The sequence below is a fragment of the Fictibacillus halophilus genome (assembly GCF_016401385.1).
Taxonomy (GTDB): Bacteria; Bacillota; Bacilli; order Bacillales; family Fictibacillaceae; genus Fictibacillus; species Fictibacillus halophilus.
The window spans coordinates 2,012,328-2,069,998 of record NZ_JAEACF010000001.1 but is presented as its reverse complement, the minus strand read 5'-3'; the positions used below and the strand labels follow the sequence as shown (position 1 = coordinate 2,069,998).

General features: G+C 38.9%; 62 protein-coding genes and 1 riboswitch (2 of these 63 cut by a window edge). Of the genes, 50 read left to right on the top strand and 12 right to left on the bottom strand.

The features are described 5' to 3' along the window. Positions 1-248: the 5' portion of an aminotransferase yhxA gene (locus tag I5J82_RS10860; RefSeq protein ID WP_198767865.1), read on the bottom strand. Its footprint begins 76 nt before the window's first position; only the first 248 of its 324 coding nucleotides appear in the window; it begins with the start codon at positions 246-248; the stop codon falls past the left edge of the window. Positions 249-424: 176 nt separating this feature from the next. Here I5J82_RS10860 and sigK point away from each other — a divergent pair, with 176 nt between their 5' ends. The 3 genes from sigK to I5J82_RS10845 all read left to right on the top strand — a co-directional run bounded on the left by sigK (position 425) and on the right by I5J82_RS10845 (position 3,593). After that, the gene (sigK, locus tag I5J82_RS10855; protein WP_066237772.1) at positions 425-1,132 is read left to right on the top strand and encodes an RNA polymerase sporulation sigma factor SigK; all 708 of its coding nucleotides are present in this window, start codon (positions 425-427) and stop codon (positions 1,130-1,132) included. A gap of 85 nt (positions 1,133-1,217) precedes the next feature. Beyond that, positions 1,218-1,499: an alpha/beta-type small acid-soluble spore protein gene (locus I5J82_RS10850; protein ID WP_191753749.1), complete on the top strand. Its 282-nt coding sequence runs from the start codon at positions 1,218-1,220 to the stop codon at positions 1,497-1,499. Positions 1,500-1,811: 312 nt separating this feature from the next. Continuing rightward, positions 1,812-3,593, top strand: coding sequence for a M3 family oligoendopeptidase (locus tag I5J82_RS10845; RefSeq protein WP_198767864.1), 1,782 nt, complete (start codon positions 1,812-1,814; stop codon positions 3,591-3,593). Between the two features lie 361 nt (positions 3,594-3,954). On the opposite strand, the gene pssA is transcribed toward I5J82_RS10845, so the two are convergent. The 7 genes from pssA to I5J82_RS10810 all read right to left on the bottom strand — a co-directional run bounded on the left by pssA (position 3,955) and on the right by I5J82_RS10810 (position 9,915). Further along, positions 3,955-4,500, bottom strand: coding sequence for a CDP-diacylglycerol--serine O-phosphatidyltransferase (gene pssA, locus I5J82_RS10840; RefSeq protein ID WP_198767863.1), 546 nt, complete (start codon positions 4,498-4,500; stop codon positions 3,955-3,957). A gap of 170 nt (positions 4,501-4,670) precedes the next feature. Beyond that, on the bottom strand, positions 4,671-5,024 hold the full coding sequence (gene mnhG, locus I5J82_RS10835) for a monovalent cation/H(+) antiporter subunit G (protein ID WP_332873653.1): 354 nt from the start codon (positions 5,022-5,024) through the stop codon (positions 4,671-4,673). Then, positions 4,996-5,286 (bottom strand): Na(+)/H(+) antiporter subunit F1, encoded by a 291-nt coding sequence (locus I5J82_RS10830; protein ID WP_198767861.1) that lies wholly within the window; start codon positions 5,284-5,286, stop codon positions 4,996-4,998. Before I5J82_RS10830 ends, mnhG begins: the two co-directional genes overlap by 29 nt. Beyond that, positions 5,283-5,759, bottom strand: a complete 477-nt coding sequence (locus tag I5J82_RS10825) for a Na+/H+ antiporter subunit E (protein WP_198767860.1) — start codon at positions 5,757-5,759, stop codon at positions 5,283-5,285. The genes I5J82_RS10830 and I5J82_RS10825 overlap by 4 nt, the downstream gene beginning before the upstream one ends. A gap of 4 nt (positions 5,760-5,763) precedes the next feature. After that, positions 5,764-7,239, bottom strand: coding sequence for a Na+/H+ antiporter subunit D (locus I5J82_RS10820; RefSeq protein WP_198767859.1), 1,476 nt, complete (start codon positions 7,237-7,239; stop codon positions 5,764-5,766). After that, the gene (locus I5J82_RS10815) at positions 7,232-7,570 is read right to left on the bottom strand and encodes a Na(+)/H(+) antiporter subunit C (RefSeq protein ID WP_198767858.1); all 339 of its coding nucleotides are present in this window, start codon (positions 7,568-7,570) and stop codon (positions 7,232-7,234) included. The genes I5J82_RS10820 and I5J82_RS10815 overlap by 8 nt, the downstream gene beginning before the upstream one ends. Then, the gene (locus I5J82_RS10810) at positions 7,570-9,915 is read right to left on the bottom strand and encodes a Na+/H+ antiporter subunit A (RefSeq protein WP_198767857.1); all 2,346 of its coding nucleotides are present in this window, start codon (positions 9,913-9,915) and stop codon (positions 7,570-7,572) included. The genes I5J82_RS10815 and I5J82_RS10810 overlap by 1 nt, the downstream gene beginning before the upstream one ends. 177 nt (positions 9,916-10,092) lie before the next feature. On the opposite strand from I5J82_RS10810, the gene I5J82_RS10805 reads away from it, so the two are divergent. Beyond that, positions 10,093-10,503 carry a hypothetical protein gene (locus I5J82_RS10805; protein WP_198767856.1) on the top strand — a complete coding sequence of 137 codons (411 nt, stop codon included), beginning with the start codon at positions 10,093-10,095 and terminating at the stop codon, positions 10,501-10,503. A gap of 16 nt (positions 10,504-10,519) precedes the next feature. On the opposite strand, the gene sda is transcribed toward I5J82_RS10805, so the two are convergent. After that, positions 10,520-10,663, bottom strand: coding sequence for a sporulation histidine kinase inhibitor Sda (gene sda, locus I5J82_RS10800; protein WP_198768990.1), 144 nt, complete (start codon positions 10,661-10,663; stop codon positions 10,520-10,522). A 497-nt stretch (positions 10,664-11,160) separates the two neighbouring features. On the opposite strand from sda, the gene I5J82_RS10795 reads away from it, so the two are divergent. The 13 genes from I5J82_RS10795 (at position 11,161) to I5J82_RS10735 (ending at position 23,843) form a co-directional block, all read left to right on the top strand. Further along, on the top strand, positions 11,161-11,676 hold the full coding sequence (locus I5J82_RS10795; protein ID WP_144698934.1) for a YqeG family HAD IIIA-type phosphatase: 516 nt from the start codon (positions 11,161-11,163) through the stop codon (positions 11,674-11,676). Continuing rightward, on the top strand, positions 11,673-12,776 hold the full coding sequence (gene yqeH, locus I5J82_RS10790; RefSeq protein ID WP_198768989.1) for a ribosome biogenesis GTPase YqeH: 1,104 nt from the start codon (positions 11,673-11,675) through the stop codon (positions 12,774-12,776). The genes I5J82_RS10795 and yqeH overlap by 4 nt, the downstream gene beginning before the upstream one ends. Positions 12,777-12,791: 15 nt before the next feature. After that, positions 12,792-13,619, top strand: coding sequence for a shikimate dehydrogenase (gene aroE / locus I5J82_RS10785; RefSeq protein WP_198767855.1), 828 nt, complete (start codon positions 12,792-12,794; stop codon positions 13,617-13,619). Positions 13,620-13,621: 2 nt separating this feature from the next. Then, on the top strand, positions 13,622-13,912 hold the full coding sequence (yhbY, locus tag I5J82_RS10780) for a ribosome assembly RNA-binding protein YhbY (protein ID WP_198767854.1): 291 nt from the start codon (positions 13,622-13,624) through the stop codon (positions 13,910-13,912). Between the two features lie 14 nt (positions 13,913-13,926). After that, entirely contained in the window at positions 13,927-14,511 is a 585-nt protein-coding gene (locus tag I5J82_RS10775) for a nicotinate-nucleotide adenylyltransferase (RefSeq protein ID WP_198767853.1), read from the top strand. After that, positions 14,498-15,088, top strand: coding sequence for a bis(5'-nucleosyl)-tetraphosphatase (symmetrical) YqeK (gene yqeK, locus I5J82_RS10770; RefSeq protein ID WP_198767852.1), 591 nt, complete (start codon positions 14,498-14,500; stop codon positions 15,086-15,088). The genes I5J82_RS10775 and yqeK overlap by 14 nt, the downstream gene beginning before the upstream one ends. Then, positions 15,085-15,453: a ribosome silencing factor gene (gene rsfS / locus I5J82_RS10765; protein ID WP_198767851.1), complete on the top strand. Its 369-nt coding sequence runs from the start codon at positions 15,085-15,087 to the stop codon at positions 15,451-15,453. Before yqeK ends, rsfS begins: the two co-directional genes overlap by 4 nt. Further along, positions 15,454-16,194, top strand: a complete 741-nt coding sequence (locus I5J82_RS10760; RefSeq protein ID WP_198767850.1) for a class I SAM-dependent DNA methyltransferase — start codon at positions 15,454-15,456, stop codon at positions 16,192-16,194. Between the two features lie 99 nt (positions 16,195-16,293). After that, positions 16,294-17,661, top strand: a complete 1,368-nt coding sequence (locus I5J82_RS10755) for a sigma-54 interaction domain-containing protein (protein ID WP_198767849.1) — start codon at positions 16,294-16,296, stop codon at positions 17,659-17,661. Between the two features lie 316 nt (positions 17,662-17,977). Beyond that, a complete protein-coding gene (locus tag I5J82_RS10750) occupies positions 17,978-19,372 on the top strand; it encodes a GntP family permease (RefSeq protein WP_198767848.1) in 1,395 nt (464 codons plus the stop codon). Between the two features lie 31 nt (positions 19,373-19,403). Then, positions 19,404-20,189 (top strand): 3-hydroxybutyrate dehydrogenase, encoded by a 786-nt coding sequence (locus I5J82_RS10745; RefSeq protein ID WP_198767847.1) that lies wholly within the window; start codon positions 19,404-19,406, stop codon positions 20,187-20,189. Positions 20,190-20,246: 57 nt separating this feature from the next. Further along, positions 20,247-20,447, top strand: a riboswitch (cobalamin riboswitch). Between the two features lie 131 nt (positions 20,448-20,578). Beyond that, a complete protein-coding gene (locus I5J82_RS10740; RefSeq protein WP_233096460.1) occupies positions 20,579-22,804 on the top strand; it encodes a ribonucleoside-diphosphate reductase subunit alpha in 2,226 nt (741 codons plus the stop codon). Between the two features lies 1 nt (position 22,805). After that, positions 22,806-23,843, top strand: a complete 1,038-nt coding sequence (locus tag I5J82_RS10735) for a ribonucleotide-diphosphate reductase subunit beta (protein WP_198768988.1) — start codon at positions 22,806-22,808, stop codon at positions 23,841-23,843. 59 nt (positions 23,844-23,902) lie between these two features. Here the strand turns inward: I5J82_RS10735 and comER are convergent, their stop codons facing one another. Beyond that, positions 23,903-24,739 (bottom strand): late competence protein ComER, encoded by an 837-nt coding sequence (gene comER, locus I5J82_RS10730; protein WP_198767845.1) that lies wholly within the window; start codon positions 24,737-24,739, stop codon positions 23,903-23,905. Between the two features lie 92 nt (positions 24,740-24,831). On the opposite strand from comER, the gene I5J82_RS10725 reads away from it, so the two are divergent. The 3 genes from I5J82_RS10725 to I5J82_RS10715 all read left to right on the top strand — a co-directional run bounded on the left by I5J82_RS10725 (position 24,832) and on the right by I5J82_RS10715 (position 28,286). After that, on the top strand, positions 24,832-25,470 hold the full coding sequence (locus I5J82_RS10725; RefSeq protein WP_198767844.1) for a helix-hairpin-helix domain-containing protein: 639 nt from the start codon (positions 24,832-24,834) through the stop codon (positions 25,468-25,470). A gap of 69 nt (positions 25,471-25,539) precedes the next feature. Then, positions 25,540-26,001: a ComE operon protein 2 gene (locus I5J82_RS10720; RefSeq protein WP_066396327.1), complete on the top strand. Its 462-nt coding sequence runs from the start codon at positions 25,540-25,542 to the stop codon at positions 25,999-26,001. Continuing rightward, the gene (locus I5J82_RS10715) at positions 25,998-28,286 is read left to right on the top strand and encodes a DNA internalization-related competence protein ComEC/Rec2 (protein ID WP_269819570.1); all 2,289 of its coding nucleotides are present in this window, start codon (positions 25,998-26,000) and stop codon (positions 28,284-28,286) included. The genes I5J82_RS10720 and I5J82_RS10715 overlap by 4 nt, the downstream gene beginning before the upstream one ends. Positions 28,287-28,322: 36 nt before the next feature. Here I5J82_RS10715 and I5J82_RS10710 read toward each other — a convergent pair whose 3' ends face one another. Further along, a complete protein-coding gene (locus I5J82_RS10710; protein WP_082820577.1) occupies positions 28,323-28,454 on the bottom strand; it encodes a YqzM family protein in 132 nt (43 codons plus the stop codon). A 286-nt stretch (positions 28,455-28,740) separates the two neighbouring features. Between I5J82_RS10710 and holA the strand changes: the two genes are divergently transcribed. Then, complete coding sequence (gene holA / locus I5J82_RS10705; protein ID WP_198767842.1) at positions 28,741-29,766, top strand: DNA polymerase III subunit delta; 1,026 nt, start codon at positions 28,741-28,743, stop codon at positions 29,764-29,766. A gap of 387 nt (positions 29,767-30,153) precedes the next feature. Here holA and rpsT read toward each other — a convergent pair whose 3' ends face one another. Continuing rightward, complete coding sequence (gene rpsT / locus I5J82_RS10700; RefSeq protein ID WP_066291124.1) at positions 30,154-30,420, bottom strand: 30S ribosomal protein S20; 267 nt, start codon at positions 30,418-30,420, stop codon at positions 30,154-30,156. Between the two features lie 156 nt (positions 30,421-30,576). Between rpsT and gpr the strand changes: the two genes are divergently transcribed. The 29 genes from gpr to I5J82_RS10555 all read left to right on the top strand — a co-directional run. After that, positions 30,577-31,686 carry a GPR endopeptidase gene (gene gpr / locus I5J82_RS10695; protein ID WP_191753771.1) on the top strand — a complete coding sequence of 370 codons (1,110 nt, stop codon included), beginning with the start codon at positions 30,577-30,579 and terminating at the stop codon, positions 31,684-31,686. A 69-nt stretch (positions 31,687-31,755) separates the two neighbouring features. Beyond that, positions 31,756-32,109: a DUF3679 domain-containing protein gene (locus I5J82_RS10690; RefSeq protein ID WP_198767841.1), complete on the top strand. Its 354-nt coding sequence runs from the start codon at positions 31,756-31,758 to the stop codon at positions 32,107-32,109. Positions 32,110-32,340: 231 nt separating this feature from the next. Continuing rightward, complete coding sequence (gene lepA / locus I5J82_RS10685) at positions 32,341-34,176, top strand: translation elongation factor 4 (protein WP_233096458.1); 1,836 nt, start codon at positions 32,341-32,343, stop codon at positions 34,174-34,176. 74 nt (positions 34,177-34,250) lie between these two features. Continuing rightward, entirely contained in the window at positions 34,251-35,396 is a 1,146-nt protein-coding gene (gene hemW, locus I5J82_RS10680) for a radical SAM family heme chaperone HemW (RefSeq protein ID WP_198767840.1), read from the top strand. Positions 35,397-35,476: 80 nt separating this feature from the next. Further along, the gene (hrcA, locus tag I5J82_RS10675) at positions 35,477-36,502 is read left to right on the top strand and encodes a heat-inducible transcriptional repressor HrcA (protein ID WP_137788831.1); all 1,026 of its coding nucleotides are present in this window, start codon (positions 35,477-35,479) and stop codon (positions 36,500-36,502) included. A 25-nt stretch (positions 36,503-36,527) separates the two neighbouring features. Further along, on the top strand, positions 36,528-37,100 hold the full coding sequence (gene grpE, locus I5J82_RS10670; protein ID WP_198767839.1) for a nucleotide exchange factor GrpE: 573 nt from the start codon (positions 36,528-36,530) through the stop codon (positions 37,098-37,100). A 34-nt stretch (positions 37,101-37,134) separates the two neighbouring features. Beyond that, complete coding sequence (dnaK, locus tag I5J82_RS10665; protein ID WP_198767838.1) at positions 37,135-38,967, top strand: molecular chaperone DnaK; 1,833 nt, start codon at positions 37,135-37,137, stop codon at positions 38,965-38,967. Positions 38,968-39,139: 172 nt separating this feature from the next. Then, positions 39,140-40,252, top strand: a complete 1,113-nt coding sequence (gene dnaJ, locus I5J82_RS10660; RefSeq protein ID WP_198767837.1) for a molecular chaperone DnaJ — start codon at positions 39,140-39,142, stop codon at positions 40,250-40,252. Between the two features lie 286 nt (positions 40,253-40,538). Further along, positions 40,539-41,480, top strand: coding sequence for a 50S ribosomal protein L11 methyltransferase (prmA, locus tag I5J82_RS10655; RefSeq protein ID WP_198767836.1), 942 nt, complete (start codon positions 40,539-40,541; stop codon positions 41,478-41,480). Between the two features lie 17 nt (positions 41,481-41,497). Further along, positions 41,498-42,250: a 16S rRNA (uracil(1498)-N(3))-methyltransferase gene (locus I5J82_RS10650; RefSeq protein ID WP_198767835.1), complete on the top strand. Its 753-nt coding sequence runs from the start codon at positions 41,498-41,500 to the stop codon at positions 42,248-42,250. 5 nt (positions 42,251-42,255) lie between these two features. After that, positions 42,256-43,608 (top strand): tRNA (N(6)-L-threonylcarbamoyladenosine(37)-C(2))-methylthiotransferase MtaB, encoded by a 1,353-nt coding sequence (gene mtaB, locus I5J82_RS10645; protein WP_198767834.1) that lies wholly within the window; start codon positions 42,256-42,258, stop codon positions 43,606-43,608. A 150-nt stretch (positions 43,609-43,758) separates the two neighbouring features. Then, a complete protein-coding gene (gene deoC, locus I5J82_RS10640) occupies positions 43,759-44,433 on the top strand; it encodes a deoxyribose-phosphate aldolase (protein WP_198767833.1) in 675 nt (224 codons plus the stop codon). Between the two features lie 145 nt (positions 44,434-44,578). Next, a complete protein-coding gene (rpsU, locus tag I5J82_RS10635; protein ID WP_066237650.1) occupies positions 44,579-44,752 on the top strand; it encodes a 30S ribosomal protein S21 in 174 nt (57 codons plus the stop codon). A 20-nt stretch (positions 44,753-44,772) separates the two neighbouring features. After that, entirely contained in the window at positions 44,773-45,216 is a 444-nt protein-coding gene (locus I5J82_RS10630) for a GatB/YqeY domain-containing protein (protein WP_197133216.1), read from the top strand. Between the two features lie 101 nt (positions 45,217-45,317). Beyond that, positions 45,318-46,646, top strand: a complete 1,329-nt coding sequence (locus I5J82_RS10625; RefSeq protein WP_198767832.1) for an NfeD family protein — start codon at positions 45,318-45,320, stop codon at positions 46,644-46,646. 22 nt (positions 46,647-46,668) lie between these two features. Next, complete coding sequence (gene floA / locus I5J82_RS10620) at positions 46,669-47,676, top strand: flotillin-like protein FloA (protein ID WP_198767831.1); 1,008 nt, start codon at positions 46,669-46,671, stop codon at positions 47,674-47,676. 2 nt (positions 47,677-47,678) lie between these two features. Continuing rightward, positions 47,679-48,113, top strand: coding sequence for a hypothetical protein (locus tag I5J82_RS10615; protein ID WP_198767830.1), 435 nt, complete (start codon positions 47,679-47,681; stop codon positions 48,111-48,113). Positions 48,114-48,185: 72 nt separating this feature from the next. Beyond that, positions 48,186-48,467, top strand: coding sequence for a sporulation protein YqfC (gene yqfC / locus I5J82_RS10610; RefSeq protein ID WP_137788840.1), 282 nt, complete (start codon positions 48,186-48,188; stop codon positions 48,465-48,467). A gap of 25 nt (positions 48,468-48,492) precedes the next feature. Further along, positions 48,493-49,683, top strand: coding sequence for a sporulation protein YqfD (gene yqfD / locus I5J82_RS10605; protein ID WP_198767829.1), 1,191 nt, complete (start codon positions 48,493-48,495; stop codon positions 49,681-49,683). Positions 49,684-49,688: 5 nt separating this feature from the next. Further along, positions 49,689-50,651, top strand: coding sequence for a PhoH family protein (locus I5J82_RS10600; protein ID WP_144698989.1), 963 nt, complete (start codon positions 49,689-49,691; stop codon positions 50,649-50,651). Between the two features lie 197 nt (positions 50,652-50,848). Further along, positions 50,849-52,969 (top strand): HD family phosphohydrolase, encoded by a 2,121-nt coding sequence (locus I5J82_RS10595; RefSeq protein WP_198767828.1) that lies wholly within the window; start codon positions 50,849-50,851, stop codon positions 52,967-52,969. Next, entirely contained in the window at positions 52,966-53,433 is a 468-nt protein-coding gene (gene ybeY, locus I5J82_RS10590) for an rRNA maturation RNase YbeY (protein WP_198767827.1), read from the top strand. Before I5J82_RS10595 ends, ybeY begins: the two co-directional genes overlap by 4 nt. Further along, positions 53,430-53,816, top strand: a complete 387-nt coding sequence (locus I5J82_RS10585; protein WP_198767826.1) for a diacylglycerol kinase family protein — start codon at positions 53,430-53,432, stop codon at positions 53,814-53,816. The genes ybeY and I5J82_RS10585 overlap by 4 nt, the downstream gene beginning before the upstream one ends. Positions 53,817-53,823: 7 nt before the next feature. Then, a complete protein-coding gene (locus I5J82_RS10580; protein ID WP_198767825.1) occupies positions 53,824-54,222 on the top strand; it encodes a cytidine deaminase in 399 nt (132 codons plus the stop codon). Further along, on the top strand, positions 54,215-55,123 hold the full coding sequence (gene era, locus I5J82_RS10575) for a GTPase Era (RefSeq protein WP_198767824.1): 909 nt from the start codon (positions 54,215-54,217) through the stop codon (positions 55,121-55,123). Before I5J82_RS10580 ends, era begins: the two co-directional genes overlap by 8 nt. A 304-nt stretch (positions 55,124-55,427) precedes the next feature. Continuing rightward, positions 55,428-55,571 (top strand): YqzL family protein, encoded by a 144-nt coding sequence (locus I5J82_RS10570; protein ID WP_082861442.1) that lies wholly within the window; start codon positions 55,428-55,430, stop codon positions 55,569-55,571. A 45-nt stretch (positions 55,572-55,616) separates the two neighbouring features. Then, a complete protein-coding gene (recO, locus tag I5J82_RS10565) occupies positions 55,617-56,360 on the top strand; it encodes a DNA repair protein RecO (RefSeq protein ID WP_198767823.1) in 744 nt (247 codons plus the stop codon). Positions 56,361-56,427: 67 nt separating this feature from the next. Beyond that, complete coding sequence (gene ccpN / locus I5J82_RS10560) at positions 56,428-57,111, top strand: transcriptional regulator CcpN (RefSeq protein ID WP_233096457.1); 684 nt, start codon at positions 56,428-56,430, stop codon at positions 57,109-57,111. Between the two features lie 18 nt (positions 57,112-57,129). Continuing rightward, positions 57,130-57,671, top strand: partial view of a pyruvate, water dikinase regulatory protein gene (locus I5J82_RS10555; RefSeq protein WP_198767822.1) — the 5' portion only. Its footprint extends 274 nt past the window's final position; 542 of the gene's 816 nt are visible here — the first part of the coding sequence; it begins with the start codon at positions 57,130-57,132; the stop codon falls past the right edge of the window.

The window sequence follows — 57,671 nt, the reverse complement described above, 5'->3', positions numbered from 1 at the left end:
TAAGCAGAACTTTTTAGCAAGCTGCTCTTTCCTTTGTAGTAAGTTCCACCATGGTAATAATGACCAAAATAGCGAGAACCCGTATCATCACATTCATAAACCCCATCATCTTCATCCCATTCCCAATCCTGGCATTCCGAATCAGTTGGCTCTGGTGGAATATCTTGCGCTTGATCGTTACAACCAGAGAGCATGACTGCAACAGATGCAGAGGAAACACCTGCAATAAGTTTTTTTGTTTTATTCACAATTTCACCTCATTCCAAGCTCCATTATAGTATGGATAACTTTATATTTGAACCATTTATTTCTAGTACGTTATAAAAAATAAAAAGGTTCCGTGTGATTTTATATGTACAGACACACCCAAGCCCAGCACCGCATAAAGATAAGGGAATAGAGAAACGTCTTTGGAGGTGCTGTCATGTCATTAGTAGGTGTGTTGGCTTACTTTTTTAAGGAAGTTATGCTTTTTGTATCATATGTGAAAAATAATGCATTTCCTCAGCCCCTGTCTGAAAATGAAGAAAAGCAGTACTTAAAAGAGATGGCCGAAGGAAACGAACATGCAAGAGCCATGTTGATCGAGCACAACTTAAGGCTCGTTGCTCATATCGTTAAAAAATTTGAAAACACCGGTGAAGATACAGAAGACTTAATATCAATTGGTACGATCGGACTGATTAAAGCCATTGAGAGTTACTCAAGAGGAAAGGGGACGAAGCTTGCAACTTATGCAGCTCGATGTATCGAGAACGAAATATTGATGCATCTAAGGGCTCTAAAGAAAACAAAAAAAGATGTTTCCCTCCACGACCCGATTGGAACGGACAAAGAAGGAAATGAGATTACATTGATCGATGTGTTGAAAGCAGAAACAGAAGATGTCGTTGATGCTATCCAATTAAAGATGCAAAAGAAAAAGATATACGATTATATTCATGTGTTGGATGACCGTGAAAAAGAAGTGATCGTGGGCCGATTTGGACTCGATCTTCAAAAAGAAAAAACACAGCGTGAGATCGCAAAACAGCTAGGAATCTCTAGAAGTTATGTTTCAAGGATCGAAAAGCGAGCGCTTATGAAGCTGTTTCACGAATTTTACCGAAGCCGCCAGCAATCAGAACGATAAATACTTCCTTAAGAAGACTGGTAACATTTACAGTCTTTTTATTTTTTTCTCCGGACAAACTAAAGAAAAAAAGGAGTTTTTATATATGGCAAGAAGAAAGCGTCAGCCTATCGTCCCAGAAGCTAGAGAAGGGCTTGATCGGTTAAAAGCAAAAGTGATGAGAGAAGCGGGTTATAACGTATCAGATCAGTCACCAGATGATGTGAAGTATGAAGTAGCTAAAGACATGGGTGTGAACTTACAAAAAGGATATAACGGTACGATCACGTCAAAAGACGCTGGAAAAGTAGGCGGGCAGATCGGCGGAAGAATGGTAAAAGAACTCATTCAGCAGGCAAAAGCCAATTTAGGAAAGCAAGTTCGATAACTTGGTGTTTAGATATAAAAAACAGGGAATAGAATAGGTAAAAAACCAGGAGGGGTTCTTATGCAAGATGCTGTATTATATGGATCATTCGTAGTGATGCTGGCCTATTTTGTTTATGTTTCAATCGCTGAATAACAGGTGTAAAGGAGTTCTTCTTGTTGAGAAGAGCTTCTTTTTTGTTTACCTTGGTAAACCGAATTCTATATATAATTCAAAAAATAAATCAAAAAAATAAACTTCTTAGTCGATTTTTGTTTGAATATTTTTTATAATAAGAAAAGAGTGGAAATATGTACATATGGGGGAGAAATAATGTTATTACAAGATTTAAGACAAACATGGGAACTTGATTCCGTTTTTCCTGGTGGTAGTGAATCTAAAGATTTATTAGCTGAAATAAATTGGACGGAGCACGAAGCGAAAGAATTAGCAAAAAAAGCGGATTCCTTCACGTTTTCAAACGAAAACTTCTTATCACTCATTAAAGAACTTCAAAGTTTTTCTGAAAGATTATCAACTGCAGGAGCTTTCATTGGATGTTTGATCGCTCAAGATGTAAAAGACAAAAAGGCGATGGCACTTCGTGGTAGATTAGAATCGGTTTACGCTGCATTCTCTAACGTCGGTTCAGTAATCGATCAGAAGTTAATGGATATCTCGGAAGATGCATGGAAAGATCTGATGAGTCAACCAGAATACGAGCATATTGCGTTCTCGTTAAACGAGAGAAGAACGAATGCAAAAGAAAAGCTTGGTATCTCAGAAGAGTCATTAATTAACGATTTAGCAGTTGACGGCTATCATGCTTGGTCAACGTTGTACGATCTAGTGGTAGGTAGAATCTCCATAAAAGTTGAGATCGATGGAAAAGAAGAAGAACTCTCAGTTGGGCAAGCGGAGAATAAATTTTCAAGTCCTGACCGTAACGTGAGAAAAGATACGTTCGAAAAATTTGTTCAAGCATGGGATCATGAAGGTGAGTTCTGTGCAGCTTCACTAAATCACATCGCAGGATTTAGAAACGAGATCTACAAGCACAGAGGCTGGGAAGAAACATTAAAAGAGCCCCTCGCGATCAATCGTATGAAGGAAGAGACTCTTTCAGCGATGTGGAACGCGATCAATTCTCAAAAAGAGATCTTCGTTAAATACTTAGATCGAAAAGCAAAACTTTTAGGTCTAGATAAATTAAGCTGGTATGATGTTGATGCACCATTATCTTCTGCAAACAGCAAGATGAGCTATGACGAAGCGGCTCAGTTTATTGTAGAGCATTTCCGTACGCTCGCACCTAAGATGGCTGATTTCTCTGAAAAGGCATTCCTAGACGGTTGGATTGAAGCAGAAGATCGTTCTGGTAAAAGACCTGGAGGATTCTGTACCGGGTTCCCAACTAAGAAAGAGACCAGAATCTTTATGACGTTCTCTGGAACACCAAGCAACGTTTCAACGTTAGCACATGAGCTTGGTCATGCGTTCCATACGGATGTGTTAAAAGAGATGCCTTACTACGCGACGAATTATGCCATGAACGTAGCTGAAACAGCTTCAACTTTTGCGGAGATGATCGTTGCTGATGCAGCCGTTTCTAGCGCAAAAACGAAAGAAGAGAAAATTGCATTACTCGAAGATAAGGCTCAACGTTCTGTAGCATTCTTCATGAACATACACGCTCGTTTTCTGTTTGAAACGAGAATGTATGAAGAAAGAAAAGCGGGTCAATTATCAGTAGAACGCCTATGTGAACTGATGGAAGAAGCTCAAAAAGAAGCCTTTAACGGTGCACTCGATGAGTATCACCCATACTTCTGGGCATCTAAGCTGCATTTCTATATTACAGACGTTCCGTTCTATAACTTCCCGTATACATTCGGTTATCTGTTCTCTGCAGGAATCTATGCAAAAGCAAAAGAAGAAGGTCCTTCCTTCGAAGAAAAATATATCGCACTTCTACAAGATACAGGAAAGATGGAAGTGGAAGAGCTCGCACAAAAACATCTTGGCATAGATGTAACGAAGCAAGACTTCTGGTTAAAAGGAATTGAGCTTGCTGCAGCCGATGTGGAAGAGTTTTTAGCATTAACAGAAGAATAAGATTAGAAACGGCAGTTCCTTATTAGGAATTGCCGTTTTTCGCTTTTTTGGAGTTTATGGAACATGGAGACTTTGTTTGTTATTGAGCAAGAATTGTAAAGCTAAGCCAAGATGTATATGGAGTGAGCAAGGGGCTATTGGGTGGATTATTTATATCGAACTTTGTCGACTCGCTGATATGTACAAAAATCTCGCCGTATTATTGCAGAAACTCGCTGAATTAACACTGAAATTTCTAGGATTATTTTAAAAAGTTCTGAGATTACCAAGCTTTATACCCGGGTGGATACTGATCTAAAAAATGGAACGCACAATAAAAAGCTTGGCAACAAAATGCCAAGCTTTCTAAATGACCTCATATTCATCTTTTTTCAATCGTAATCGTACTAATCATCAGTACAGATAATCCAAACGTCAGGAACATATAGAGAAATCCCGGTACTAGATCAACCGTCAGATAACCTGCAGCCATCAAACAACCAGCTAAAGTGATCGGCACACCAACAAATGAACCAGTAAACTCTGTAATGTTAAACCGAGCTAACCGGATCGCACCGCAAACAATAAAGATAATGGTGAAGATCATGCCGGGCACACCAAACTGATGAAGGACGACTTGATAGATTAAAAATGCAGGAGCAATTCCAAATGAGATTAGGTCACAAAGAGAATCTAATTGTTTCCCAAACTCGGACTCGATATTTAACTTTCGGGCTACCATTCCATCAAAACGATCAAACAAACCAGCTAAAAAGATTAAGACAAATCCTAACTTCAAATCTCCTGAGATCATAAATAATAAAGCTAAAGTTCCTAGTGATAAATTGATCAATGTTAAGAAGTTAGCGGTTTGTCCCTTCACTTTCTTAAACGTTGAATCAATACGCTCTCTTTCGAGCATGAACATACAATCACTCCTCAAGCGGGTAACCAGCTAGAACGCAGTAAGTGTGCATCGTACAAAGAGATAAACAAGTATCCTTTGAAAAATAAACATATCCTTGTTCGTTGCTTAAAATTATATACCCATTCTAATCATTATATGACAAAGAGAAAGTGATTAATAGTAGCTATTATTTATGGAGTATTGGAGCTTTCTTTCTTTTCAAGTTCATTGAATACCGTTTTATCAGAAAGTGGTACTCCTGTTCTGTAAGCTGCTCTTGAGATCATATGACCAGCTACTGGCGCAGTTAGTAGAACAAAAAGGATTCCAAGTATCAATTTACCGCTGAACACATGCATTTCAGACAACACATAGATAAAGGCGCCGATAAGAATTCCGGATACTCCTAATGTTGATGCTTTACTAGCAGCATGAAGTCTTGAGTAAACGTCAGGAAAACGGAGTACACCAAGTGTTCCCGAGAAAATAAAAAAGGTGCCAGCGATGAGGAAGAAGCTAATCACGATCTTGATCAATGATAACACCCTTTTCTAAGAATTTTGCAACAGAGACAGTTGCAATAAACGTCAATATGCCGATTAATAAGATGATATCGTTTAACTGAACGGTATCTAAAATTATCGCCATTATTCCAGTGATTGCGATCAAATTAATTCCAATCGTATCGAGTGCTACTACACGATCTGGATTTGATGGACCCTTAACCGCTCGATAGAGAAGAAGCAGAATCGAGATGGTCGTTACGAATAAACAAACATGAACAACAACGGAGAACCAATCTGTCATCGTGTTACCTCCCTTATTGCTTTTTCAAATGATTCCTTAATACTAACGATAGTTTCATTAACATCTGGAAGATCGATCGCATGAATATAAATATATCTTTGATCTCTAGAGACATCGACAGATAAAGTTCCAGGAGTTAAGGTGATCAAGTTAGCTAGTAAAGTAATCTCCCAATTTTTCTTAACGTCAATTGGAAGTGCGAGTATTCCTGGCTGAAAATCAAGCCGGGGTTTATAGACCCATTTTAAAACTTCAATATTAGCTAGAAGAAGTTCTTTTATAAATAGAAAAATCAGATAAAGAATCGCTCTCACATGTTTAAAATAATACGAATCAGGAATGAATCGATTCAGCAAGTAGAGAAGAGCTGCCCCAATCACAAATCCAACTATAAAACTTGCGAAAGAGTAGCTCTCAGATAAAAACATCCAAATGACGCCGATCAGCAAATTTAGAATAAGTTGAAATGTCATGGAATTACTCCTTTAATACATAATCTATATAGATTTGTGGATCGATCAAACTGTCTGCTGCTGCCTGAACATACGGATAAAACCATTCTGCTCCAACACCAAGCAAGATAGAGATTGCGATTAATACAGCAGATGCTGCTAATCCTGAAGTTTTCACAGCTTGTTTCGGCTCTTCTTTTAGCTCACCCCAGAATGCCCCGATAAAGATACGGATCACAGAAAATAAGATTAACAAACTCGATAATAATCCAATTCCCGCAGCAATATAATGTTCTTCATCCATTGCACCTCTTAACAGAAGGTACTTACCAATAAAGCCACTAAAAGGCGGAATCCCGGCTAATATGAGAGAGGCGATAAAAAACATCCAGCCCATAAATGGAGCTGTTTTTATATAGCCACCCATCTTTTTTAGATTTGACGTTCCAGCATGCCAAACAAGAAGACCTGCAAGGAAAAATAATGCGGATTTGATCGCCATATCATGAACGAGATAGTAGATCGTACCTGCAAGTGATTCCGCTGAAAACGTTCCAATACCGAGAAGCATAAAACCAATGGCTGGCATGATATTATAAGCGATGATCAATTTTACGTTGGATGTTGAAAGCGCACCAATGACTCCGATGATCATTGTAATCGCAGCGATCCAAATGAAAAACGTGTGTGTTAGCTCAAGTTTGTGAGAAAAAATGAGTGTAAAGACCCTAAGCATAGAGTACACACCAACTTTGGTTAACAGCGCACCAAACAAACCAGAAACGATTGGTGACGGTACGATATACGATTTAGGAAGCCAAAAATACAATGGAAATAGAGCACCTTTTGTTGCGAAAACAATAAATAGTAAGATTCCAATTCCCGTTAAAATACCTTGTTGCTCTACTTGGCCAACACGTTCACCGAGTTGCGCCATATTTACTGTACCCGTCACTGAGTAGAGGAAGGCTACGGTTGTAACGAATAGAATGGACGAAAACAAATTAAGTAAGATGTACTTTACAGATTCACGAAATTGATGCTTAGAACCGCCGATAATAATCAATCCATAGGATGCCATCAATAATACTTCAAAAAACACGAATAGATTGAACAAATCTCCTGTTAAGAAAGCGCCACTCACCCCTGCGATCAGTAAGAAGAACAAAGGGTAAAAGTAGTGCTGCACCATTTTTTCTGTAACGGAAGATAGTGCAAAAATCGCTGCAGTTAATGTGATCACATTTACAGCGAGTATCATGATGACGGACAGCTTGTCCGCAACAAGAATGATTCCGTATGGTGCTTTCCAGTCACCTGTTTCCAAGATTAAAGGTCCATATGAAAATACATGATAACTTAAGAAGATCGATACACCTAAACTTAACAAGACCACTAGAAATGAGATGTTTACCGTTACCTTTTGTTTCTTATTAAAGAAAACAAGTAAAGCTCCGAAAAACAAAGGTATAAATATAGGCAAGAATACTAAATTACTCATCATCTGTTCCCCTTAGCTGATCCATCATATCTGTCTTGTTGCTTTGATAGGTTCGATAAGCTAGTACAAGTAGAAAGCTTGTAACCCCAAAACTTATAACAATAGATGTCAGTATTAGCGCTTGAGGGAGAGGATCTGTGTAGTTCTTGACCCCCTCTAATAATATAGGAGGTTTACCACGGTTTAATTTTCCCATCGTTAGGATAAAAAGATGAGCCCCATGTGATAAAAGCGCCGTACCAAGTACAATTTTTAATAACTGCTTCTGAAGTATAAGATAAACGCCGGCTGCAAATAACGTTCCGGCAAGTATAGACATAAGAATCTCCATTATTGGTTCATGTCTCCTTTATCCCGGTATTTTATCATGGCAATAATGCCTAGAGCAGCTAGTCCAAGTACTGCTATTTCAAATAAAGTATCCAATCCACGGAAGTCAACAAGGATGACGTTGACGATATTGTCTCCACCACCAAGCTTGTAAGAATTATCTACAAAATATTTTGAGATGCTCTCAAAATATTTAGAGCTATGAGCGGAGATCGCTACTATTGTTAAGAGTGCACCTGTTGAAACTGCGATAACAAAATCTACAAGCTTCTCAGAAGGTTTCTTGTCTGATTTCTGCAACTTTGGAAGATGCGCAAAGCATAGCAAGAAAAGAGCAACAGTTATGGTTTCGACGATAAGCTGTGTAAGAGCGAGGTCTGGTGCTCGGAAGAAAACGAACAACAATGAAAGACCATAGCCTACAACTCCGATTACAATGATTGCAGCTATTCTCTGTGTCATCCATATTGTTGCAATTGCAGCAACAGCCATAACTAAACCTACTAAAACTTCCGGCCACGTAACAGGTGCTAAGTCATCGAATGATATTTTAAATCCATCTGTCACATATATAAATATCGATGTAGACACAACCAAGAATATAAGAATGATGGATGTATACAATCGTAATGAACCGGTCATATAAAATTTCGTAAGTTTACTCGAGAAATGCAATAGACCGTTTACGATAGACTGGTAAATACGATCGGTTGAAAACTTTCCAGGTACTCTGTTGTAGATGGGCTGCCATCTTTTTAAAGTTAAAGCGAGTATGGTTCCGACTGCTACAACGACTAGTGACATATGCAAAGGCGTATTATCAAAACCATGCCAAAAGGCTAAGTGAGTAAAAGCCAAATCTCCTGTTACTGATGCAACGGCTGGTGCAAGTATCGACTCATTGATCAAGTTTGGCAATAATCCGATCAAAACGACAAATCCAATAAGGATAAGTGGAGAAATCAGCATGCCAATCGGCGCTTCGTGAGGTTTTTTCTCAAGTTGATCTAACTTGGCTTTACCAGTAAATGTTCCAAATACTAAATACATAGAATAGACGAATGTAAAGATACTTCCGATTACGGCTAGCAATGGAATCCACTCTGCAAACGCTCCGGCAAAACCGATCGTTTGTTCTAATTTTAGTGATGAATCAAAGAACATTTCCTTACTTAAAAAACCATTGAAGATCGGAAGCGGTACTCCAGCCATGGAGAAGGCTCCAAAGAAAGCTAGAGTAGCGGAAATCGGCATATACGTATAGAGTCCGCCAAGTCTTCTGATATCTCTTGTTCCTGTTTCATGATCAACAATACCCGCTATCATAAACAAGCTGCCTTTAAAGGTAGCGTGGTTAAAGATGTGGAAGATCGCAGCGAGTGTAGCAATACCATTACCAAAGCCGAGCATCGTCATGATCATACCTAACTGGCTGATCGTGGAATAGGCTAGAATTCCCTTTAAATCAGTCTGGCGAGACGCGAGAATCGATCCTAAACATAGTGTGATCAGACCCACTCCAGAAACGATGATGAAAAATACATCCGTCCCACTAAAGATGAGAGAGAACCTCGCTACTAGATAGATCCCTGCTTTAACCATCGTTGCAGAGTGAAGGTATGCACTAACTGGAGTTGGTGCTTCCATCGCATCAGGTAGCCAGCTGTGAAAAGGAAACTGTGCCGATTTTGTAAAAGCTCCAATCAGTAACAATAGTAATATAGGTATAAACAAGTCACTCTCAATGATTTCAGAACGATTAGCAATCATTTCTCGGATGCTGTTCGTTTCGGCTGCGATAGATAGGAGTATGAGTGCACCTAACATGGACAGCCCGCCAAAAACTGTCACGAGCATTGATTTTTGTGCACCATATGTGGAACGTTCTCGATAAAACCAAAATCCAATTAATAGAAAGGATGAGATACTCGTGAACTCCCAAAAGGTATACAGTACGAATACGTTGTCAGATAGAACGACGCCAAGCATCGATCCCATAAATAATAAAAGATAAACATAGAAATGGACGAGCTGTTCTTTTTTTGATAAATAATAGATCGAATAGAGAACGACTAGGGATCCGATCCCTGTTATTAAAAGTGAAAAAAGCATGCTAAGTCCATCCAAATAAAAACTTAGTTGGATGTCGAGGGATGGAATCCAATTCGCGATGCTTTGAACAATTTTCCCTTCTGCCAATGTAGGCAATTTTGAAATAAACAGGATAAAAAGCACGACTGGAACAGGCAGAACAAACCAACCAGTATGGATCCGGTATACTTTCTTAGCAACAAGTCCAATTAACAATGCTGCTAAAAAAGGTAAGAGTATGTAGATATGCAACATGAGTACCGGTAAACCTCCTTAAAACCCAAGAATAATCGTCATAGTCCATTATATTGTAAGCAAAACCTTTCCTTTTTAGCAAATACTTTACCAAATAGAAACTCTCTAATCAGATTGTTTGGATCTCTTGAATATCCTTCCCAAAAAATACCTAACCTATTTGAGAGGTGATTGAAAATGAGACTACCATATACATACGGAATACTATTGATTTTGTTTCAACTAACTGGCTGTTTTAATGATTCTATTTATAAAAAAGATGAGACGAGTCCAGAGTTTCAACCTAGAGAATACTATAGGAAGCACATTAGCTTTTCTGAAGCAGGAGTTTCGACGGCATCTTCACTTGCTGAAGAAATGAGACGAGAAATTACGAAAGATAAACTTATTAAACGTGCAGTGGTGATAAAAGAAGATGGAAAATATGTAGTGGCGATTCAGATGAAATCTTACCAATACAAAAAGGCAGCTTCATTAAGTAAGAAGTATAAGCAGGCATGGGAGGAACAGTGGGAAATTCCGATTGAAATAACATTTGAACCAGGAGAATATCGAAAAGTTGAAAGAGAGTTGGCCACAAAAAAATAGAGCGTATATTTACGCTCTACATTAAAACTTGCTGTAATTTAGCATGAAGAGATCTTCTGTCAATCTCTTTTTTTATGAGTAAGATAAAGTCATTACTAAGTTTCAGTTCTCTAGCTTTTAAATAAGATTCAATCAAAAGGTCGTCTGAAAGTTTTTCCATAATATAGCCCTTTAAAAGCGGCATGGTCACCTCCTGCTTTTTTATAAAAAAAGTGAAAAGTATTCTACATTCATATTGAATGAATATGATGGTAAGTTCATGATTTATGTACTTGCTTTATGTACTTTGAAGCTTACCATGTATTGTAAAAAGGAACAACCGTTCGTTTATCCACAGTGTTTGGTGGATAAGTTGTGGGTAAAGTGTTAACATCTTTAAGAAAGATAGTTGATACTTAGGTGAATAATGTGAATAAGATTATCCACACTTTAAGGTAGGGGAACAAATTGTCGAAAACTTTTTGTTTTTTCTAAATTAGACTATTTTTAACAACTTAAAAATGTTGCCATACTTAAATAATCGATTTAGCAGAAAAACCTAATGGAAAGAGCTCGAATTTTATATATAATGACAGTTATTGTAGAAAAATCGTTTGTACTTCCTATCATTACTGGTAAAATAGATACGTTGAAAAGGAAACGTGAAGAGGTGCTAGAATGTTAAAACATTTTTTACCGGATCAACATGTTCAGAATATCCTGGACATCACACCGGAAATGTTAGTTGAACGAGGAGTAAAAGGTATTATCACAGATTTGGATAATACGCTTGTGGAATGGGATAGACCTGAAGCGACTCCTGAATTGATCGAGTGGTTTACTTCTATTAAAGAAAAAGGTATTTTGATCACAATTGTTTCAAACAATACACAGCATAGAGTAAAGAGCTTCTCAGACCCTGTGGGCATTCCGTTTATCTACAGCGCTAGAAAACCAATGACCAAAGCTTTCAAGCGCGCTCTGAAAGATATGAAGCTGAAAAATGAACAAGTTGTTGTTATCGGAGATCAACTTCTTACTGACGTACTAGGTGGGAATCGATTAGGTTTGCATACTATACTCGTTGTACCAGTGGCTAGCAGTGACGGTACTTGGACAAGGTTTAACAGAAAGATTGAACGCATCATATTGTCTTGGATGAAAAGAAAAGGCATGCTGCATTGGGAGGAATAGGTTTGGAACAAATTAAATGTGTGGGTTGTGGAGTTTCCATACAAACAGAAGACAAAGAAGCGCTTGGATACGCACCTCTTTCGGCACTGACGAAAGATCTGCCTATTTGCCAGCGCTGTTTTCGTTTAAAACACTATAACGAAATTCATGACGTAAGTTTAACAGATGATGATTATCGTAAAATTGTCTCGAGTATTGGAGATGAAGATGCGTTAGTTGTTAAAATCGTTGATATTTTTGATTTTAATGGAAGTTGGCTCCCGGGACTTCATCGTTATGCGGGGAACAACCCGATCCTTCTTGTTGGAAACAAGCTTGATCTGCTTCCAAAATCAGTGAATCCTAATAAGGTAATTCATTGGATGAAGAAGGAAGCAAAAGAGCTAGGCTTGAAGCCCATCGATGTAAAATTGATCTCTGCTGACAAAGGGTATGGAATTGAGGAATTGGCAGAGTCTATCGATCATTATCGCCAAGGAAAAGATGTATACGTTGTAGGGTGCACGAACACAGGGAAATCTACGTTTATTAACCGTTTAATCAAACAATTCGGCGAGGAAGCAGCTGATTTTATTACAACTTCTCATTTTCCCGGAACGACATTAGATCTCATTGATATTCCACTCGATGGAAGAAGTCACATGTATGATACGCCTGGGATCATTAATCATCACCAAATGGCACATTTTGTTTCTAAAAAAGAATTGAATATCATCATGCCTAAAAAAGAAATAAAACCTATGGTGTTTCAATTGAATGAATTGCAGACGTTGTATTTTGGTGGACTTGCAAGAATGGACTATATGAAAGGCGGTAAACAGTCGTTTGTTTGCCATTTTTCAAACCATTTGAATATACATCGAACTAAGACCGACAAAGCAGACGAACTTTATGAGAAACATCTTGGTGACATGTTAGCCCCTCCCGAAGATACGGAGAACTTTCCAAAGCTTAAACGCTATGAATTTGTTATAAAGGAAAGCAAAACAGATGTTGTGATCTCTGGTCTTGGCTGGGTAACTTTCCCAGAAGCAGGTGCGAAGGTGGCTTTCTATGCTCCCGAGGGTGTAGCTGTAACTGTTCGAAAATCCTTAATTTAAGGAGAGAATTTCGTCATGATTAAAGCACTTGTTATCGGTGATCCAATCGATCATTCCTTATCACCTGTCATGCAAACAGCTGCATTTCAGCAAACCGGTATTTCTGGAACATATGAAAAAAGACGTGTGACTTCTGATGAATTAGAGGCGTTCGTTAAATTTCTGAAAGAAAGCAATTATGCAGGATGTAATATTACCATCCCTCACAAAGTAGCAATTCTACCATTTCTAGATAAGATTGATGAGGAAGCTAAAGAGATAGGTGCTGTTAACACAGTCGTAAATAAAGATGGAAAATTGATCGGTTATAACACAGACGGTAAGGGTTTCTTGCTGGGTTTAAAAGAAAAAATCAGTAAGCCACTTTCAGATTTAAACGTTCTACTAATTGGAGCTGGCGGAGCTGCCAGATCTATCGCTTATGCACTAAGTAAGGAAGAACCTGCTTATTTGGCGATAGCGAATCGTTCAGAAGAACGACTTCATTCTTTATTAAAAGATTTGAACGATGAACGTATAGAAGGTTTGTCTTTACAAAAAGCCGAAGAAGATCTTGCTCGTTTTGATGTATTAATCAACACGACCAACGCGGGTATGCATCCAGATACCGAGTCAATTCCACTTAACCTTAACTTGCTAAAAAAAGAAGCGGTGGTAAGTGATATCGTTTATAATCCGCTAGCAACTCGATGGCTTAGAGAAGCTGAGGAATTAGGCGCAACAACAGATAATGGTGTATCTATGCTCGTTATGCAAGGAGCTATGGCATTCGAAAAGTGGACAGGCATTTTTCCAGATACAAATAATATGAAACAAGTCGTTATGGAACAACTTAGGAGGTAACTATGCTTACAGGTAAACAAAAACGTTTTTTACGATCAAAAGCACATCATATTCAACCTATCTTTCAGGTTGGTAAAGGTGGAGTTAATTCAAATTTAGTCAAACAGGTTGACGAAGCACTTGAAGCGAGAGAGCTTATAAAAGTTAGCGTGCTTCAAAACTGTGAAGATGATAAAGATACAGTAGCATCACAGCTTTCTTCTGGCTCGAAATCACAGTTAGTTCAAGTGATCGGAAGTACAATCGTACTTTACAAAGAATCAATCAACCAAAAACGCATCCAACTCCCTTAAGGAGTGACAGAGTAATGAATAAACAAATTGGCCTTTTTGGAGGTACGTTTAATCCGCCACATATCGGACATCTGCTTATTGCTCAAGAGGCATTAACTCAATTGCATTTAGATGAAGTGTGGTGGATGCCTTCCTCTACACCTCCACATAAACAAAAAGACAATGAAGTCTCGGATGACCAGCGTATAGAAATGGTTCAAAAAGCGATTGGTAACAATGAGCAGTTTTCCCTTTCTTTGCTTGAATTTGAGAGAAGTGGACCTTCATATACTATTGATACGGTTCGTCTTCTGAAGGAAAAATATCCACAAGTAGCCTTCACTTTTATAATGGGTGGAGATATGGTTCATTCCTTAAGCAGTTGGCATAAGATTGACGAGTTGAAAGATCTTGTTGAATTTGCAGGTGTCGGTCGTGCAGGATATGCCGTTGACCATCATTGGGAGAGGTATCGAGTAAAGCATGTAGAAGTACCTATTATCGAGATCTCATCGTCGTTTATCCGTAATCAATCAAGCGTTGGGCAGAATATTCGTTACTATGTCTTAGATGAGGTCTGGAATTATATAAAGGAGAACCACCTTTATGGAACGAACTAAAGCACTGGAAATTGTAAAAAAACAGCTGACAGAGCACCGTTTTATCCATACGTTAGGAGTGGAAGAAACAAGTCTTGCTTTAGCTAAGAAATATGGAGTAGACCAAAAAAAAGCAGAAACAGCAGCCATATTTCATGATTATGCTAAATTTCGGCCAAAAGAAGAAATGAGAGAAATTGTGCGTAGCAAGGGACTCTCACAAGACTTGTTATTCTATGGAAACGAAGTATTGCATGCGCCAGTAGGAGCCTACTTAGTTGAAAGAGAAGTCGGAATAACTGATGAAGATATTCTAAGTGCTATCTATTACCATACAACAGGTAATGGAGCGATGACTACACTTGAAAAAGTGATTTTTTTAGCAGATTACATCGAGCCGAATCGTCAATTTCCAGGTGTGGAAAGTGTTAGAGAGATGGCAGAGAATGATCTTGATCAAGCGTGTTTGATGGCAGTTAAGAACACAATTACTTTTCTAATGAAACAGAATCAAAAAATCTATCCACTCACGTTTGAAGCGTATAACGGATTGCTTCAAGAGATTAAATTTAAAAAAGAGAAGGAGTGCACTGGATGAACGTAAAAGAGCTTATGGAATTGGTCGTAAAGACCGCTGATGATAAAAGAGCAGAGAACATTGCCGTGTTAGATATGGAAGGAATCTCGCTTGTAGCAGATTACTTTGTTATCTGTCATGGTAATTCTGAGAAACAAGTCCAAGCAATTGCAAGGGAACTGAAAGATGTTGCGCTAGAGAATGATATTCAGATTCGCCGAATGGAAGGGTATGACCATGCAAGATGGGTTTTAATCGACCTGGCAAACATCGTTGTTCATGTATTCCATCGAGATGACCGCAGTTATTATAATCTTGAGAAACTATGGGGAGACGCCAGTAGAATTGATGTTGATGCCATTATTACCCCGCAACAGAACCTGTAGATGAGCTATCAGCGATTTGCCTATCTCTATGATGAGTTGATGGAGGATGCTCCATACACTGAATGGTTAGAATTTGTGAAAACATCCGCTTCTAAACATTTAGAAGATGGAAAGCGGTTTTTAGATGTTGGTTGTGGCACGGGTTCGATGACGATTTTACTCGCGAAAGAAGGCTTTGATGTTACCGGGGTTGATCTTTCCACAGATATGTTGATGGTCGCAAAGGAAAAAGCCGAAGCAGAAAGAGTGAATCTTTCCCTTTTTCAGCAAGATATGCGAGAGTTAGAAGGACTAGGTGTTTTTGATTGTGTCACGATATTATGTGACTCGCTTAATTACATTTTGACAGAAGAAGATGTGAAAAGAACTTTTCTTTCAGCTGGTAGTCACCTGAAAACAGGAGGACTTCTTCTTTTCGATGTTCATTCTTTACATAAGATCAATGAAATCTTTATTGGACAAACCTTTGGTAGTAATGAAGAAAAGCTATCTTACATATGGCAATGCTATCAAGGTGAGCTAGAAAATAGTGTAGAACACGAGTTATCTTTCTTTTTGCAAAATGAAGATTCGTACGAACGATATGATGAGCTTCATACACAAAGAACATTCTCAGTCGACGACTATTGTAATTGGTTAAATGAATGCGGGTTTGAACACTTAGATATCTCAGCAGATTTCAAAGGAATCGAACCGACAGAAGAAAGTGAACGGATCTTTTTCGTAGCCAGAAAAAAATAAAAATGATGAGGAGGCAGCCGATGTGCTGTCTTTTCTAGTAGGAAGCGTTACAATTACACATAAAGATGTACTACTTTTCTACAGAATTAGGTGATATACATGTTGGATCAAGATCCATTGTTCAAGAACAACATTCTAGAGACGATCATCGACAGTGCTTATGAATGGATAGTCGTTGTTGATCATGAAGGAATCGTCCGATACATGAATAAAACGTACTGCGAGTTTTTAGGCGAAGATCCTAAAAAAGTAATAGGAAAGCATGTTACAAAGGTGATTGAAAATACAAGAATGCACAAAGACGTTTTACAGGGAAAAGTTGAGATTGCGGATCTTCAGTTCATTAGAGGGAACTATATGATAGCAAACCGCATTCCTATCCTAAATGAAGGAAAAGTAATAGGAGCTGTTGGTACGGTAATATTTAGAGATACCGAGCAATGGAAAAAGATGAACTCTCACATAAAAGCACTTCTTCATGAACTCAATTTTTATAAAAAAGAGTGGGAAGAAATAAATGGCGCGACTTATACATTGAATGATTTTGCAGGAACTTCAGCAGAAGTTCAAAAAGTAAAGAAGCATGTGAAGAATATTGCCAGTGGAGACTTATCAGTATTAATCCGGGGTGAGAGCGGAACGGGCAAAGAGTTGCTTGCTCATAGCATCCATCAATTAAGTGAAAGAAGTGGAAAGCCCTTCATAAAACTTAATTGTGGTGCGGTTCCTGAGCATTTGTTTGAATCTGAACTATTCGGCTATTCTGAAGGAGCATTTACAGGAGCTAAAAAAGGCGGAAAGTTAGGTAAGTTTCAGCTTGCAGACGGGGGCACTCTATTCTTGGACGAGATCGGGGATCTACCTCAAAGCATGCAAATAAAATTGCTGCGTGTTCTTCAGGAAAAAGAAGTAGAGCCTGTAGGCGCTGTTCATACGCAAAAAGTAAACGTACGAGTGATTGCTGCTACAAATCGCCCGTTAGAGAGATTGATTAGTGAGAATACGTTTCGTGAAGACTTGTTTTATCGAATAAATGTGCTGCAAATTCAAATACCTCCACTTCGTGAGAGAAAAGAAGATATATGGCCACTCGCAGAAAATTTTATCAGATTGAACTGCGCTGAAACAGGTAAACGTATCTTGAGTATAGATGATGATGTAAAGGAAGCGTTCTTAGAATACAGCTGGCCAGGAAATGCGAGAGAACTTAAGAATTTTGTAGAAGCAGCCATCCAGCTTACTCATAGTGACCGATTATCGTTAGATGTTTTTCCGGATTTTTTAAAAGAAAAGCTTGGAATCAATAAAAAGCAGCTGACACTTAAAGAACACATTCAAGAAACTGAAAAAAATGTGATCTCTTACTATTTGGATACGATGGACGGGGATATAATGCGTGTCGCTAAACAACTAGGCATTGGTAAGACAAATCTTTATGATAAGATAAAAAAATATAACATTCGTTAATACAAAATTCTGTATTTCCGAAAAACCGGAATCAACGTCCGTTTTTTCGGAAAGTTTCATTATGTTAATTAAATACCGATTTTTACATGGCCTCTTTATTTAGTTTTGTAATTCTATACTCACAAAATTAAATGATCTCTGAACTTTTTCCGATTTATCGGAAAATTTAAAGGGTGTACCTTGCTTCTTATACCTTTCTGAAGTTGGCATGAAACTTGCAAATGAATTAAAGCGTGTATTACATTTGGAGAGGTGATGATGCTAAAAAAATGAAAGCGCTTCAAAAAAGTAAAATTGTTAGAATGGGGGAATTGAAATGGACATTATTATTATTTTATTATCATTATTCTTTTTAATGTTCGTAGCTTACAGAGGGTTCAGCGTTATTCTATTTGCACCGATCGCTGCATTGTTTGCTGTATTGCTTACTGAACCTGGTCACGTATTGCCTTTCTTTTCAGGCGTATTTATGGAGAAGATGGTTGGCTTCATTAAACTTTATTTCCCGGTTTTCTTACTAGGAGCTATTTTTGGAAAAGTTATCGAAATGTCAGGCTTTGCAAAATCGATCACTCAGTTTGTTATCAAACTGATCGGACCTGCAAGAGCGATGCTTGCCATCGTACTCGTTGGAGCGATTTTAACTTATGGTGGAGTATCTTTGTTTGTTGTTGCTTTTGCGCTCTACCCGTTTGCATCTGAACTTTTTAAACTTGCGGATATTCCTAAACGACTTATTCCCGGTACGATCGCACTAGGAGCTTTTACATTTACGATGGATGCTTTTCCTGGGAGTCCACAGATTCAAAATATTATTCCAACGTCTTTCTTTGGTACAACTACTTGGGCTGCACCGTGGCTCGGGTTTATCGGAGGAATGTTTGTTTTCATATTGGGTATGATCTACCTTGAGTGGAGACGTAGACAAGCGGCGGCAAAAGGTGAAGGATACGGAACAGGTCATACCAACGAGCCTGAAAAGCTGGATTCTGAAAATCTACCAAATGCTTTTATAGCGATTCTTCCACTTATTTTAGTAGGAGTGTTCAATAAATGGTTCACCGTCCTAATTCCTCAGTATTACGGAAAGACGTTTGATTTTTCTGCGATTGGTATGAAGAACGTGCCTGAGATTCAAATACCATCGCTTGCTGCTGTATGGGCAGTTGAAGGAGCTTTGATCATTGGTATCATTACAGTTCTCTTGTTCTCTTTCAAAAGAATTAAAAACAACTTTAATAAAGGGATCAATCTATCCATAGGCGGAGCGTTACTTGCTACATTAAATACAGCATCAGAGTATGGATTTGGTGGTGTAATCGCAGCACTGCCTGGCTTTACTGCAGTAAACTCGGCAATGTCGAATACAATCAAAGACCCGTTGATCAATGAAGCAGTTACGACTACGACGTTAGCTGGTATTACAGGATCTGCGTCTGGCGGAATGAGTATCGCACTCGCAACGATGAGTGAAACGTATATTGCACAAGCAGACAAACTTGGTATTGATACAGAAGTACTTCACCGTGTTGCTTCAATGGCGAGTGGTGGAATGGATACACTTCCGCACAACGGTGCTGTTATTACTTTGTTAGCCGTTACTGGTTTAACTCATAAACAAGCGTATATCGATATTTTTGCGATGACGATCATTAAAACGATCGCTGTGTTTGTAATCATAGGTTTGTATTATGGATTCGGTATCGTTTAAACTATTTTTCTAAGAAAGGAGTAATTATGCCATGAGAGCGTTCGTTGAGGGAAAAGTTGTCTTTATTACAGGAGCAGCCAGTGGAATTGGTTTGCAGTTAGCAAAGGCTTTTGCTGAACAAGGAGCAAAAGTCGTGATCAGTGATTTAAATGATGAGAAAGCAAAGGAATCTGCACAGCTGTTGGTTCAAGATGGTCTTGAAGCAATCGGACTTGGCTGTAATGTGACCAAGGAAGAAGATATAACAATAGCGTTGGACGAAACACTGAAACATTTCGGACGCATCGATGTCCTCATTAACAATGCAGGATTGCAGTATGTTTCTCCGCTTGAAGAGTTTCCGACTGAGAAGTTTCAGCAATTGATCAGTGTAATGCTTACGGCTCCATTTATAGCAACAAAACATGTGTTTCCCATCATGAAGAAACAAGGATTCGGACGTATCATAAATATGGCCTCCATAAATGGACTTGTAGGTTTTGCAGGAAAATCTGCATACAACAGTGCGAAGCATGGAGTTATCGGTCTAACGAAAGTAGCTGCCTTAGAGGGTGCACCTTTTGGAATAACGGTAAATGCGGTTTGCCCAGGGTATGTTGATACACCTCTTGTAAGAGGGCAATTAGAAGACCTGGCTAAAACGAGAAACGTTGAGTTAGAAAAAGTTTTGGAAGAAGTCATCTATCCGCTTGTTCCTCAGAAAAGATTGTTAGATGTTCAAGAGATTGCAGATTACACACTCTTTCTTTCAAGTGAAAATGCGAAAGGTGTTACAGGGCAAGCGATTGTTATCGATGGTGGCTATGTCGCGCAATAATAGATAGATAATCTATTGACATTCACTATATTTAGTGTCAAAGTATATAATACAAACCTATATATGGAGAAATCAGGTGCCGGAACATCCGGCTTAAAAGGGAATTCGGTTCAATGCCGAAGCTGTCCCCGCAACTGTAATTGTGGACGAAATGGAATAGCCACTGTACAGTCAGTTATTTAATATGGCTGCTGTATGGGAAGGCCCAAAGTAGGAAGAAGCAAAAGCCAGTAGACCTGCCTGAGAACTCCTATTTTCTTTTCCTCGGGGATTGGGAGAAAGAACTGCCGCTGTTTGATGCTGACGCTTGTCTGGCGAATACACGTGATTCTTTCACCCTCTTCCTGATGGAAGAGGGTTTTTATTATGACCTAAGGAGTGTATTAACTATGAAAATGACAACTGAAAACTCTTTGCTCGGGGAGTGGTTAAAGAGTTGTGTCGAAAATTTTCCGAACATACAAGCTGAATCTTTTTTAAAAAATGCGAAGAAATTGGAAAGTCGTTCACAAGAATCTAGCTCACTTTATAGACAGTTGATCATGGAAGCATTGAATGGTTTGAGTGCAGAGAACCCACAGTGGACGTTTGTGGCATCACAAATCTATTTAAGGCAGCTATATGAAGAAGTGATGCGTAATCGGGAAGAAACAGAAAAGCAACCATATACAAACCTCTATGGGCTGATTACGAAATTAGTAAGTTTGAATATCTATGATGATACTATTCTATCGGCGTACTCAAAGGAAGACTTGGAGAAAGCTGAAAACATGATGGATTCATCTAGAGATAAACTTTTTACATACATTGGACTTAAAACACTTGCGGATCGATACTTGGCAAAAGGGTTCAACCACGAAATTTACGAATTGCCACAAGAACGCTGGATGCTGATCGCCTTATTTTTAATGAGAGACGAGCATCCTACACATAGACTTCAATTCGTCGAAGAAGCATACTGGGCGCTCTCGAATCTCTATATGACGGTTGCAACCCCGACTTTAGCAAATGCAGGGAAGAGCTACGGGCAGCTTAGCTCTTGTTTCATTGATACGATCGACGATAGTTTAAGGGGAATCTTTGATTCTAATACAGATGCAGCAACCGTTTCAAAAGGTGGTGGCGGGCTTGGCATCTATCTCGGAAAAATTAGGGCTAGAGGTTCAGACATTAAAGGATTTAAGGGGAACTCATCAGGTGTAATACCGTGGATGAAGCAGTTAAATAACACGGCCGTGTCTGTAGATCAGCTTGGACAGAGGCAAGGCGCTATCGCCGTCTACCTGGATATTTGGCATAGTGACATCTTGGAGTTTTTAGATGCAAAGTTAAACAATGGTGATGAACGAATGAGAACACATGATCTTTTTACAGGTGTGTGTCTGCCAGACCTTTTCATGGAACGCGTAGAAAAACGTGAGGACTGGTATCTGTTCGATCCTCACGAGGTAAGAAAGATCAAAGGTTATTCTTTAGAAGATTTCTATGATGAAACGATTGGATCAGGAAGCTTTAGAGAAAAATATGCTGATTGTGTCAATGATGAGAGACTTTCAAAAAAATCTATTCCTGCTATTGAGATCATGAAACGAATCATGAAGTCGCAACTTGAAACCGGAACACCGTTCATGTTTTATCGTGATACTGTAAACCGGTTAAATCCAAATCCTCATAAAGGGATGGTCTATGCATCTAACCTGTGCACAGAGATTATGCAAAACATGTCTGCGACTGTTGTCACGTCAGAGGAAGCGGAGAATGGAGAAATCGTCATCAGAAAAACGCCAGGAGACTTTGTCGTTTGTAATCTATCTTCTCTTTCACTTGCTAAAGTGATCAATGACGACGTGTTAAAAAGAGTGATTGATATTCAAATCCGTATGCTTGATAACGTTATTGATCTTAATCGTATCGATGTGCCTCAAGCAGAACTTACAAATAAGAAGTACCGTGCAGTCGGTGTAGGAACATTTGGATGGCACCACCTTTTAGCGAAAGAGGGGATCAAGTGGGAAAGTGAAGAAGCTGTTTCGTATGCTGATACCCTTTATGAGACGATTAATTATCATGTAATCAATGCTAGTTGTGAGCTTGCGAAAGAAAAGGGAAGATATCCGGCGTTTTCAGGATCAGATTGGGAGACGGGGGCCTACTTTTCTAAGCGTAACTATTCCTCTGAAGAGTGGGAGAGTCTAATAGAAAGAGTCAATATGCATGGACTAAGGAATGGTTACCTCATTGCGGTTGCACCGAATTCATCAACGTCGATTATCGCAAATTCGACGCCGAGTGTGGATCCTATATTTAAAAGATTCTATTCAGAAGAAAAGAAGAACTATAAAATTCCTGTAACAGCACCTGATTTGAGTGCAGAAACAACATGGTTTTATAAATCTGCGTTTTTAATCGATCAAACATGGAGTATTGAACAGAACGCAGCTAGACAGAGGCACGTGGATCAGTCCATTTCGTTTAATCTCTATGTTAATCACAACATAAAGGCCAAAGAGTTGTTACACCTTCATATGTTGAGCTTTAAAAAAGGATTGAAGACAACCTATTACACTCGGTCTACGTCGATCGAGTTAGAAGGATGTGAAAGCTGTGAAAGTTAATATTCAACCACTCAAAGAGAGAAAAATCTATGATGTAGAAGCTCCTAATCGATCCACAGGTATCATCAATGGTAAGAGTTCCAACATTCTAAACTGGGACGATGTGAGATATAAATGGGCTTATCCACTATACAAAAACATGTTGGCTAATTTTTGGACACCGTTTGAGATCAACATGTCGAGTGACAGCAAACAATATGTTAGCTTGAGTGAAAAAGAACAAGATACGTTTAATAAGATTATAGGTTTATTGGCATTCTTAGATAGTGTTCAAACGGATTATTCGAGCAAAGTAGCAGCATATTTAACAGATTCAAGCCTTGCTGCACTAATGGCCACTCTATCGTTCCAAGAAGTGGTTCATAATCAGTCATATTCGTACGTTTTGTCCTCTCTAGTACCGAAGTCTAAGCAGGATGAAATATTTGAATACTGGAAAACAGATGCCGTGCTAAGAGAGAGAAATGATTTCATTGTAGAAGGCTATGAGGAATTTATTCATAACCCTACGCCTCAAACATTTTTGAAATCTATTGTTTATGACGTAATCCTAGAAGGGTTAAATTTTTATTCTGGATTCAGCTTCTTCTATAATTTAGCCAGAAATCAAAAGATGGTCTCGACTTCAACGATGATCAACTATATTAATAGAGATGAGCAGCTACATGTTTATCTTTTTACTCAAATTTTTAAAGCTGTAATAGAAGAAGACCCGCAATTAAGAGATGAAGAGTTGGAGATGTTTGCGAGAAACACGTTTCATCGGGCCGCTGAGCTTGAGATTAAATGGAGTAAGTATATAATAGGAAATTCATTTGAGGGCATTCATGAATCCGATCTAGAAGCATATATTAAGTTCATGGCGAATAAACGATTGAACGAATTAGGCTATAACAAGCTATACCCAGAATACAATAAAAATCCTCTTCCTTGGATAAAGGCATATTCTGATGTGAATTCGGGAAAAAGTGATTTTTTTGAGCAGAAATCGAGACAATACACTAAAGTTTCTGATGAAAATGGGTTCGATGAATTATAGAAAGCCGGGATCTAGGTCCCGGCTTTCTTTTTTTAGATGTTTTATAATGACGATAGAATTTACTTAAGCTCTTCTTTTACTTCAAACTGTTGGCTCACTTTTTCGCATTCTTCATGATATTTTTCGTGTGTGCGCTTAATGACATGATCGAAAACTTCATCGACCTCATTGCTCAGAATCTTAATACCTTCTCCTGTAATACCACCTTTTACGCATACCTTTTGAATGAGTGTTGGTAACGTATAAATATCTTTCTCAAGTAGTTTTCCCATTCCGATAATCATATCACTTGCCAGTTGGGTTGCCTGTGCTTTAGTGATGTCGGTTTGATCGACTGCTGAATTAATAAAGCATTGCAGGACATAACCGATAAACGCAGGACCACAGCTCGCGATATCAGAAGAGACCCGAGTGATATTTTCATCGATTTCGAGTGGTGTAGAAATATAACTCATTAAAGTTAGTAGCTTCTCTTTGTAATCAGGGTGACATCTTTTTCCGAAAGTTACAAGAGATGATCCAGCTAGTGCCCGATTATTAATACTCGGAATAGCTCTTGCAATATTGCAATCTAGCAGATCTTCCAACTGTTCACAGGAAATAGGACTTGTAATAGAAACGAGCAGTTGATGTTTAGAGATAGAATTTTTATTGCTAGAAAGCAACGAATAAAACTCGTGTGGTTTCACACATATGAACACAATCTCAGCAAATCGGAAAACTTCTTCAGGATTATTACCAACCTTCATTTTTGGATAGGCATTCTGCAGCCTCTCCGCTTTAGACAGAGTACGGTTAGTGACCATGAGCCTTGATGGCGAAATGGCTGAAGATTCGATAAAAGAAGAAGCAAGAACGCTTCCCATATTTCCGGTTCCGATAATTCCAACCTTCATATCTGAACCTCCTTCCTCTACGTTCAAATTTATGCACGCAGTGTATTAAATATGTTTTTTGCAAGTTCAAGCCTATTTAAGAAGGTGAATGAATGGGAAAGTTAAAGCAACATATGAACTGGTTCATTGGAGGTGGCATTATGCTGATCCTTGCAATAATTGTATCTCTATTCAATTATTTTCAAAGTGAGCCAAATATGCCTAATCCCTCACAAGTTCCTAAAGAAATACAACCGGAATTGCAAATCTCCGCTGATCAGCCAGCGCGAAAGATGGGTGAAGAGAACGACGGAAAAAAGACAGAAATTATGGTCGATGTGCAAGGAAGTGTTAAGCGTCCAGGAGTCTACGAGTTGAAAGAAGGAGACCGTGTGTTACATGCCATACAGATGGCTGGTGGCTTTAAAGAGGAAGCGGAAGTTCGTTCGGTTAATCAAGCTTTGAAAATATCAGATGAAATGATCGTGTATGTAGCCGAGAAGGGTGAAAAGTTTGAGTCGCAACCAGTATCAACTAAGCCGGTTGAAGATGACCACACGTTAGTTAATATTAATTCTGCGGATGAAACAGAGCTCCAAACACTAAACGGTGTGGGGCCAGCAAAAGCACAAAGTATCATTTCCTATCGCGAAGAGAATGGTCCCTTTACTTCTTTAGAACAGTTATTAGAAGTAAGAGGAATTGGTGAAAAGACGATTGAACAATGGAAAGATCAAATTAGCTTTGAGTAAGGGTTTTTATTGACCCTTTAAAAGACGAATACTACACTAGGGTTATAGAAATAGAGGAGGCGGTTAGCGTTGCAGCGAATATCGTGGAACGAATATTATATGGCACAAAGCCAATTGCTTGCACTAAGAAGTACATGCACCAGATTAGCTGTTGGGGCAACGATAGTAAGAGATAAACGGATTATCGCTGGAGGTTATAATGGCTCGATCTCAGGTGGTGTTCATTGTATTGATGAAGGCTGCTATGTGATTGATGGTCATTGTGTAAGGACCATCCATGCAGAGATGAACGCACTATTGCAATGCGCGAAGTTCGGTGTACCGACAGAAGGTGCTGAAATGTACGTAACCCACTTCCCTTGCTTGCATTGTTGTCGATCAATCATACAAAGTGGTATTAAAAAAATCTATTATGGTCAGGACTATAAAAATCATCCGTATAGCATTGAACAGTTTAAAGAAGCAGGAGTAATCGTTGAAAAAGTTGAAATGAACTTCTTGCCTTCAACATTTCTTACTCATAAAGCATGAATCCTAGACATGCCGTCTTGAGTGCATGCTCTGCATTCTATGGAATCTGGATTTCTCAAAATTCTTCGATAACCGGGTTAGTTTTTATGGCTTTCCTGGTTATCGTTATTGTTATACAGATCAGAAAAAAGTCAATATACATCCTCGTTTTTCTCCCAATCTTCTTTATCTATTCCCATTACGATAACAATAAAAGTTTCTCCAAGTTTTCAGAAGAACAAATGATATTTTCAGGTAAAATAATATCAATTCCCAAAATAGACGGAAACTTATTAAGCTTCGAACTTGAAACGTATGATGAAACGGTCGTTGTTTATCATAAAATAAAATCAGCAGTTGAAAAGGAACAGCTTAACAATCTAAGTATTCATTTATCATGCGTTTTAAAAGGAAAACTTGAGGAACCTCAGACAAAAACCCATTTTTATGGAATGGATTATCGTGAATATTTAAGGAACAACAATATCTACTGGATCTTAAAAACAGTTGAGTTCGGTGTCGATCACTGTGAAAAGACTAAGAATCCGAGTGTCCATGAACAAATAGATACTTGGCGAAGCAAGAAGATTAAAGCATTAGAAAATCATTTTTCTGCTAACACAGCTGGTTTGATGAATGCTCTTCTTTTTGGTTATAGAGACGGAATAGAAGCAGAAACACTTCAATATTACCAAGGTTTGGGGTTGACACATCTATTAGCAGTCTCTGGATTTAATGTTGGAATTGTTACTTATATCTTATATTTAATTCTTGTAAGGTTGGGTGTGATAAAAGAAATAGCCTACATACTAATCATTCTTTTCCTGCCGATCTACATTGTACTAACGGGAGCTGAAAGTTCGATCATACGAGCAGGTATGATGGGCATGATCGTGTTACTAATCATGATGTTTAAAGGGAAGCTGCATCCTGTGACACTGCTCTCGTTTGTATGTATAGGAATGCTGAGCTATGATCCTTCGTTCGCATTTGACCTTGGATTTCAACTCTCTTTTCTAATGACCTTCGTTTTGATTACTTCTATTTACGTTCTCGAAAACGCTTCTTCTATTGGATTACTGATTATGACTTCTTCAATCTGTTCTTTGTTTTCCTTTCCGATCATTCTTTATCACTTTTTTGAATTCTCCCTATTGTCGATTCCCTTTAATGTCCTATATATCCCTTTCGTATCATTGGTTTTGTTTCCCATTTCTTTTGTTATTCTGCTCCTTTCTTTATTTGTACCAGAAGCGATTCTAACGGTTAAAGAGCTTATCGAATCCTTGTTTAATTTCTCAGTCCTGTTCATGGAAAAGGCGCAGTTTCTCAAGATGACTGTTGTTTTAGGAAGACCAACTGATTGGATATATGCACTGTATTTTTGTGCGATCTTCTATTTTATGTACAGATGGGAAGTTACTAAACAAATTCACATCTTGATTGTTATGCCATTTCTATTAGTCTGTTTCATTCATTGGGGACTTCCTTATGTAAACCCAAAAGCAACGGTATCTTTTATAAATGTAGGACAAGGTGATAGTATTCTCGTCGAGTTGCCCTACAGAAAAGCAGTCTATTTGATTGATACTGGTGGTTCATTCTCTTTTGGTCAAGAGGATTGGGAAAAAAGAGAGGAAGAATATGACGTTACAAAAGAAGTAGTATATCCCTTCTTGAAAGCGAAAGGAATCCGACGTTTAGATGGGCTAATCATTACTCATGGAGATTTAGATCATGCTGGGGGAGGAGAGTTTTTACTCGATCATATCAAGGTGGAAAATGTTTCTTTGCCCCATAAACGAAAAGGTAATGATCTTGAGACATTCATCGAAACCGCAGCAGCAAAGAATAATATTGATGTGGTGAAGCTAGCTAAAGGTATGCAATGGGAATCAGCTCACTCTCTATTTTTAGTTTTGCATCCAGGATCTAAAGAAAGCACCTCAAATAATAACTCCATCGTTCTCTGGCTTAAGGTTTACGATCAAACATTTTTATTAACAGGTGACATTGAAGCGGAAGCTGAGACTGCGATCATAAACAGTTTTCCAAAAATAAAGTCTGACGTACTTAAAGTTGGTCACCATGGAAGTGTAACATCTTCAACTCCATCTTTTTTAAACAGCGTCTCTCCTCGATATGGAATTATTTCAGCGGGCGAAAACAACATGTATGGCCATCCGGCACCAGAAGTTTTGAAGAGATTAAGGGGAAGAGGGATTATTATTTATCGGACAGACGAGCATGGGGATATCTCATTTGTAGTAGACAAAAAGGGCTTAAAGGTTAAAACTGCACAATAAAAAAAGGCCGAAAAAATTTCGGTCTTTTTTTATGTATTATGCGATTGCTTTTAGAATGACTCCAATGGCGAAGATTACTGTAAAGAATCCAAAAGATACAACAAAACCCATGCCGGAATCAATAAGGTCGTTACGCTTACTCTGTACATCTTTTTCGAAATGGTTCATGTGACAACCCTCCTAATCCATCCTTAGTATACGTTATCATTTTTAAAAAATCCATACTGAAAATGCTTTCTTTTTGTTGTTTTATCTAAAACTTACCAAAGATGAGATTCGTTGTCACCAATATTATATAAATGCATAGGATATCCTATTAAAGCTAGCCTTAAACGATTATATCGTTTAAGTGTTAGTGTTTATCATAGATGAAGGAACAGACATATGCGCTGTTCCTTCTTTTGCTTGCAAATGCACTTCGTTCCTCATAGGATAAGAGATAGAGGTGAAAAAGGTGCTTACAGTAGAAGCGTTAAAAAAGAAGATTAGAAACAATGAATCATCCCCGATTTATTTGATTTGGGGTACAGAAATTTATTTAGCAGAAGAAGCGATTCAAACCATATCAGGCCTTTTGTCTCCTGATGAAAAGGACTTTAACTTAAGTGTACATAATATGGATGAAATCTCTGTTCAAGAGATTATTGAAGACGCAGAAACGATGCCGTTCTTGGGAGATCGGCGCGTCGTCGTAATAAAAAACGCAACGTTCTTAACTGCTGCAAAAGATAAATCAAAGATCGAACACGACTTCAAAGTATTTGAACAGTACATACAAAATCCTGCAGAATATACAACGTTAGTCATCGTAGTTCCTCATGAAAAACTAGATGAACGCAAGAAAATAGTAAAATTGGTTAAAGCACAATCTGAAATGATTCAGGTTTCAGAGCTTAGTAACGATACTGCTGAAAAATGGCTTCAAAAAGAAGCAGTGAATTTAGAGGTCTCTATCGATGGAGATGCGATTCAATTGCTTCTTTCAAGACTAGGTACACGTATGGCAGTTTTGGCGAAAGAAATGGAAAAAATGGCTCTTTTTGTAGGTGAGAATGGGGTTATTACGAAGGATACGGTAGATTCATTAGTAGCTAGAACGCTTGAAGATGATGTTTTTGCCTTAGTAGATCATGTGGTGCATAAAAGAACTGAACAAGCACTTAGAAGCTTTTATGATCTTATGAAACAAAATCAAGAGCCGATTCAGATTCATGCTTTAATCACAAGACAATTTCGAATGATAAATGGCGTTAAAGAACTGCAAAAGAAAGGTTATGGAGAAAAGCAAATCGCTTCTTCGTTAAAAATACATCCTTACGCCGTAAAGTTAGCTGCAAGGCATGCGAATCAATTTCATGAAGTTTTTCTAAGAAACTGCCTAAATGAGTTTGCAGAAACAGATTATAAATTAAAAACAGGTCAGATGGACAAAACACTCTTACTGGAGTTGGAGATTGTAAAACTCTCACAAGGCTCATAAGATTGATAAGTGATGTGTGGCGAACCCTTTTTCAGAAATTGAAAATGGGTTTTTTCAATGCTTGAATTTTTATACAAGGTAGAGGTTATAGACTTGCTGAACATTTGTCGAGTTATGACGACTCGCCTATTTAAGTTCAAAACTCGCCGTATTTACGACTGAATTTCTAGAATTATTGTTTAAATATCTAGAATTAGTACGTCGAATACCCTAAGAGGTATAAGTTAAACCTTTAATTAATTTCAATTATTGTACCTGTTTTCACCTACAAACAAACAAAAAGCCAGCTCAACATATAAAAGATGAGCTGGCTTTTTTAAGTAAATTGTGCAAAATAAAAAAACGACCTATTGGTGTAAGGCCGTTTTTCGGGTTTCATCCTTCAATTTATGCGTTAACACCGTTTAAAGCCTTAGCAAGACGAGACTTTTGGCGAGAAGCTGCATTTTTGTGGATAAGTCCTTTGTTTGCTGCTTTGTCAATCTTCTTAGAAGCAGTAACAAAAGCTGCTTGAGCACCTTCTGCATTGTTTGAAGCTGCAAGTGCTTCAAAGTTTTTGATAGCAGTACGCATGCCAGACTTTAGTGAAGCGTTGTGTGCACGACGCTTTTCGTTAGTTTTTACACGTTTAATCGCTGATTTAATATTAGCCAATCCATTCACCTCCCTAAATGAACCATGAGCAACAAAATTACTTTCCGTTGCAAAAAATAGGACACAAAGTATTCTATCAAAATCACCCTCTAAATGCAATACAAGAATGAAAAGGAAGAGTTGCGGCAAAAATAATACAAAGGAAGGTGGTAGATTATGGGTAAAGATTTGGACCTGTCAGCCTATTCAGTAAGAACGGATCTGGCTATAGAAGCGCACGATATGCTACTAAAAGAAGATGAAGTTGTGAATAAGAGTACACTTGAGGGTGTCATTATACATGAAAAAGATAGAGATGGAATTAAGATTGTTAGAGTAGAGATCGACGAAAAGGGAGCAGAGACTACCGGGAAAAAAGCAGGCGTTTATGTCACTTTTGAGGTTCAAGGAATACGTGAAAAAGATTCGAAACTTCAAGAGCGCGTACAAGAAGTTTTTGCACATGATTTTAACCGCTTCTTAAAAGAGCAAGGCATCAAACAAGATGATACTTGTCTCGTTGTGGGGTTAGGTAATTGGAATGTAACGCCAGATTCTCTTGGGCCATTAGTTGTTGAGAATTTGACGATCACAAAGCACCTGTTCGAATTAGCTCCTGAAAACGTTGAAGAGGGTTTTCGTCCAGTCTGTGCGATATCACCGGGAGTTATGGGTATTACAGGTATTGAAACGAGCGATATCATCGATGGTATCGTGAAAAAGGCAAATCCGGACTTTGTAATAGCAATCGATGCTCTAGCTTCTCGTTCGATTGAAAGGGTGAACGCCACGATTCAGGTTTCAAACACAGGTATCCATCCGGGGTCAGGTGTTGGAAACAAGCGTAAAGAGCTTAGCAAAGAAACATTAGGTATTCCGGTTATCTCTATAGGGATCCCTACGGTGGTTGATGCGGCCACGATTACTAGTGATACGATCGATTTTATCCTTAAGCACTTTGGGCGTGAGATGAATGAGAAGGATAAACCCTCTAAATCCCTTTTACCAGCGGGTATGACGTTTGGGGAAAAGAAAGTACTAACAGACGATGATTTACCTGAGGAAGACCATCGTAAATCGTTCTTAGGAATTGTTGGTGTCTTAGAAGAAGATGAAAAGCTTCGATTGATTCGTGAAGTGCTCGCACCGATCGGACATAACTTGATGGTCACACCTAAAGAAGTGGATGTGTTTATTGAAGACATGGCTAATGTCTTGGCAAATGGTTTAAATACAGCTCTTCATGGTGGCATTGATCAAGGAAATACTTCTTCATATACACATTAAATTTTTAGTCATGTTTGGACAAGCTTGTGCATAAATTTAAATCGTATATCCCCACGTGGAGGAATGATCATGACAAAATTTATGTTAAAGTGTTTCGGACTGGTAACGATTCTTTTATTTGGGGTTTTATTTGGTATTCAAAAAGCGCACTTTGAAATGGATGAGTTAAAAGGCTCTCCACAAGAAAGTGTTGAATCAAGTTCAAATCCTTCAATGAATCAAGAAGAAACAAAACAGAACCCTGCCTCAGCAACAAGTCATGATATAAAAACAAAACAAGAGACGTTAAGTAAAATAGATTCGTTCAATGTTTTTTCAGCACTTGGGCAAAGACTAACATCGTGGATTTCTTCTGCTTTTGGTGTCATGATCTCTATATTTGGTGTTATTATTAGTGAGATGTTGGCAGTATTTTCACCTTAGAACCATAAAGGATATTTCCTTTATCGGTTCTTTTTATTTTGGGGTGATCTTCAAATAACACTCTGAATTTGTTAAAAGATAAACGGAACAGAACAAAAATTTTAGTATAGGGTTTCTACGAACTTAGACAATAGCTTCACCCTATTTTTTAGGTTGTGATTGAAACCGATACTTTGTATTGCTATAATCAAAGCTAGTGACTTTTCCTAAAATTGTAGGAGTGAACGTATAATGAACAGAGAAGAAAAATTAAAAAGACAAGCTAAGATTAGGAATTTCTCCATAATTGCTCATATTGACCATGGGAAATCCACTTTAGCGGACAGAATTTTGGAAGAAACGAGTGCACTAACACAGCGTGAGATGAAAGAGCAGCTGTTAGACTCGATGGATCTTGAACGTGAACGTGGAATAACGATTAAATTAAATGCCGTTCAGCTGCAATATAAAGCTAAAGATGGTGAGATTTATACGTTCCACTTAATTGATACCCCAGGACACGTAGATTTTACATACGAAGTGTCTAGAAGCTTAGCAGCCTGTGAGGGAGCATTGCTTATCGTGGATGCTGCTCAAGGGATTGAAGCACAGACGCTCGCGAACGTGTATCTGGCACTAGAGAACGATTTAGAGATTCTACCGGTTATCAACAAGATTGATCTTCCGAGTGCAGAGCCTGAACGTGTGCGCCAAGAGATCGAGGATGTTATCGGGTTGGATGCTTCAGAGGCAGTACTTGCTTCAGCAAAAGCAGGAATTGGTATTCAAGATATTCTAGAACAGATCGTAGAAAAAGTACCGGCGCCACCTGGTGATCCAGAAGGGCCGTTAAAAGCGCTTATCTTCGACTCCCTTTATGATCCATATAGAGGTGTCGTGACGTACATTCGAGTAGCTGAAGGAACTGTTAAAGTCGGCGATAAGATTAAGATGATGGCAACAGGTAAAGAGTTTGAAGTACTTGAACTTGGGGTGTTTACACCAAAAGCCGTACAAAAAGACTTCTTAACCGTTGGAGATGTAGGATTCTTAACAGCTTCGATCAAAAATGTTGGAGACACGCAAGTCGGGGATACGATAACGAGTGCAGTGAAAGGCGCATCTGAGCCTCTTCCAGGTTATAGAAAGATGAACCCGATGGTTTACTGCGGACTATATCCAGTAGACACAGCGAAATATAACGATCTTCGTGAAGCGTTAGAACGATTAGTGTTAAATGATTCTGCACTTCAATATGAGCCAGAAACATCTCAAGCACTTGGTTTTGGTTTCCGTTGCGGATTCTTAGGACTGCTTCATATGGAGATCATTCAAGAGCGTATCGAGCGAGAGTTCAACATCGACTTGATCGCGACAGCTCCGAGTGTTATCTACAATGTTACGATGACGGATGGAGAAAAGATCATTGTTGATAATCCGGCGAACATGCCAGAAGCACAAAAGATTTCTGTTGTAGAAGAACCATACGTGAAAGCATCCATCATGACACCGAACGATTATGTTGGTACGATTATGGAGATCTGTCAAAAGAAACGCGGTATCTTCATGACAATGGATTATTTAGAAAATAACCGTGTAAATGTTCTATATGAGATTCCTCTTTCAGAGATCGTGTATGATTTCTTTGATCAGTTGAAATCGAGTACGAAGGGTTATGCATCTCTTGACTATGAATTGATTGGTTATAAGCCATCTAAACTGGTTAAAATGGAAATACTACTGAACAATGAGAAGATTGACGCATTATCTGTAATCGTTCATAAAGATTTTGCATATGAGCGAGGAAAAGTAGTCGTTGAAAAGCTGAAAGAACTTATTCCACGCCAACAGTTTGAGGTGCCGATTCAAGCGGCAATCGGACAAAAGATCGTGGCACGTTCAAACATCAAAGCATTACGAAAGAACGTTTTAGCTAAATGTTACGGTGGAGATATCTCACGTAAACGTAAGCTTCTAGATAAGCAAAAAGAAGGTAAGAAACGTATGAAGACGATCGGTCGAGTCGACGTTCCTCAAGAAGCGTTCATGGCCGTTCTTCGTATGGATGACACAAATAACAATAAATAAAAAAGTAACTTAAGACCGCGAAGGCAACTCTAGCGGTCTTTCCTAATTTATGAGATAAAAAGGCGGTGAACATCTTGCTTAAAGCTGCATATCTGCATATTCCATTCTGTGTACAAATTTGTCACTATTGTGATTTTAACAAGGTATTTATTCATCAACAGCCAGTGGATGAATATTTGCAATCTATGAAAAAAGAAATGATTCATACCACGAAGAGGTTCAATAATTATGAGATGGAAACCATCTTCGTAGGTGGCGGAACCCCGACCTCTCTGAGCGAACAGCAGCTGCAAACGTTTTTGAGTGATGTGAATGAAGTACTAGGTAACAGATCTCTAAAAGAATTTACTGTTGAAGCGAACCCAGAGCAGACTACTGAAGAAAAAATTGCAGTGTTAAAAGACAATGGAGTTAACAGGCTAAGTGTTGGCGTACAAGCTTTTCAATCTTCTTTGTTAAAAAAATTAGGCAGAACACATAACAAAGAAGATGTCTATTCTACGGTTGCTGAGGCAAAAAAAGCGGGTATCGATAACATGTCGATCGACCTCATGTTTGGATTGCCAGGCCAAACGATGGATATGTTTAAGGAATCGGTAAATGAAGCTTTAGCATTAGATGTTCCTCACATTTCGTCTTATTCGTTGCAGATTGAAAAGAAAACCGTATTTTATAACTTGGCTCAAAAAGGCAAGCTGACTCTTCCGGAGCAAGAGCTTGAAGCTGCCATGTATGAATATTTAATTGAGGCTCTGGATAAAAAAGGATTCAAGCAATATGAGATCAGCAATTTTGCAATTCCGGGGTTTGAGAGCAAGCATAATCTCCAATACTGGAACAATAACGAATATTTTGGTATAGGTGCTGGAGCTCATAGTTATGTTGAAGGAACAAGAAGAAGAAATGCAGGTCCCTTAAAACAATATATGAACTTGGTTGAGGAACATGGTTTCCCTTATGTCGAAGAACATCTGGTTCCATTAGTTGAGAAAATGGAAGAAGAAATGTTCATGGGTCTTCGTAAACAGGAGGGTGTTTCCGATAAGACGTTTAGGAATCGCTATGGCAGATCCATGTTTGATATTTATAAAGAACCGATTCAAAGACTCATTCAAAAAGGCTGGCTTGAGCAAAGACAAGACACTCTTCTATTAACGAAGGATGGAAGACCTTTAGGCAACGAAGTCTTTCAAGAATTTATTGGTGTAGTTTTAGATTGACAACGCAGAGTACCTTTTGGTAACTTATATTATAGATTTAGCACTCGCTCTTAAAGAGTGCTAACAAGTGGGGTGATGGTATGTTAACGGAACGACAACTCTTTATTCTTCGTGTTTTAATAGATGATTATATTAAACATGTTGAGCCTGTAGGTTCCCGTACAATCTCTAAACGAGAGGACATTACCTACAGTCCCGCAACCATTCGAAACGAACTTGCGGACTTGGAGGATCTTGGCTTTCTTGAGAAAACCCATACATCATCTGGTAGAATCCCATCTGAAAAAGGATATCGATTTTACGTGGACCACCTACTTCCTTCTCTTTCTATGAAAGAAAGTGAGATAGGGCATTCAGAACTCTTATTTACAGAAAAGGTCCAGGAAGCAGAGGCATTATTTGATCAATCAGCTAAAATTCTATCAGATCTGACAAACTATACATCTGTTGTGTTAGGACCTAACGCGTTAGATATGAAATTAAAGCACATGCAGATCATTCCGATTTCTTCCCAAGTGGCAGTTGCGATCTTTGTGACGAACACGGGACATGTAGAGAATAGACAGATTGTACTGCCTGATACAATTGAACCTTCAGAACTAGAGAAGCTTGTGAATATTCTAAACGAAAGGCTTGCAGGTGTTCGATTGATAGAACTGAACACCCGTATTCAAAAAGAACTTTCAGCGGTGTTTAAAAAGCATCTTAAAGACTATCAAAACATGGGCGTATTCTTAGATCAGCTTCTTTTATGGAGCAAGAAGGAAAAGCTTTTTTATGGCGGAAAAACAAACATGCTTTCTCAGCCGGAATTTCGTGACTTAGATAAAGTTAGACCGCTTCTAGATTTTTTAGAAACGCGTGATTTAATGGAAAAGCTCGTATCATCTACAGAAAAAGGGCTCACCATTAGAATCGGTACAGAAAACGAACACGAAGCAATGAAAAACTGCAGTGTGATCAATGCCTCTTATACGATGCATGGTAAACATATAGGTACGATCTCATTAATCGGTCCAACCAGAATGGAATATCAGAAGGTCATTTCATTACTTGATTCCTTATCGAAGGAAATGACGAACCGATTGAACGATTTCTCAAATTAGTGGATTATTTTAGGGAGGTGAAAGCATGAACAAAGAGGACATCACTCAAGATCAAACGCAAACTGATGTGAATGAAGAAGTAACAGAAACTGAAGAAGTTGTTGTTGAAGAAGTGGAATCTTCTACGGAAGCCCCCCTCACCGAAGAGCAACAACGTATTTCAGAGCTAGAAGCAAAGCTTGAGGAAGTTAGCCAAAAGAATCTTCGTCTTCAAGCGGATTATGATAATTTCCGCCGTAGAACAAGAGAAGAGCAGGCAGCGAGCCTTAAATATAAATCTCAAAGTCTTCTTGAACAGTTATTACCTGCACTCGATAACTTTGAGCGTGCTTTGAAGACTGAAGCTACAAACGATCAGACCAAAACCCTTATTCAAGGAATGGAAATGGTTTATCGTCAATTAGCGGATGCACTTAAACAAGAAGGTCTGACAGAAATTCCGTCAGTCGGTCAAACGTTTGACCCCAACCTGCATCAAGCAGTTATGCAAGTGGAGGATTCTGAAACAGAGTCTAATACAGTAATTGAGGAACTGCAAAAAGGTTATATGTTAAAAGATCGAGTTATTCGACCTGCGATGGTAAAAGTAAACGCGTAGATAAAACTACATATGAATGATGGAGGGAAAAAACATGAGTAAAATCATCGGTATTGACTTAGGTACAACAAACTCTTGTGTAGCTGTTATGGAAGGTGGAGAAGCGGTAGTAATTCCAAACCCGGAAGGTAACCGTACAACACCATCTGTTGTAGCATTCAAAGATGGAGACCGTTCAGTTGGAGAAGTAGCAAAGCGACAAGCTGTAACAAACCCAAACACGATCATGTCAATCAAACGTTATATGGGTACAGATCACAAAGAAACGGTTGAAGGCAAAGATTTTACGCCACAAGAGATTTCTGCGATCATCCTGCAAAAATTAAAGTCTCATGCTGAAGACTATCTTGGAGAAAAAGTTGAAAGAGCGGTAATTACAGTTCCGGCTTATTTCAATGATGCACAGCGTCAAGCTACGAAAGATGCTGGACAGATTGCTGGACTTCAAGTTGAGCGTATTGTGAACGAGCCAACAGCAGCAGCATTGGCTTACGGCCTTGAAAAGGATGAAGACCAAACAATCCTAGTATTTGACCTTGGTGGCGGTACGTTTGACGTATCTATCCTTGAACTAGGTGATGGGTTCTTCGAAGTAAAAGCAACATCTGGTGATAACAAGCTTGGTGGAGATGACTTTGACCAAGTAATCATCGACTATCTAGTAAGCGAATTTAAAAAAGAGAACGGTATTGATCTATCTCAAGATAAAATGGCACTACAACGTCTAAAAGATGCTGCAGAGAAAGCTAAGAAGGATCTGTCTGGTGTAACAACTACACAAATCTCATTACCGTTTATCACAGCTGATGCTTCTGGACCTAAGCACTTAGAGTTAAACTTATCACGTGCAAAATTTGAAGACCTTTCTTCAGACTTAGTTGAACGTACGATGGGACCTACTCGACAAGCACTTAATGATGCTGGAATGTCACCTTCTGACCTGGATAAAGTTATCCTTGTTGGTGGATCGACTCGTATTCCTGCTGTACAAGAAGCAATCAAGAAATTTACAGGTAAAGAGCCACATAAAGGCGTAAACCCTGATGAAGTAGTTGCACTTGGTGCTGCCATTCAAGGTGGAGTACTTGCTGGTGATGTGAAGGATGTTGTTCTTCTTGACGTAACACCTCTTTCATTGGGTATTGAAACGATGGGCGGCGTGTTTACAAGATTGATCGATCGTAACACGACGATTCCAACTTCAAAATCTCAAACGTTCTCAACAGCTGCTGATAACCAAACGTCTGTTGATATCCATGTTCTTCAAGGAGAGCGTGAGATGGCAGCGCACAATAAGACGCTTGGAAGATTCCAGTTATCTGAGATTCCACCAGCACCACGTGGAGTACCTCAAATCGAAGTGAGCTTTGACATCGATGCGAACGGTATTGTAAACGTACGTGCAAAAGATCTTGGAACGAACAAAGAACAATCCATCACGATTAAATCTTCTACAGGGCTTTCTGATGAAGAGATCGATCGCATGGTAAAAGACGCTGAAGAAAATGCTGAAGCGGATAAGAAGAAACGTGAAGAAATCGACGCTAGAAATGAAGCGGATCAGCTTGTATTCACAGTTGATAAAACGTTGAAAGACCTTGAAGGTAAAGTAGACGAGGCTGAAGTTAAGAAAGCTGAAGAATCTAAAGAAAGCTTGAAAAAAGCTCTTGAAGGTGACGATATCGAAGCGATTAAGAAAGAAAAAGAAGCTTTGAGCGAAATCGTTCAACAACTTTCTGTAAAACTTTATGAGCAAGCAGCTCAACAAGCTCAAGCTCAACAAGGTGATGCAGAAGGACAATCAACGAAGAACGATGACAACATCGTTGACGCTGATTATGAAGAAGTAAACGACGATAAAAAGTAACCTTTAGCAGATAAAAGTCAAAGTCAGGTCATCTTGACTTTGACTTTTTTTCTGAGTTAACGATGAGTTCATTGGACTTAAGACCGTAACAAAACCTTTGCAGTTTTCGTCTTGAGTCAGGTGGTATTCAATGGTAAGATAACTTTTATGTGAGAATTCGGGAGTGTCCTATATGAGTAAACGAGATTATTACGAAGTACTTGGATTAGATAAAAATGCCTCAAACGATGAGGTGAAAAAAGCATACCGTAAACTTGCCAGAAAGTATCACCCAGATGTAAATAAAGAGGCAGATGCGGAAAATAAATTTAAAGAAGTAAAAGATGCTTACGAAACACTGAGTGATCCTCAAAAGAAGGCTCATTATGACCAATTTGGCCATACTGATCCAAACCAAGGATTCGGTGGCGGTGGAGCTGGTTTTGACGGCTTTGGCGATATTTTTGATATGTTCTTTGGTGGAGGGGGAGGACGGAGAAATCCAAACGGTCCTCGTCAAGGAAATGATTTTCAGTATGGACTTAGACTATCTTTTGAAGAGGCGGTTTTCGGTAAAGAAACCGAGATACAGATCCCTACAGAAGAATCTTGTGAAACATGTCATGGATCGGGTGCTAAGCCAGGAACAAAGCCTGAAACGTGTACACATTGTAATGGAAGCGGTCAGCTGAATGTTGAACAGAATACACCGTTTGGCCGTATTGTTAATCGTCGAGTATGTAACCACTGTAGTGGAAAAGGTAAAATCGTAAAAGAAAAATGTAAGACGTGTCATGGAAATGGGAAAGTGCGCAGAAACAAAAAGATTTCTGTTAAAGTGCCAGCTGGTGTAGACAACGGCCAGCAAATCCGTATGTCTGGACACGGCGAAGCAGGTGTGAACGGCGGTCCTGCAGGTGATCTTTATGTTGTGTTCCAAGTAGCGGATCACGAGTTCTTCGAGCGTGATGGAGATGATATCCTTTGTGAGATGCCTTTAACGTTCTCGCAAGCAGCGCTTGGTGATGAGATTGAAGTTCCAACACTTTACGGAAAAGTTAAGCTGAAGATTCCAGCAGGAACACAGACAGGAACTCATTTCCGCTTAAGAGGAAAAGGTGTTAAAAACGTTCACGGAAGAGGTCAAGGTGACCAGCACATTCAAATCAAAGTCATCACACCTAAAAATCTAACAGAAAAACAAAAACAGCTTCTTCGCGACTTCTCAGAAATCAGCGGAAGCATGCCAGATGAACAACAAGATGGATTCTTCGACAAAGTAAAACGCGCCTTTAAAGGCGAATAATAATTCTTGCAATAAAAACTTAAGTTGTTCCTACATGCATTAAAAAACTTTCTAAAAGCTTTTAGTTTTGTATGTATTAACATCTATGGCAGGTTGATTGAAACGTAAGGTGCGAGACTCCTGCGGGACAGGCGGGCAGGTGAGACACTTAAAAGTGAAACGTTACGAATGTGGCTCACCGCCTGCCCCGCGGAAGCGAGCAGCCTGGAGTGGAAATCAACCACTCTCATGCCAAAGGAATATCTTAATTTTTCTAAAAGCCAAACTAACAAACGGAGTTGATATGATGAAATGGTCAGAGATTAGCATCCACACTACTCAGGAAGCTGTTGAACCAGTATCGAATATTTTACATGAGGCGGGAGCTAGCGGAGTTGTGATTGAGGATGTAGATGACCTCTCTAAAGAGCGTCAATCCGTATTTGGCGAAATCTATCAGCTGAACCCTTCTGACTATCCTTCTGAAGGCGTAATTTTAAAAGCTTACTTACCCGTCAACAGTTTTTTAGGTGAAACGGTTGAAGAGATCAAACAAGCGATCACAAATCTTGTGAAATACGATATTGATATCGGAGCAAACACGATTTCAATATCAGAAGTAAATGAGGAAGAATGGGCGACTGCTTGGAAAAAGTATTATAAACCAGTAAAGATCTCAAAACGGATCACAATCACTCCTACATGGGAAGATTATAAACCTGTACATTCAGATGAACTTATTATTGAGCTTGATCCAGGTATGGCTTTTGGTACAGGAACACACCCAACTACTGTCATGAGTTTGCAAGCTATTGAAAAATATATAGCTGAAGGTGATTCAGTTATTGATGTAGGAACGGGATCTGGTGTATTGAGCATCGCATCAGCTATGTTAGGTGCCAATAAAGTTGAGGCGTATGACCTGGATGAAGTGGCAGTGAATTCTGCACGACTTAATGTAAAGCTGAACAAAGTAAACCAAAAAGTGCATGTTGATCAGAATGATCTTTTAAAGGGGATTGAAGGTCCAGTTGATCTTGTAGTAGGGAATCTCTTAGCAGAGATTATACTCTTGTTTGTTGAAGATACAGCTAAAGTATTGAAGCCAGGTGGTTATTTTATTACGTCTGGGATCATCCAAGGCAAAAAGCGCGATGTAAAAGCTAAATTGGAAGAGCATGGACTTACGATCGTGGAAGTATTAGAAATGGAAGATTGGGTTGCGATCGTTGCCCAAAATAAGCAATAGGATAGGACGTGCATTTCATGCAAAGGTACTTTGTTTCATCAGAAAACTGGAAAGATGACTCTGTTACGATTACAGGGGATGATGCTAAGCACATCTTAAAGGTGATGAGAATGCAAGTAGGAGACAATTTCATCTGCTGTGATAACAAAGGTCGTACATCTTTGTGTGAAATCATAGAGGTTGACGGTAACGAAGTAGAGACGAAGATTGTGAATGATATCGAGAAAAAGGCTGAGCTTCCTGTCTCTGTTACCATTGCTCAAGGACTGCCAAAAGGGGATAAGTTAGAATACATCATCCAAAAAGGTACCGAACTCGGGGCTTTGTCCTTTTTTCCATTTTCAGCAGACCGATCTGTTGTAAAATGGGATGACAAAAAAGCGGTGAAGAAAAAAGAAAGACTTGAGAAAATTGCAAAAGAAGCAGCAGAGCAATCACATAGAAACCGGGTTCCAGACATTTTGAATCCTGGTTCTTTTTCTGATTTGCTAAAAATGGCAGAACAGTATAAGATAAAAATCGTTGCGTTTGAAGAAGAGGCAAAACAGATGGAAATCTCTAGATTTGCTTCTGCTTTACGTACAGCTGAAATAGGAGACTCAATCCTTTGTGTGGTCGGCCCAGAAGGTGGCATCAGTGATAAAGAAGCAACCTTGTTAAGTGATCATGGATTCTTATTGTGCGGGCTGGGTCCTAGGATATTAAGGACAGAAACAGCACCGTTGTACTTGTTATCAGCTATTTCTTATCATTTTGAATTAAAGGGGTGATCAATATGCCATCCGTTGCATTTCATACATTAGGTTGTAAAGTAAATCATTATGAGACTGAAGCAATCTGGCAGCTGTTTCAAGCTGAAGGATATGAACGTACAGATTTTGATAGTACAGCAGACGTCTATGTAATCAATACATGTACCGTAACAAATACGGGAGATAAAAAGAGCAGACAAGTTATACGAAGAGCTATCCGGAAAAATCCGGACGCTGTTATTTGTGTAACAGGTTGTTACGCTCAAACTTCGCCTGCAGAGATTATGGCGATTCCAGGGGTAGACGTTGTTGTCGGCACACAAGACCGTTCTAAAATGCTTACTTACATTCAACAATATAAAGAAGAACGTATGCCTATTAATGGTGTGTCGAACATCATGAAAGCACGTGTGTATGAGGAACTAGATGTTCCTGCATTTACCGATCGAACACGAGCTTCACTTAAGATTCAAGAAGGATGCAATAATTTCTGTACATTTTGCATTATTCCTTGGGCAAGAGGCCTCCTTCGCTCTCGGAAACCTGAAGATGTACTTTCTCAAGCTCAGCAGCTTGTAGATTCTGGTTACAAAGAGATCGTTCTAACAGGCATTCATACAGCTGGATACGGAGAAGATATGAAGGATTATTCTTTTGCAAAGCTGTTGGATGATCTTGATAAGAACATCACTGGTTTAAAACGCATCCGTATCTCATCCATTGAGGCTAGCCAGATCTCTGATGAAGTGATTGAAGTTATGGGCAGATCAGACAAAGTAGTTCCTCATCTTCATATACCACTACAATCAGGGTCTAATACCGTGCTTCAACGAATGAGAAGAAAATACTCTATGGAAATGTTCGGTGAAAGATTAGACCGTCTAAAAGAAGCACTTCCAGGACTTGCGATTACATCAGATGTAATTGTTGGGTTTCCAGGTGAGACAGAGGAAGAGTTCATGGAGACGTATCGTTTCATCGAGAAACACAAATTTATGGAACTTCATGTATTCCCATATTCCAAGCGTACTGGCACACCAGCTGCAAAGATGGAGGATCAAGTTCCAGAGGATATTAAGAACGAACGCGTACACAAGCTGATCGCCCTCTCAGATCAATTAGCAAAAGAATATGCATCTAACTACGAAGATACAGTTGTTGAGGTAATTCCTGAAGAGGCATTTAAAGAAGACCCTACGAACAAACTATACGTAGGATACACACCTAACTATCTTAAAGTTTTATTTGAAGGAAACGAAGAGATGATTGGGAAATTGGTGAAAGTGAAAATCACTGAAGCTGGGTATCCTTATAATAAAGGTGTATTTGTAAAACAAGAAATGGAAGAAATCCTAAAGCAAGCTGTTTCAAGCTAACATCCTGGAGTTCAAGCCAGGATGTTTTTTTAATCCTGCTAGAGGTTTCTAGGCGTTTATGTAAAATTTTTAAGATGCTCGATTTATGTCGAAAAATTTGTTATGATACTAACGGTGTTTAATTTTTTTATTTAGAAAGGGTTTGTTGAAATGAGCAATTTAAACGTTGCAAGAATGATCGACCACACAGCATTAAAAGCTGAAACTTCAAAGAAAGAAATCTTAACTCTTTGTGAGGAAGCTAAAAAATATAATTTCTTTTCTGTTTGTGTTAATCCAACTTGGGTTTATACAGCATTTGAACAACTAAAAGAATCAGATGTTGCTGTTTGTACAGTAATTGGTTTCCCATTAGGTGCAAACACTCCAGAAGTAAAAGCGTTCGAAACGAAGAATGCGATTGAAAACGGTGCAACTGAAGTAGATATGGTTATCAACATTGGTGCATTAAAAGATGGCAACTACGAGTTAGTTGAACAAGATGTTCGTGCAGTTGTTGAAGCAGCTAAAGGCAAAGCTTTAACAAAAGCGATCATTGAGACTTCACTTCTTACAAACGAAGAAAAAGTTAAAGCTTGTGAGATCGCTGTTAAAGCAGGAATTGATTTCGTAAAAACATCAACAGGATTCTCTACTGGTGGAGCAACTGTTGAAGACATCAAATTAATGCGTGAAACGGTTGGCCCGAACATCGGTGTTAAAGCTTCTGGCGCTGTTCGTGACCGCGAGACGGCTTTGGCTATGATCGAAGCTGGTGCAACACGTATTGGAGCAAGTGCGGGAATCGCGATTGTAGAAGGCGGCACATCTACTTCAGATTATTAATTTTTACTATTAAGTCATTTTCCTTATCTTAAGACCAACTTGTTTAAATTAAGTTGACCGTATTGCAAGGATATATTATAATGGCAAAAGATATGTGACGCATCTTTACTTTATGTAAGGGTGGTCTGGAGGGAGGGAAATACAAATGGCAGAAACACGTATTCGCAAGAATGAATCCATTGATGATGCTCTTCGTCGTTTTAAAAGATCCGTTTCCAAAGATGGAACATTGGCTGAAGTTAAAAAGCGCAAGCATTATGAAAAGCCAAGCGTAAAGCGTAAGAAGAAGGCTGAGGCAGCAAGAAAGCGTAAGTTCTAAGCGGGGTGTAAGTAAGTAATATGAGTCTTCTTAATGAATTAAATCAAGATATGAAACAAGCGATGAAGGACAAGAACAAGCAAAAGCTTTCTGTAATTCGCATGCTTAAGGCATCACTTCAAAATGAAGCCATCAAGCAGGGGCGTGAATTAAACGAGGAAGAAGAGCTTACCGTTCTTGTACGCGAAATGAAACAAAGAAAAGACTCCCTCCAAGAATTCGAAAAAGCTGGCCGCGATGATTTAGTCGCTGGACTTCAAGATGAAATTGCTGTTCTTACGCCATATTTACCAAAACAGCTCACGGAAGAAGAACTTCAAGAAATCGTTGCTCAAACTATTTCTGAAATCGGTGCTGCTTCTAAAGCTGATATGGGTAAAGTTATGGGGGCGCTCATGCCTAAAGTTAAAGGGAAAGCCGATGGCGGACTCGTTAATCGTATTGTTCAGCAACAATTATCATAATTGAAATGACAAACGCTCTGTATTTATACAGGGCGTTTTCTTATTTTTTGAAACTTTTTTCCACAAATTAACGTAAAATAGAGTGGAGGGGGTGTTAGTTTGTGAAAAGGATTCGATTATTCATCTATATGCTTTGTCTGATTTGGGGTATTTATGGTGTACTTTCAACTTCCCATGTATTTTCAGCAGGGAAAGGGAAGATAGTTACTTTCATTCCTGTAGAACATGAAGTAGAAAGAGGCCTTGAAGCTTTTTTAGATCGGAGTATCCAAAAGGCAGAGAAAGATGGAACTGATCATATCGTTCTAGAGATTTATACTCCTGGAGGCAGAGTAGACGCTGCACTACATATCGCAAAAGTCATGAGAGAATCAGAAATTCCAATCACAGCGTATGTGGTTAAAAACGCTTTTTCAGCAGGAGCGTATATCGCTTTAAACGCTGACCAGATTGTTATGAAGCCATCTACTACAATCGGATCTGCCGCAGTGATCGACAGTCAAGGAAATACCGCTGGACAAAAAGCAGAGTCTGCCTGGAAAGCTGAAATGCTTGCAGCAGCAGAGCTGAACGATAGAGCTCCAATTTATGCTGAGGCGATGGTAGACCCAGACGTTGAGATTCCTGAGCTTGGATTAGAAAAAGGTGAACTGCTTACTCTTACAGCTAGTGAAGCATTGAAAGTAGGCTATGCAGAAAAAATCGCAGAAGATCGTCAAGAATTATTAGCATACCTGGATTTGGAAGATGCAAAAGTTTTAGAGTCTAATCCTACTTTTGCTGACAAGGTAGCGCGCTTTGTTACAAACCCTGTCGTAGTGCCTATTCTTTTATCATTAGGAAGCCTAGGGCTTGTTTTAGAGCTTTATACACCTGGTTTTGGGATTGCAGGCTCTATCGGTGCATTATCATTATTGTTGTTTTTTTACGGTCATATGATAGCGGGGCTAGCTGGTTGGGAAGCACTCATATTATTTGGTGTTGGACTGATCTTATTGATCCTAGAGTTGTTTCTGCCGGGTGGTATTATCGGTATACTGGGGGTGGTCGCAGTGTTAACAGGTTTGATTATGGCAGGTGGATCATTATCAGGAATTTTAATCGCTATTGCCATAGCGATAGTTGTTACAATTATTGGATCTTATTTCTTCTTACGATCATTTGGTTATAACGGGTCATTAAAGAAACTCGTTCTATTTGATTCTACAAGCTCTGAAAAAGGTTACTTATCTCATAAAGAACGAGAAGACTTAACAGGCCGGATAGGAATCACAGCGACAACTCTACGACCGTCTGGAAGTGTGAAGCTTGATGATGAATTCTTAGATGTAGTAACTGAAGGATCGTATATTGAAAAAGGTACGCCGGTAAAAATCATTAAAGCTTCAGGTGGACGTGTTGTAGTGAGAGCTATTGAAAATAACGAATAAATAATGAATGGAGAGTGTGTAGATGTTAGAATTTGGATCGATCGCCAGTATTGTTGTCATAGGATTGATCGTAATCGCTTTAGCCGTTTTGTTTACATTTGTGCCCGTAATGTTATGGATCTCTGCTCTAGCAGCAGGAGTGAGAGTAGGGATCTTTACGTTAGTTGGGATGAGATTAAGAAGGGTTATTCCGAATCGTGTAGTTAACCCATTGATTAAAGCTGTTAAAGCAGGATTAGATTTGAGTACGAACCAGCTCGAAAGTCACTATCTAGCAGGAGGAAATGTTGACAGAGTAGTAAATGCTTTGATTGCTGCTCATCGTGCAAATATAGAACTCAGCTTTGAAAGAGCAGCTGCCATTGATCTTGCAGGCCGTGATGTACTTGAAGCAGTTCAAATGAGTGTAAACCCTAAAGTGATTGAAACGCCTTTTATTGCCGGTGTTGCATTGGATGGTATTGAAGTGAAAGCAAAAGCAAGAATTACCGTTCGTGCAAATATAGAACGGCTGGTAGGTGGAGCAGGTGAAGAAACAGTAATCGCTCGTGTTGGTGAAGGGATCGTTTCAACAATCGGTTCCTCTCAAAATCATAAAAAAGTTCTTGAGAATCCCGATATGATTTCACAGACGGTCCTCTCTAAAGGATTGGACGCTGGAACGGCTTTTGAGATTTTGTCCATTGATATTGCAGACATCGATATTGGCAAGAATATCGGAGCAGAACTTCAAACAGATCAAGCGATGGCTGATAAAAATATCGCTCAGGCAAAAGCAGAAGAAAGACGTGCGATGGCTGTAGCGAAAGAACAAGAGATGAAAGCAAGAGTTCAAGAGATGAGAGCGAAAGTTGTAGAAGCAGAAGCAGAAGTACCAATGGCATTAGCAGAAGCTCTTCGTTCTGGAAACATGGGTTTTATGGATTATATGAACATGAAGAACATTATGGCAGACACTACGATGCGTGAATCGATCAGTAAATCATCAACCCCTGATAAAGAGGATGATGAAAAAGGACGGAAGTTGTAGGGATGAACATTATAGAAGCGATTATTGAACTCCTACTTGCTAATATCGCTTTTGTTATTCTGATAGCAGGCGGCTTGTATAGTGTCTTTAAACGCCAAAAAGAAATGAAGGAAACGAAACGTTCGGAACCGAATCGACGGAAAGCAGAAGCACCAAAACAAACGGTTTCACCTTTTGGTTTACCCGCTGAGCCTCGAGTTAAAGAAGTTAAAAAATCGATTGAAATTGAAAAGGATAAAATCAATCAAAAAGTATACAAACAACCTTCATATACACGTGAAGTGAATAAAGCGCGAGCAGAAAAAGTCTCTAACCGATATCAAGATAAAGAAGATACAATAATGAACGATTTTAAAGTAAATCAACAAGAATTACAAAAAGCGGTCATATGGTCAGAGATTCTTTCTAAGCCTAAAGCGTTGCAAAAACGTTCTTAACTAAAGGTAACTTGTAATTAGAGTGATAGTTTCCCCCCTTCTCTCATAAAAATGGAGAGAGGGGGTTTTTTTATGGGCAAATTGCGGCAGCAAGTGAACAAGTGGATGATGCAAAACCTTGAGCTACCAGCAGATGTAGTGATGGATTTACCCCGAATCACGATGATTGGACAACTGCACATCTATATTGAGAACCATAGGGGTGTTAAGGCCTTCTCAAATGAACAGCTCACACTCAAACTAAAACAAGGCGTTCTTCATATAAAAGGAAGTGAGTTTGTTATTAAAACGATCTTACCTGAAGAAATTTTATTAGAAGGTACGATCTCTTCTGTCGACTTCGAAAACGAATAACACTCTAAACATAGGGAGGGACAAGATGAAAAATAAATGGAACCATTTGAAAGGGTACGTAAGGGTAGAAATTATTGGACAAGATTCTAGTTCATTTATCAATACGTGTATTCAATCAGGTATTCAAATTTGGGATATACAGCCTCTTGAAAACAACCGTGCACTCGTCTCCATATCTGTCTCAGATGTACAAAAAGCAAGAGGAATCTTAAAAGAAAACAAGTTGAAGATCAGGATTAAAGAAAAGAAAGGGACGCCTTTTCTTCTGAAGAGAATGTGGAAGAGGAACGGATTTATCCTAGGTATGCTCTCGTTTATTTGTCTATTATTTTTATTATCTAATATGATTTGGAATATAAATGTTACGGGGGCAAATCCTAAGACAGAATATGAGTTAAGAAAAGCAGCTGTAGAACTTGGAGTCACAAAAGGTAAATTTATTTTTTTGTTGCCGAACGTTCGAGAGATACAGCGGGATTTAACAGAGAAGATGGATAACGTTACCTGGATTGGTGTCACTCAGCATGGTACATCATACCGATTTGAAGTGGTCGAAAAAGAGATTCCAGAAGCAAAGCAAGTTACAGGGCCAAGACATCTTGTCGCAACAAAGGAAGCTGTGATTCACTCCGTATTTGTCGAAAAGGGACAACCTATCGTAGGTGTTAACGACTATGTTAAAAAAGGATCGTTGTTAGTCTCAGGTTTGATCGGAAAAGAAAAAAAACCGCAGCTTGTAAGTGCGAAAGGTGAAATTTGGGGAGAAGTCTGGTATCAAACAGAGGTTGAAGTACCTTTGAACACTTCCTTTCAAACATACACCGGCAAGTACAAAAACAGGCATTTCGTTTCACTTTTTGGACTAAATGTTCCTGTTTATGGATTTTCAGAAGGAGAATTTAAAGATAAAACGGAAACACTAAACGAATCACCTCTATATCTAGCTAAATGGAAAATGCCGTTTTCTTATATAAAGAAAGAGATCAGGGAAACGGATGGAGTAAAACGTTCTTATACGAAAGCCGAGGCAATTGAAGTAGGAAAAAAGATGGCGAAGAAAGAACTTTCAAAAAAATTGCCTGATGATGCAAAAATTAATGGCGAAAAAGTTTGGCAACAAAACGTCTCGAATGGTAAAGTTAAACTAACGATGCTCTACCAAGTAATTGAAAATATTGCATCTGCACAACCTATACCTATCCAACAAGGAGAATGAGTAGTTTGTCAGAAACGAAAAGACTTAATTCATTACAACTCGAAAATACGACAGAAGCAGCTTCACTTTTTGGGCCTAACGATGCTTTCTTAAAGGTGATTGAAGACAAGCTTAACGTTAGTATCGTCACTAGAGGAGAAGACATTTTAGTATCTGGTGAACTGAATAAAGCCGAAATGGTTGAAGAGACTCTGTTTGTCTTGCTGAAGTTGGTGCGAAAAGGTATCAAAATCTCAGAAAGAGACATTGTTTACGCTGTTCAGCTTGCAGAAAAAAATATGCTAGATGAATTAAGTGAGCTTTATGAAGAAGATATTGCTGTTACTGCAAAAGGAAAACCAATCCGTGTAAAAACGCTAGGACAGCGTCATTATGTGCAGTCCATGAGAAAGCGCGACCTCGTTTTTGGTATCGGTCCTGCTGGTACAGGGAAAACCTATCTTGCGGTTGTTATGGCAGTCAACGCTTTAAAAGAAGGTAAGATGAAAAAGATCGTCCTTACTCGTCCTGCTGTTGAAGCGGGTGAGAGCTTAGGGTTTCTCCCAGGTGATCTTAAAGAAAAAGTAGATCCTTATCTACGTCCCCTCTACGATGCTCTACATGACCTTCTAGGGGCCGAACATACAGAAAGGCTAATCGAGCGAGGTACGATTGAAATTGCTCCACTGGCGTACATGAGAGGCCGTACGCTTGATGAAAGCTTTGTAATATTAGATGAGGCTCAAAATACTACACCAGAACAGATGAAGATGTTTATAACGCGTCTTGGTTTTGGATCGAAGATGGTCATCACAGGTGATCTTACACAAATAGATCTTCCTCGTGGAAAAGAATCGGGATTGAAAGTAACTGAAAAAAGGCTTGAAAGCGTTAAAGGCATCGATTTTATATACTTAAAACAATTAGATGTTGTTCGTCATCCGCTTGTTCAACGAATTATTGAAGCATATGAAACATACGAAGACTAAGGACTCCATCCATTATGGAGTCTTTTTTCTTTGTCTTAAAGGATGATCAGCAGTCCTATTTCTGTATGTATAGAGGGATTTAGTGGCAAATTGAATAAATAAGCCAATTAACTAAGCTTTTCTTTATGAGAAGTACCATAATTGACCAACTTTTGCTAAGATTAGAATAGGATGTACAGTTTAAGGAGTGGTAGCGTTTGGCCAATTTCAGGCATCTTTTGTCTAATTACTTTCGTTTGAGTGTAGCAACAGTATCCTTTATCGTTATGGGAATCATCCTGTTTTCCCTGTTAGTTAGCAACGTAACTCCTAATGTAGTGGATGTTAACGTTTATGAGCGTTCACCACGGGACATTCAATCACCGATCACGATCCCTTTAGAAGATCAGACAGAAGCCAGAAAGAAGCTTGCTGAAGAAAGTGTCAAGAATGAGTATACCTTTAATAAAGACCTCGCCTTAGTACAGGCAGAAGCATTAAAGGATTTATTAGATATCGTTATAACGATCACCGAATCTGAAGAAAAGAAGAAAAAGGAAGATGAGACTACTCTTACTTTAGAACAAAAAGTCATTCAATTAAAAGATTCGATCAATAAGTCTGATATATCAGATGAAACGTATATCGCACTCGCTGAAGCGAGTAAAGCAGAATTGAATAATGTGAAAAATTTAGCTCCTGATGTTGTAAATAAAGTGTTATCTGAGCCCGTAATGGTCGAAGAAGTCGAAGAAGCAAGAAGTGAAGCTATCCAGCTAATACGTGATAATAATCTCCCTTATTCTCTTCGAAATGCAACAGAAGAAATTACGAGAAGCTTTATCATCGCTAACAGAACGTTAGATACAGAGAAAACACGTCAAAAACGTAAAGAAGCGAGCGACAAAGTAGAAGAGGTTGTGATCAGAGAAGGGGAAGTTCTCGTGAAAAGCGGGGCAGTGATCACGCCTGAGATCTTTGATAGGCTCAAAAAAGTTGGATTATTAGATCAGGAAATGAAAACGTATCCTTATTACGGATTGTTTCTTTTTGTACTGATCGTGATGGCTGGTCTATATTATTTTATGAAAGAAGAGCGTGAGAAAGAGCATTTTCGAAAATATGTAACCATCTATGCGCTATTGTTCACCTTAACACTCGTTGTGATGAAAGTGCTGAGTGTTAGTACAGAACTTGGTCTGATGAGTCTCATGTATGCTGTACCTGTTGCGGCAGGTGCGATGATGATCAAGATGTTGTTCAACGAAGAGCTTGCAGTCGTTTCTACCATTATCTTTGCATTTAGTGCTGCATTGATCTTCAACGAACAAACAGCCGGAAATTTTAACTTTATCATGAGTATGTATGTTTTATTTAACGGTATTTCAGGTATCGTGTTTTTAGGAAAGACACAACAACGTTCGAAAATCTTGCAAGCTGGATTTTTCGTTTCTTTTATAGCCATCCTAACCGTAGCGAGTGTCCTATTGCTGCAAAACGGAAAATTTACATCTCTGCAGATCGGTTTAGATCTTGGTTGTGCAGCTATATCAGGTTTTGTTTCAGCTGTGTTAACACTAGGCCTTCTTCCGGTCATAGAATCATCGTTTAACATTTTATCTGTGACAAAGTTAATCGAGCTCTCAAACCCTAACCATCCTATTCTAAGAAAAGTGCTCATGGAAGCCCCAGGGACGTATCATCATAGCATCATGGTCGCCAACCTTTCAGAAGCGGCATGTGAGTCTATAGGGGCTAATGGGCTACTAGCTAGAGTTGGATCCTATTACCACGATGTGGGAAAAACAAAAAGACCGCATTTTTTTATTGAAAATCAGATGAATATGGACAACCCGCATGATAAGATAGCACCACAGTTAAGTAAGACCATCATCACAGCTCACCCATATGATGGAGCTGATATGCTCAGGGCAGAAAAGATTCCGAAAGAGATTATCGATATCGCTGAACAGCACCATGGAACAACACTGTTAAAATTCTTTTATCATAAAGCAGCTCAACTATCAGACAAGGAAGTAGCAGAATCAGACTTCCGATATCCTGGCCCAAAAGCTCAAACAAAAGAAGTTGCGATCATCGGGATCTCTGATGCTGTAGAAGCGGCAGTTCGATCGCTGTCAAAACCTACACCAATTAAAATCGATGGAATCATTCGAAAAATTATTAACGACAGGCTAGAAGATGGTCAGTTCGATGAATGTGATATTACGCTAAAAGAATTAGACATAGTTGCAAAAACGCTTACAGAAACGTTAAAGGGAATTTTTCATTCCCGAATTGAGTATCCAGAAGAAACAAAAAAGGTGGAAAAACAATGATGCTACATGTAGAGTATTTGAACGAAATCGATGAAAACAGCTCTGAATTTCAAGAGCTATTAAGCAAAGTTCTTGAAAAAGCAGCAGAGATGGAGAAAACAGGTCAAGCGGAAGTATCTGTAACGATCGTGACAAAAGAGCGAATTCAGGAAATAAACAAAGAATACAGACAAAAAGATAGTGTGACGGATGTTATTTCTTTTGCTATGGAAGAAATGGGTGAAGATGAGACAGAGATCATCGGTGGAGAAGAGACAAGGTTCTTAGGGGATATAATCATCTGTCTTGATGTTGCCAAGGAGCAAGCAGCAGAATACGGACACTCTCTAGACAGAGAGATGGGTTTTCTTGCGGTTCACGGCTTCTTGCATTTGTTAGGTTATGATCATATGAACGATGAAGATGAAAAAAGAATGTTTGGCAGACAAGAAGAGATTCTGGAGCAATATGGTCTGAAAAGATGATCGATTGGAAAAAGTTGTTCTCAAGTTTTGGCTTTGCTTTTAAAGGAATAATTGCAACTTTTAAATCGGAACAAAATTTTAAAATCCACACCTTTATGAGTGTAATCGTGATTATTATCGCGATTGCACTTGATTTTTCTAAAGAAAGATTTGTCCTATTATTCATTGTAATCGGAGTCGTATTAGCACTTGAACTTATAAACACTGCAATCGAGAGTACGGTGGATCTTATAACAGAGAATAAACACCCACTCGCAAAGAAGGCAAAAGATGCTGCTGCAGGTGCAGTTTTGGTTTTTTCAATATTTGCTGTTATAATCGGTATACTGCTATTTATTGAACCGCTGATAGATAGTATGAAGCTATTTTTGTTAAGAAGGTGAAAGAGTAATGAATAAAGAACAATTGATGGATCAAGCGAAAATCGCACGTGAAAAGGCTTACGTACCTTACTCGAAGTTTCAAGTAGGTGCAGCTCTTCTTACGGCTGATGGTAAAGTATATAACGGAGCGAATATTGAGAACGCTGCGTACAGTTTAACGTGCTGTGCTGAACGTACCGCGTTATTTAAAGCGTATACAGAAGGTGACACGAAGTTCAGTGCAATTGCAGTTGTAGCAGATACGAAGCGTCCTGTACCTCCTTGTGGGGCATGCCGACAAGTTATCTCTGAATTATGTCCGCCAGAAATGCCTGTTTATCTAACGAACCTTAAAGGTGATGTACAGGAGATCTTAGTAAAAGATTTATTGCCTGGAGCATTTTCACCGGAGGATCTAAATGACTAAAGAAGGCTATAAATCTGGTTTTGTTACGATTATCGGGAGACCTAATGTAGGTAAATCCACACTCTTAAACAAAGTGATCGGACAGAAAATCGCCATAATGAGTGACAAGCCTCAAACAACAAGAAATAAGATTCAAGCGGTTTATACAACAGAAGAATCTCAAGTCATCTTTATTGATACACCAGGTATTCATAAACCGAAGCACAAGCTAGGCGATTTTATGACAAGAACGGCACAGCAAACGTTAAATGAAGTCGACCTTATCCTGTTCGTTATAAATGCAGAAGAAGGGTATGGCCGTGGTGATCAGTTCATTATCGACAGACTTCAAAATGTGAAGAATCCTGTTTTTCTAGTTATCAATAAAATCGATAAAGTACATCCTGATCAATTGTTGCCGCTTATTGATATGTATAGAAATAAATTAGACGTTGCTGAAGTTGTGCCGATCTCTGCACTTAACGGAAACAATGTGGACACACTTCTAGAACAGATCGTTTCCTACATGGAAGAGGGGCCGCAATTTTACCCTGAAGACCAAGTAACTGATCATCCGGAGCGTTTTATAACGGCAGAATTAATCCGCGAGAAAGTTCTACACCTTACTCGTGAAGAAATTCCTCATTCCGTTGCAGTAGTGATTGAAGAGATGAAAGAACGAGAAGAAAAGAACGTCGTGTTTGTGAACGCAACAATCATCGTAGAACGATCGTCTCAAAAAGGAATCATTATCGGGAAACAAGGAAAGATGCTAAAAGAGATCGGTAAAAGAGCAAGAGCAGACATCGAAACGCTCTTAGGATCGCGTGTCTTCTTAGAATTGTACGTAAAAGTACAAAACGACTGGAGAAACCGCCAAAAGCAGCTAACCGAGTTCGGTTTTAACGAGGATGAGTATTAATTTTTTACTAAAGTTTATACTTAAGCATTTCTAAGTTTGTCATTATTGCATGGTTGATTGGAATGCAGGATGCGAGACTCCTGCGGGACGAGTGGGACAGGTGAGACCCCTCAAGGCGCGTAGCGGCGAGGGGGCTCACCGCCCGCCCCGCGGAAAGCGAGTATCCGGAATGTAAATCAACCACTTTCAATTTGGCGAATACATCTAAAGTAAAAAACTGTTAAAATTTCCTTGACATGAAATAAACAATTAAGGTGAACCTAGTTATTACAGGAGAAAAAACAAATAGAAAGGTGTGTCCAACATGAAAGAATTTACTTGGAAAGTATTCTGTGAAACGGGCAGTATTGATACCTATTTGTTATACAAAGAGCTAGACCATGAAATAACAGCACTATCAGCAGTTATTCCTTATGAAGAGTCTCTTGAGGAACCTCCATTTCATTAATAAGTAACTACGGTGCCTCCTTGATTGAGAGGGTGGTGATTTACCTTGCTTTATAAAGTGGAAGGAATCGTCATTAAAACCGTTCCGTATGGTGAATCCAATACGATCATCACTTTGTATACAAAAGAATTTGGGAAAGTAGGCGTAATGGCAAGGGGAGCCAAAAAACCCAAAAGCCGCTTTACTTCCATTACGCAACTTTTTACATACGGAATTTTTGTTTTTCAAAAAGGTAGAGGGCTTGGAACTTTACAACAAGGTGAAGCGTTATCCTCTTTTAGAAAAATAAGAGAAGATCTGGTTAAGACAGCTTATGCTGCTTATTTAGCAGAACTATTAGATAGAAATACTTCTGAGGGTGATCTTAAACCGGACCTTTACGGATGGATCAAACAATCTTTAGAATATATCAATCATGGTATAGATCCCGAGGTTATAACCTTTTTATTCGAAATGAAAATTATGAAAATATCCGGAATCGTACCTGAACTAAGTAAATGTGTTTCATGTCACTCAACGGAAGGCGATTTTTCTTTCTCGATTAGAGAGGGAGGTTTCCTCTGCGAAAGGTGTTCATACAAAGATCCTTACAGGATGCAGATTTCAAGAGGTTCAGTAAAGCTGCTCCATATGTTCTATCACCTAGATCTTGCTAGGCTCGGAAACGTTTCTTTAAAAAAAGAAACGAAAAGGGAGCTTCGAATGTTATTTGACGCCTACATGGACGAATATTCAGGAGTATTTCTTAAATCCAAGAAATTTCTGAAACAATTAGATGATTTATCGTGAAAAACTGTGAAGCTTTCATTCTTTACAGTTTTTTTAGTTCGCTTTCTCACACAAATAGGTTATAATAATGAGAATAAGTATAACACATTGGATGCGGCAAAAGGTGGTGTACACGATCGAACTTAATAAGAGGCAGCAAAAAATCATTGAAATTGTTAAAGATAACGGACCTATTACAGGAGAACAAATCGCAGATCAACTAGATCTCACAAGAGCAACACTCAGACCTGATCTTGCTATTCTAACGATGGCAGGTTATTTAGATGCAAGGCCAAGAGTCGGTTATTTTTATACGGGGAAGACAGGTTCTCAGCTCCTAACGGAAAAAATAAAGAAGATTAAAGTTGCTGAATTCACATCGATGCCTGTTGTCGTACAAGATTCTGCGACGGTTTATGAAGCTATCTGTACGATGTTTTTGGAGGATGTTGGAACTTTATTTATCATTAATAAGAACGGACATCTTGCTGGCGTAGCTTCACGAAAAGACTTATTAAGAGCAAGTATGGGAAAACAAGAGATTAACAGTATCCCGATCAACATTATTATGACAAGAATGCCTAATATCACATATTGCTTTAAAGAGGATTTTCTACTAGATATCGCACACATTCTGATCCGGAAACAAATCGATTGTCTTCCGGTAGTTAAACGCTCAGAGGATGAGAGTGGCTTTGATGTGGTTGGAAGGATTACGAAGACGAATATTACAAAAGCTTTTGTAGAACTAGCACATGACGAATTACTATAATTGAATGGGGAGGCCAACATGACAGGACGTCCTATCGTATATGTCGTATCCGATTCAGTCGGAGAAACGGCAGAGTTGGTTGTTAAAGCGGCGGCGAGCCAATTTAATTCAAACGGAATAGAGATTAAGAGAGTTCCCTATGTGGAAGATAAAGAGACGATTGATGAAGTCATCTCATTAGCGAAGGATCACAACGGGATCATTGCGTTTACACTTGTCGTGCCTGAAATAAGCGAGTACGTTGCTAAGCAGGCTGCGTTGTACAACATCCCTACAGTTGACATCATGGGTCCGATTATGAATCAGCTGCAATCTCGGCTGAATCAAGTTCCGAGATATGAACCCGGAGTCGTGCATAAACTTGATGATGATTACTTTCGAAAAGTAGAAGCTATTGAGTTTGCCGTTAAATATGACGATGGCAGAGATCCTAGAGGAATATTGAAAGCAGATGTTGTTTTAATCGGTGTTTCAAGAACTTCAAAAACACCACTTTCACAATACTTAGCACATAAACGTTTAAAGGTCGCGAATGTACCTATTGTTCCAGAAGTAGAACC

Coding starts and splice junctions, on each gene's coding strand:
- dnaJ (WP_198767837.1), top strand. CDS start 39,140: ATGAGTAAACGAGATTATTACGAAGTACTTGGATTAGATAAAAATGCC.
- I5J82_RS10755 (WP_198767849.1), top strand. CDS start 16,294: ATGTTGGATCAAGATCCATTGTTCAAGAACAACATTCTAGAGACGATC.
- floA (WP_198767831.1), top strand. CDS start 46,669: ATGTTAGAATTTGGATCGATCGCCAGTATTGTTGTCATAGGATTGATC.
- I5J82_RS10825 (WP_198767860.1), bottom strand. CDS start 5,759: ATGACATTTCAACTTATTCTAAATTTGCTGATCGGCGTCATTTGGATG.
- I5J82_RS10580 (WP_198767825.1), top strand. CDS start 53,824: ATGAATAAAGAACAATTGATGGATCAAGCGAAAATCGCACGTGAAAAG.
- comER (WP_198767845.1), bottom strand. CDS start 24,739: ATGAAGGTTGGAATTATCGGAACCGGAAATATGGGAAGCGTTCTTGCT.
- prmA (WP_198767836.1), top strand. CDS start 40,539: ATGAAATGGTCAGAGATTAGCATCCACACTACTCAGGAAGCTGTTGAA.
- I5J82_RS10650 (WP_198767835.1), top strand. CDS start 41,498: ATGCAAAGGTACTTTGTTTCATCAGAAAACTGGAAAGATGACTCTGTT.
- I5J82_RS10715 (WP_269819570.1), top strand. CDS start 25,998: ATGAATCCTAGACATGCCGTCTTGAGTGCATGCTCTGCATTCTATGGA.
- I5J82_RS10725 (WP_198767844.1), top strand. CDS start 24,832: ATGGGAAAGTTAAAGCAACATATGAACTGGTTCATTGGAGGTGGCATT.
- I5J82_RS10820 (WP_198767859.1), bottom strand. CDS start 7,239: ATGAGTAATTTAGTATTCTTGCCTATATTTATACCTTTGTTTTTCGGA.
- yqfD (WP_198767829.1), top strand. CDS start 48,493: ATGAAAAATAAATGGAACCATTTGAAAGGGTACGTAAGGGTAGAAATT.
- I5J82_RS10630 (WP_197133216.1), top strand. CDS start 44,773: ATGAGTCTTCTTAATGAATTAAATCAAGATATGAAACAAGCGATGAAG.
- ybeY (WP_198767827.1), top strand. CDS start 52,966: ATGATGCTACATGTAGAGTATTTGAACGAAATCGATGAAAACAGCTCT.
- I5J82_RS10850 (WP_191753749.1), top strand. CDS start 1,218: ATGGCAAGAAGAAAGCGTCAGCCTATCGTCCCAGAAGCTAGAGAAGGG.
- I5J82_RS10750 (WP_198767848.1), top strand. CDS start 17,978: ATGGACATTATTATTATTTTATTATCATTATTCTTTTTAATGTTCGTA.
- mtaB (WP_198767834.1), top strand. CDS start 42,256: ATGCCATCCGTTGCATTTCATACATTAGGTTGTAAAGTAAATCATTAT.
- deoC (WP_198767833.1), top strand. CDS start 43,759: ATGAGCAATTTAAACGTTGCAAGAATGATCGACCACACAGCATTAAAA.
- hrcA (WP_137788831.1), top strand. CDS start 35,477: ATGTTAACGGAACGACAACTCTTTATTCTTCGTGTTTTAATAGATGAT.
- I5J82_RS10760 (WP_198767850.1), top strand. CDS start 15,454: ATGAGCTATCAGCGATTTGCCTATCTCTATGATGAGTTGATGGAGGAT.
- I5J82_RS10815 (WP_198767858.1), bottom strand. CDS start 7,570: ATGGAGATTCTTATGTCTATACTTGCCGGAACGTTATTTGCAGCCGGC.
- sda (WP_198768990.1), bottom strand. CDS start 10,663: ATGGAAAAACTTTCAGACGACCTTTTGATTGAATCTTATTTAAAAGCT.
- I5J82_RS10690 (WP_198767841.1), top strand. CDS start 31,756: ATGACAAAATTTATGTTAAAGTGTTTCGGACTGGTAACGATTCTTTTA.
- I5J82_RS10615 (WP_198767830.1), top strand. CDS start 47,679: ATGAACATTATAGAAGCGATTATTGAACTCCTACTTGCTAATATCGCT.
- I5J82_RS10805 (WP_198767856.1), top strand. CDS start 10,093: ATGAGACTACCATATACATACGGAATACTATTGATTTTGTTTCAACTA.
- aroE (WP_198767855.1), top strand. CDS start 12,792: ATGATTAAAGCACTTGTTATCGGTGATCCAATCGATCATTCCTTATCA.
- rpsU (WP_066237650.1), top strand. CDS start 44,579: ATGGCAGAAACACGTATTCGCAAGAATGAATCCATTGATGATGCTCTT.
- yhbY (WP_198767854.1), top strand. CDS start 13,622: ATGCTTACAGGTAAACAAAAACGTTTTTTACGATCAAAAGCACATCAT.
- I5J82_RS10775 (WP_198767853.1), top strand. CDS start 13,927: ATGAATAAACAAATTGGCCTTTTTGGAGGTACGTTTAATCCGCCACAT.
- I5J82_RS10585 (WP_198767826.1), top strand. CDS start 53,430: ATGATCGATTGGAAAAAGTTGTTCTCAAGTTTTGGCTTTGCTTTTAAA.
- era (WP_198767824.1), top strand. CDS start 54,215: ATGACTAAAGAAGGCTATAAATCTGGTTTTGTTACGATTATCGGGAGA.
- yqfC (WP_137788840.1), top strand. CDS start 48,186: ATGGGCAAATTGCGGCAGCAAGTGAACAAGTGGATGATGCAAAACCTT.
- gpr (WP_191753771.1), top strand. CDS start 30,577: ATGGGTAAAGATTTGGACCTGTCAGCCTATTCAGTAAGAACGGATCTG.
- I5J82_RS10740 (WP_233096460.1), top strand. CDS start 20,579: ATGAAAATGACAACTGAAAACTCTTTGCTCGGGGAGTGGTTAAAGAGT.
- grpE (WP_198767839.1), top strand. CDS start 36,528: ATGAACAAAGAGGACATCACTCAAGATCAAACGCAAACTGATGTGAAT.
- pssA (WP_198767863.1), bottom strand. CDS start 4,500: ATGTTCATGCTCGAAAGAGAGCGTATTGATTCAACGTTTAAGAAAGTG.
- I5J82_RS10710 (WP_082820577.1), bottom strand. CDS start 28,454: ATGAACCATTTCGAAAAAGATGTACAGAGTAAGCGTAACGACCTTATT.
- I5J82_RS10810 (WP_198767857.1), bottom strand. CDS start 9,915: ATGTTGCATATCTACATACTCTTACCTTTTTTAGCAGCATTGTTAATT.
- I5J82_RS10570 (WP_082861442.1), top strand. CDS start 55,428: ATGAAAGAATTTACTTGGAAAGTATTCTGTGAAACGGGCAGTATTGAT.
- lepA (WP_233096458.1), top strand. CDS start 32,341: ATGAACAGAGAAGAAAAATTAAAAAGACAAGCTAAGATTAGGAATTTC.
- ccpN (WP_233096457.1), top strand. CDS start 56,428: ATGAGAATAAGTATAACACATTGGATGCGGCAAAAGGTGGTGTACACG.
- dnaK (WP_198767838.1), top strand. CDS start 37,135: ATGAGTAAAATCATCGGTATTGACTTAGGTACAACAAACTCTTGTGTA.
- sigK (WP_066237772.1), top strand. CDS start 425: ATGTCATTAGTAGGTGTGTTGGCTTACTTTTTTAAGGAAGTTATGCTT.
- yqeK (WP_198767852.1), top strand. CDS start 14,498: ATGGAACGAACTAAAGCACTGGAAATTGTAAAAAAACAGCTGACAGAG.
- I5J82_RS10845 (WP_198767864.1), top strand. CDS start 1,812: ATGTTATTACAAGATTTAAGACAAACATGGGAACTTGATTCCGTTTTT.
- I5J82_RS10745 (WP_198767847.1), top strand. CDS start 19,404: ATGAGAGCGTTCGTTGAGGGAAAAGTTGTCTTTATTACAGGAGCAGCC.
- I5J82_RS10830 (WP_198767861.1), bottom strand. CDS start 5,286: ATGACAGATTGGTTCTCCGTTGTTGTTCATGTTTGTTTATTCGTAACG.
- I5J82_RS10795 (WP_144698934.1), top strand. CDS start 11,161: ATGTTAAAACATTTTTTACCGGATCAACATGTTCAGAATATCCTGGAC.
- rsfS (WP_198767851.1), top strand. CDS start 15,085: ATGAACGTAAAAGAGCTTATGGAATTGGTCGTAAAGACCGCTGATGAT.